Consider the following 45,512-nt stretch of genomic DNA (forward strand, 5'->3'; position numbering starts at 1 on the left):
TGCACCGCCACCAGTTGCCCCTGCAGGTGCGTCGACAATTCGGTGATCTCGACGCCGGCGTCAGCGCAGATGCCTTTCACCTCGTCGCAATAGGCCTTCGACGACGCCGCTTTCTCGAGGTCGAACAGGCGCGCGTCCCAAGTCGGGATCTGCACGCCCTTGTAGCCGAGACCGGCCGCCCATTTGGTGATCGAGGCCAGCGAATTGAACGGCGCTGCATCGCCCGCGAACTGCGCCAGGAACAGTCCAGGGCCCTTCATTGTCGTCGGCATCGGCATCCTCCCTCATTTGTCGCGACCAAGCATAGCGCCGATTGGAAGCAGGGCCAGTCACTTTGGTCTTTTCGCATCGAGCGCATTGCAGCCCTGCCATTCTGGTATTACCAAATAAGCGAATTTGGTCAAGCCTCACAATGCATCGGCAAAGCGGCTCGACCATGCGAAATAGCGACATATATCGCAATATAATCAATGAAATAATCCGCATAGGAAGTTGCACTGCCGCGCTTCTTGCCGTTCTGGGGAATTTGCTGTAGACCTCGGTACAGGCCCAATTGGTCGAACCAGTTGCAGGAAAAAGGCTGGGGATGCCTTGGGGAGGAACCTTTGCGTCGTCTTTCGGCGATGCATGTCGCGGGCAAACCGTACGGACGAATTTGGGAAGGACAGACCATGCATCTTTCGACGCACAACTGGATGCGCGCGGAACCGCTGGAGACGACGCTCAAGCGCATCAAGAAGTTCGGCTACGAGTCGATCGAGATTTCCGGAGAGCCCGCGCAGTACAAGACCAAGGAGACGCGGGCACTGCTGAAGGAGCATGGCATCCGCTGCTGGGGCGCGGTGACCTTGATGCTGGGCGAACGCAACCTTGCCGCCAGGAACCAGGGTCAGCGCGAGCGCTCGGTGCAGTACGTCAAGGACGTGCTGACCATGGTCAGCGAACTCGATGGCGAGATCATCACGCTTGTCCCCGCGACGGTCGGCAAGGTGGTGCCTGACGGCACCGAGGAAGAGGAATGGAAGTGGGTTGTCGACGCGACCCGCGAGTGCTTCACCCACGCCAAGAAGGTCGGCGTCAAGATCGCGGTCGAGCCGCTCAACCGTTTCGAGACCTATCTGTTCAATCGCGGCGCCCAGGCGCTGGCGCTGGCCGATGCGGTCAGCCCCGAATGCGGCGTCTGTCTCGACGCCTACCACATCCACATGGAGGAGTTTAACGTCTACGATGCCATCCGAAAGGTCGGGAAGCGCCTGTTCGATTTCCATGTCGCCGATAACAACCGCTTCGCCGCCGGCCTTGGCCAGATCGACTGGCCAAGGATCGTCGCCACGTTGAAGGAAGTCGGCTATGACGGCGCGCTGACCAATGAGTTCGTCGCCCCGGTCGACCGCACGCCGGCAGCACCCTATCCCGACATGGTCGAGCGCCACCCGGTCGATATCTCGCCTGAACAGCTGAAGTTCATCCAGGACCACGGCTCCAGCGTGCTGACCGAAAAATTCTACACCGACCAGATGCGCATCACCGCCGAAACGCTGCTGCCGCTGATCAAGTAGTCGAGGTCTGTTGGGAAATTTGCCCTTTCGCCCGACCGGCGGCAGGGCTGGGGAAAAATATGCGCATCAAGACCGTCCAAGCCTGGTGGGTCCGCATTCCGATCGAAGCCGCGCGCCAACACCGCAGCGACTTCGGCCAGGTGGCGACCTTCGACGCCGCCATTCTGCGCGTTGAAACCGATGACGGGCTGGTCGGCTGGGGCGAAGGCAAGAACGCCGCCGGCAGCGCCGGCAGCTACGGCGCGCTCGTCCATATGCTCAACCATGAGGTCGGCCCGCAGCTGATCGGCCGTGATCCGGCCGACATCGGAATCATCTGGGAGATGCTCTACAATGGCGTGCGCCACGACAGTGCGGCGCGCGCCGGCCACGCCATGCCGCAACTGGCGCGGCGCGGCATGAGCATCGCGGCCATCAGCGCCGTCGACATCGCGCTCTGGGATGTCCTGGGCAAGTCCCTCGACCTGCCGGTCTGGCGGCTGCTCGGCGGCCGCAAGGTCGATCGCATGCCGGCCTATGCCTCCGGCGGCTGGGCCTCCGCCGATGCCATCGGCGAGCAGTTGAAATCCTACATCGCCCGGGGTGGTTTCAAGGCGCTGAAGATGCGTGTTGGCGCCATGGATGGTGCGGCGCATGTTTCCGCCGCCCGCGTCCGCTCCGCGCGCCAGGCGCTCGGCCCCGATGTCGAGTTGATGGTCGACGCCCACGGCACCTATACGGTGGCGGAAGCCAAACGCTTCATCCATCTCGTCGACGACCTCGATCTCGCCTGGTTCGAAGAGCCTGTGATCGCCGACGACAAGCCGGGCATGGCCGAAGTGCGTGCCTCTAGCGCCGTTCCGATCGCCACCGGCGAAAGCGAGGCGACGCGCTATGCCTTCCGCGACCTCGCCGTGCTCAAGGCCGCGGACATCTTCCAGCCGGATCCCGCCTTCTGCGGCGGCATCAGCGAGGCGATGAAGATCGGCACCATCGCCAGCGCCTTCAATTTGCGCTTTGCGCCGCATCTGTGGGCCGGCGCGCCCTGCTTCTTCGCCGGGCTACATGTCTGCGCCGCCTCGCCGTCGAGTTTCACCGTCGAATATTCGCTCGGCGCCAACCCGATGATCCATGACCTGATCGAAGAGACTGTCGAAGCAAGGGACGGTATGATAGCGATCCCGGAAAAGCCCGGATTGGGATTCACCATTTCGGAGCGGTTCCTGGAGGCGCACGCGCAACGCTGTTGACAATGAAAGAAAAGAACCTCCTCGCGGAACTCGCGGCCTATCTGTTCTCCCACTCGGACAAGGAGAGCGGCCGCACGCCGTCGGAACGTGAACTGGCGGAGCATTTCGCCGTCAGCCGCGGCCAGATCCGCGAGGCGCTTGCCATTCTCGAAGCCATGCGCATCGTCGAGCGCCGGGCCAAATCAGGCATCTACATCGACACCAAGCAGGCGAGTGTCGAGGCGCTGGCGCTGTTCGCGCGTGCCGGCCTGCCGCTCGATCCCTTGCAGATCTATGAAACGGTCGAACTGCGCAAGATCCACGAGATCAAGGCCGCCGAGCTTGCCTGCTCGCGCGCCACCGAGGAGAATTTCGAACGGCTGCGCGAAATCCTGAAGGCCTCCGAAGAGCGCATCGCCGCCGGCGAAGGCCTCGCCAAGGAGGACCGCGAATTCCACCTCGAGATCGTGCGCGCCACCAAGAACAGCGTCTTCCACAACATCTGCAGCGTCTATTACCTGATGGGCGAACAGCGCCTGCCGATCTACTTCAACGACCCCGAACGCAGCGTGCGCTCGCATGCCGAGCACGTGCAGATTTACGAGGCGCTGCTGCGCCGCGACGGCAATCTCGCCCAGGCGCTGATGAGCGCCCATCTGCAAGGGGCGGAGAGCTACTGGAAGGGTCTGATCGAGAGCGGCAAGGCGGTCGCACCGCCGAGCCTGGAATTCGAAAAGGCCTGATCGTGGCCCAGCCAAAGATCCTGTCGACTCATCCGCTGCACCCGCGCGCCTCGGCCAAGCTCGCCGGCGCCGGCCAGCTTGCCATTGCCTCGGCGCTCGATGCCGGCACGCTGGCCAGGGAGGCGAAGGACGCTGACATCGTCATCGTGCGTGCGCCGCTGCCGCCGGCGCTGTTCGAGGGCGCCTGGAAGCTGAGGGCGGCGATCCGACATGGTGCGGGGCTCGACATGATCCCGATGGAGGCGGCAACCGCGGCCGGTGTGCTGGTGGCCAACGTTCCGGCGGTCAATGCGCGCTCGGTTGCCGAACATGTCATGTTCACCGCACTTGCGCTGCTCCGGCAATTCCGCAGGGTCGACCGCGACCTGCGCGCCAAAGGCTGGCTTGCCGGCCGCGAGCATGCCAACGCCAACATCGAACTTGCCGGCAAGACCATCGGCATTGTCGGTCTTGGCGCCGTCGGCCAGGCGGTCGGCCATATCGCGGCGCACGGCTTCGACCTGAAGGTGGTGGCCACGACGCGCAGCATGCAGCCGGCGCCGGAGAAGGTCGGCTTCCTGTCGATCGACGCGCTGGTCGAGCAGAGCGACATCATCGTTTTGTGCTGTCCGCTGACGCCCGAGACGCGCGGCCTGATCAGCCGTGAGCGGATCGCCCGCATGAAACCCAATGCGCTGCTGATCAACGTTTCGCGCGGGCCGGTCGTCGATGACGACGCGCTGATCGAGGCCTTGCAGGAACGCCGCATCGGCGGAGCCGCGCTCGACGTGTTTTCAACGCAGCCACTGCCGTCGAATCATCCTTATTTCGGCTTCGACAACGTCATCATCACCCCGCATATGGCGGGCATCACCGAGGAATCGATGATGCGCATGGGTGTCGGCGCGGCTGGCGAGGCCCTGCTGGTGCTGACGGGCAAGCTGCCCATCAATCTGCGCAATCCGGAAGTGGTCGATCACTACCGGCGTCGGTTTCCGATCGAGACATAGTGCATCGCCGTTTCGCCCCAATTCTCCGCAACGTTGAGGGCCATGTCCGGTCTTCGCCTCGCATTTCTGATTCTTGCCGCTTCTTCGATCTGCGCCTTGCCGACACTCGCCGCGGCCGAGAGCAGCTATGTCTATTGCGACAACGGGCTGCGCTGCTTCAAGGCGCCCTGCCCGTCGAACAGCGCGCTTGATCTTGCCACCGGCGCGGTCATCAAGGGTGTGTCGATCGACACCGATGGCTTGCCGCAGGCCGACAAGGCGATAACGGATCAGTCCGACGTGCTTTACAGCGGACAGATCGTTGTCAGGGGTTCGATCGAGCACCGCACCCAGACCATCGCCGGCAAGGACTACAGTCTGCCCTGGCTGGCCGCGACCCGCATCGTGCGCACCGCCAAGGACAGCGAGCGCAAGCACTGTTCATCGCGCTGATCCGCCGTCCGCGGATCGGTGCAATCAGCCGCCCAGCAGCCGCTCCACTTCAGCAGCAATCCGCAGCAGATGCTGGTCGTGACCGTGGCGCGCGACCAGCATCAAGCCCGCCGGCAGCGCCATGCCAGGCATCGGCAGCGAGATCGCACAGAGGTCGAACTGGTTGGCGACCTGTGTGTTGCGCAGCAGCAGGCCTTCGATGCGGTCACGCAACTCGGCATCCTCGGCGAGGGAAGCGATGGTCGGCGCCGTCACCGGCGTGGTTGGCAGTGCCAGCACATCGACCGATGTCAGCCGCTCATCCATAGCGGCAGCGAGTGCGGTGCGGCGGCGCAGAGCCCTGATGTAGACCGGCGCCGGCAGCATCGCCGCCCGCGACAAAGGCTCGCTGACATGCGGATCAACCGGTGCCGATGCCCCTGTCGCCAGCCAATCGGCATGGACTTCGGCTCCTTCCATGGCAGCGATCGAGCCACGTTTGGTGGCCGCGCGCAGGTCAGCGATCATGTCGTCGATCGACAGGTCCGCCATAAGCGCGCCCGCTTGTTCGATCCTGCCGAGACAATGCTCGAAACCCGCTGCAACCCCGCCTTCCATCTCGCCGAAAAGAACGCCGCGCGGGATGCCGATGCGAAGTCCGGCGAGTGGAATGGCCGCCAGCTCTGTCGGCACCTCGCCGGCCATCACCGCGTCGGCAGCGGCACATTGGGCGACGGTTCGGGCAAGCGGCCCGATCGAGTCCAGCGTGCCAGACAGCGGAAAGGCGCCAGTGAGCGGCACGCGCCGCGCCGTCGGCTTAAAGCCGACGACACCGTTCAACGATGCCGGAATGCGGATCGACCCGCCAGTATCGGAGCCGATGGAAATTTCGCTCGTCCCCTCGCCAACGGAGACGCCGGCACCCGAGGACGACCCGCCGGGAATACGGCTGGCATCCGCCGCGTTGCCTGGTGTGCCATAGTGCATGTTGTCGCCGATCGCGGTGAAGGCGAATTCGGTCATGTTGGTCTTGCCGATGATGACCGCGCCGGCCTGGCGCAACCGGCTGACGATAGCGGCATCGCGCATGGCGGGTGCGGCGGTCTTGAGCATCAGCGAACCGGCCGTGGTCGCCTCGCCGGCGACATCGAACAGATCCTTGATCGAGACGACGGTGCCGTCGAGCGGTCCGAGCGTCACGCCGGCTCGCTTGCGGGCGTCGCCGGCGTCAGCCGCGGCCCGCGCGGGCTCCGCGTAAATCTTCGTGAACACACGTTCGTCACCGGCACGGGCCGCGAGACGCGCAAGGATGATTTCAAGATGATCGCGGACGGATTGCATTGTCGGTGTCGGACTCCGGACGTGTCGAACGTCTTAAGGGGTAGAAGCCAGTTGCATGGCTTGCCGAGACTTAACCCGGCGCAGGCGGTTTTGCACCCCTGCCGGACGCAAGGAAGAAAACGATGCTCTACAAAGGCAGCTGTCATTGCGGCAAGGTCGCCTTCGAGTTCAGGGCGGAACTGACCGGCGCCGTGCGGTGCAATTGTTCGATCTGTACGCGCAAGGGCGCGCTCTTGGGTGCCATCCCGCACGAGAGCCTGACGGTCCTGGCCTGGGGCGACGATTTGGGCACCTACACGTTCGGCAATCACGGCATGGCGCACCGCTTCTGCCGCACCTGCGGCATCCACCCTTTTGGCGAGGATGTCCGCGAAGGCGATGAGCGCAGCGCCTACATCAACCTCAACTGCGTCGATGGTCTCGACCTATCCACCTTGTCGATCTTCGATTTCGACGGACGTTCGGCCTGATGCTGTTGCATAAGCCATCACAAAGACAGCGGCCCGAAAACCGTGATGGTCCTCGGGCCGCTGCACAATTCAGGGACAGCTGTTGGCAGCGGCTACTCGGCCGGTTTCGGGCCGCGCAGGAACACCACGATCGCCGCCAGCAGCGTTGCGATGCCGCAATAGGCGAAGGCGCTGGCGACACCGGCATGGTCGACCAGCAGGCCGCCAAAGACGGCGCCCAGCGCAATCGCCACCTGGAAGGTCGAGACCATCAGCCCGCCGGCGCTTTCGGCCTGGTCGGGCGCAGCACGCACCAGCCAGCTCTGCAGCCCGACCGGCACGGCGCCGAAGGCAAAGCCCCAGGCCGCGACGGCAGCCGCGGCGATCGTCGGCGACGCGCCGAAGATCAGCATCGAGGCGGCCGCCAGGGCAATCAGCAGCGGCGCCAGCGCGACCGCGGCCTTGAGATTGCGCTCGGCCAGGATGCCGCCGGCGATATTGCCGAAGAAACCGCCCACGCCATAGGCCAGCAGCACCAGCGAGATCGTCTCGATGTCGAGCACCGGCACCTTTTCGAGGAAGGGACGGACATAGGTGAAGCCCGCAAAGTGCCCCGACGCGACCAGCAGCACCACCAGCAGCGCCACCCGGATCGACGGCCGCTCCAGCACATCGATCAAGGTGCGGAAACTCGCGACACCCACCGGCGGCAGCTTCGGGATGGTGGCCAGTTGCACCAGCAGCGCCAACGCGCCGACGATGGTGGCGATCATGAACGCGGTGCGCCATCCCCAGATGTCGCCGACATAGGCACCTACAGGGGCGGCGGTGACGGTGGCCAGCGAAACGCCGGTCAGGATGATCGACATGGCGCGCGGCATCAGCCGCATCGGCACCAGCCGCAGCGCCATGGCCGCCGACATCGCCCAGAAGCCGCCGAGCGCAACCCCGAGCACGACGCGGGCAAGCAGCAGCATGGGCAGCGATGAAGCAAAGGTGGCCAGCAGGTTGGACAGGATGAGGAATGTCGTCAGCATCCACATCACCAGCCTGCGGTCCATGCGCCTGGTGATGATCGCCATGGTGGGAGCAGCGATGGCGCCGACGATCGCGGTTGCCGTCACGGCCTGTCCGGCGACACCTTCGGTCACGCCGAGATCGCGCGCCATCGGCGTCAGCAGGCTGGCGGGCAGGAATTCGGCGGTGACCAGGCCAAAGACGCCAAGTGCGAGCGAGACCACGGCGCCCCATGCCGGCTCTGTGCGTTCATCGGATTCTGCGGGGTTCAGAAGTGCGGCGTCAATGACACCTGTCGCGGGTTCGGCCATGGTCAGTCTCCGATCTGTTTGCCGCGCCACGCAGGGAACGACCGGCTGGGGGCTCCACCCGTTACACGCCTTGCGGCTTGGCTATGGGGCCGGTCTTCGATTTGCTTGCGGCGCAATATTTGGTTGCAATGCAACATAGGGAGTGACCGACTGGAGTTTCCATGCTAGAAACCCCATTATGTTTGACCGTTCGTCCAAAATTCCGGTCACTGGCGACGCGCTGACCGACATCTTGCGCGGCTTGCGTCTCGATGGCGTCGAGTATGGCCGCTGCGAAATGAAGGAACCCTGGGGTATCCAGTTCCCGGCCCAGCCCGCGGCCCGGTTTCACTTCATCGGCCGCAGAGGCTGCTGGCTGAAGCAGCCATCCGGCGAGTGGGTGCAGCTCAATGCCGGCGATGCGGTGCTGCTGCCGCGAGGTGCTGCTCATGTGTTGGCCAGCGAACCCGGCGCCCAGGCCTGGCCAATTCACAGCTATGGTCGCGAAGAGGTCTGCAAGGACGTCTATTGCACGTCGAATGCGGAGATGTGCGACAAGAATTGCCAGCCCGGAACGCTGCTGTTCTGCGCCAGCATGTATTTCAACCTCGATGGCCTGCATCCCCTGCTCGGCATGATGCCGGATGTGATGCGCACGCATGAGCTGGAAGCCTACGAACCCGGCATTCCGCACCTGCTGGACTCGATGGCGCGCGAAGTGACGATGGAGCGTGTCGGCTCCGGCGGCATCCTGGCGAGGCTGGCCGATGTGCTTGCCGCCACCGTCATCCGCTCATGGGTCGAACGTGGCTGCGGCGACTCCTCCGGCTGGATCGCGGCGGTCAGGGACCGCGACATCGGCCGTGTGCTGGCCGCCATCCATCTTGAACCTGACCACGATTGGACGGTCGAGTCGCTGGCCCGGATGATGGGCGCCTCGCGCTCAGGCTTCGCCGAGCGTTTCGCCACCATCGTTGGTGAAACGCCGGCAAGATATGTCACCCAGGTCAGGATGCATCAGGCGAGGCAGTGGCTGGTCCGCGACCGCATGAAAATCTCAGTCGTCGCCGCGCGCCTAGGGTATGAATCGGACGCCGCCTTCAGCCGTGCCTTCAAGCGCGTCATCGGCTCGGCCCCCAGCCATCTTCGCGCCGAGGAGCAGGCCGACATCCGCCAGGCCAACTCAGTTGGGCCCCATTGAGTTCACTGAAACCAGGCGAAGCGTTCAACCGGCATGGCGCAAGCTGACACCGCTGCCCTTGTCGAACAGCACAACCTTGTCCGGGTTCCAGGCAAAGCGCACCGGCTGCTCGATGGCGACATCGGTCCGGGCCGGCACGGTCGCGCGCAGTGTTGTATCGCCGACGCGCAGCGTCAGAATCTTTTCGACGCCATGGTTCTCGACATCGTGGACGCGCGCCTCGACGGGCGCGCCGCTCTCCAGATAGACGTCTTCGGGGCGGATGCCGAAGACGAGCGGGCGACCCTCGGTTGCCGCACTCGCCTTGGCTCCCCCTGAAAAGGGCAGTTCGAAATTCAGCGGCGCCATCACCGCGCGGCCGTTCACAAGCTTGCCATCGATCAGGTTCATCGGCGGCGAGCCGACGAAGCTCGCCACATAGGTGTCGCGCGGATTGTTGTAGATCTCGTGCGGCGTGCCTGTCTGGATAATGCGGCCATGGTTGAGCACGCCGACCTTGTCGCCCATCGACATCGCCTCGATCTGATCGTGGGTGACGAAGAGGAAGGTGGCGCCAAGCTGCATCTGCAGGTTTTTCAGTTCGGTGCGCAGCGCCTCGCGCAGCTTGGCGTCGAGCGCCGACAGCGGCTCGTCCATCAGGAACACGCGCGGCTTGCGCACGATGGCGCGGCCGATGGAAACGCGCTGCATTTCGCCGCCGGACAGGCGGTCGGTCTTGCGGTCGAGCAGGTGCTCGATCCTAAGCGTGCGCGCGGCGCGGTCGACGCGATCCTTGATCTCGGCGTCGGGCAAACGGCGGATCTTCGGCTTCAGCGGGAACTCGAGGTTCTCCCGCACCGTGTAGCGCGGATAGAGCGAATATTGCTGCAGCACCAGTGCCACGTCGCGTTCGGCCGCACCCCAGTCGGCGACATCGACACCGTCGATGAAGACCTGGCCTTCGCTGGGTTTTTCGAGCCCGGCGATCAGCCGCAGCGTCGTCGTCTTGCCCGCCCCAGTCTCGCCCAGCAGGACGAAGAACTCGCCATCGGCGATGTCGAGATCGAGCCCGGTCAAGGCCGTGTGGTTGCCGAAGCTCTTTGATATGTTCTTGAGCTGGATATGGGCCATCAGAGCCTCACTTCAAGCGACTTGCCGCTTGCCTTGTCGAAGAAATGCGCCTGGGTCGGGTCGATCCTGGCGAACACCTTCTCGCCGGGGCCCGAGATGAAGCCGCTCTTGGTGCGGGCGCGCAGCATCTCGGAACCCACTTTGAGGTCGACAATGTCGAAGGAGCCGAGCGGCTCGACGATCTGCGTCTCGACGGCCATGAAGCCCTCCGCCGCATCACGGCGAATGAGCACGCCTTCCGGCCGGATGCCGAGTGCCAGTTGCCCCCCTGCATGTCCGTTGAGCTTCGACAGGAGCGCGCTGGGGAACTCGAAACCGGCGGCCGCGTCGCCGACGGTCACCGAGGCGGACGAGGCTTTCTCCGCCACAGCCGCGTCGGCGACATTCATCACCGGACTGCCGACGAATTGCGCCACGAACAGATTGGCCGGATGCGAATAGACCTCGTCGGGCGTGCCCACTTGCTGCAGCACGCCTTCATGCATGATGACGATGCGGTCGGCGAGGCTCATCGCCTCGATCTGGTCGTGCGTGACATAGATGGTGGTCGAGCCCTGCTTGATGTGCAGCCGCTTGATCTCGGCCCGCATCTCCTCGCGCAGCTTGGCATCGAGCGCGCCGATCGGCTCGTCCATCAGCATCGCCTTCGGCCGCCGCACCAGCGCCCGGCCGATGGCGACACGCTGCATGTCGCCACCTGAAAGCGCCGACGGCTTCTTGGCCAGCAGGTCCGATATCTGCAGCGTCTTGGCGACCGAGCGCACTTCCTGGTCGATCTCGGCCTTGCTCTTGCGCGTGGCGCGCAAGGGGAAGGCGATGTTCTCGTAGACGCTCATATGCGGGTAGAGCGAGAACGACTGGAACACCATGGCGATGTCGCGGTCGGCAGCCTTCAGATGCTGGACGGGCTTGCCGTCGATAAGGATGTCGCCCTCGTCGATCGTCTCCAGTCCGGCGACCGCGCGCAACGTCGTCGTCTTGCCGCAGCCCGACTGGCCGAGCAGCACGATGAACTCGTTGTCTGATATTTTGAGGTTGAGGTCCTTGATGACCTGGACGGCGCCGAAGAATTTCTGGACACCGCGAAGCTCGATCTGGGTCAATGCTGTGCTCCCGGATTTCGCGCATCGGCGGCATGACCGGTGCCGGCCTCCTCTTCAGGCGCGATCTTCGAGGTGATGTTGAAGCCGATCAGTCCGATCAGGATGATCGTCAGGCCATAGCTGTGCAGCAGCATGTTCCAGGGCTGGCAGAGCACGACGATGCCGAGCACCATCAGGATCTGCGATCCAGGTTCCAGGTATTTCTGATTGATGGCGCGAAAGCTCATTTGCGGATTGCTCCGAAGGACATGCCGCGCAGGAGATGGTTGCGGAGCAGGAAGGTGAAGATGGCGACCGGCAGCAGGAACAGGAAGGTTCCGGCGGCGATCACCGACCAGTCCGGCAGGCCGGAGCCGACCTGGCTGGGAATGAAGGGCGGTGCGGTCTGCGCACGGCGGCTGGTCATGATCAGCGCGAACGCATATTCGTTCCACGCCGTGATGAAGCAGAACACCGCGGTGGCAGCGATGCCGGTCGCGGCCTCGGGTAGCACGATCCTGAAGAAGGCCTCCATGCGCGTGTAACCGTCGACGAGCGCCGCCTCCTCATACTCCTTCGGTATCTCGTCCATGAAGCCTTTCATCAGCCAGACCGAGAAGGACAGGTTGAAGGCGGTGTAGAGGATGATCAGGCCGACATGGGTATCGTTGAGGCCGACGGCCCGGTACATCAGGAACATCGGGATGGCGACGACGACCGGCGGCAGCATGCGCGTCGACAGGATGAAGAAGAGCAGATCCGCCTCTCCCTTCACTTTGAAGCGCGAGAAGCCGTAGGCGGTGAAGGTGCCCATGCCGACCGCCAGTACCGTCGAGGTTATGGCCACGATCAACGAGTTCAGGAAGCGGCTTGGATATCCCGACCATTGCACCTGGCCCTTGCCGTCACGCACGATCTTTTCGCCGCCGTCGAAGACGACGCGCTCCCACCAGGGGGCGGCTGCATACTCCTCGGGCGACGCTGGGTTGCGCATCTGCGAACGTTTGGCGAACAGCTTGACGAAGGGCGATATTTCCGGCTGGAAGACGACCGTCGGCGGTATGGTGGTGGCGAGATTGCGCGGCTTGAAGGCCGTCGAGGCAATCCAGTAGATCGGCGCCAGAAAAATGATCGTCACCACCAGAACGGCGACGATTGCAATGCGATTGAAGCCGATTTCGGAAGAAGTGCGCACGGCGGCCATCTCAGCGCTCCTTCACCTTGTTGAGGTATTTGACGTAGATGTTGGTGATCGCCAGCACCATGATCAGCACGATATAGGCGAGCGCGCAGGAGCGTCCCGTCTGCCACTCCTGGAACGCCATCTTGTAAAGCCGGATCGAGATCAGCTCGGCCGTCGGCTGGGTGGTCAGGATGTAGGCGAGGTCGAAGGTCTTGAACGCTTCCATGGTGCGGAAGATGACGGCGATCATCAGGATCGGCGCGACCAGCGGCAGCGTGATGCGAAAGAAAGTATAGAATGGCCCGGCGCGGTCGATCGCGGCGGCTTCGTAGAGATGCTTCGGCACCGCAGACAGGCCGGCCAGCGACAGCAGCATGACGAAGGGCGACCACATCCAGATATCGGTCAGCGCGACGGCATAGAGCGCCATCTTCGGATCCGACAGCCATTCGAAGGTGCCGAGGCCGAGCGCGTAGTTGATGATGCCGAAGGATGGGTCGTAGAGCAGCTTCCAGAACAGGCCGACGACCGCCATCGACAGCATCATCGGCAGCAGCAGAAGCGTCGTCAGCAACCCCTTCAGCGGGATGTCACGATTGAGCAGCATCGCCACGCCGAAACCGACCAGCAACTGGCCGGCGACCGAGATGATGACGTACTTCGCGGTGATGGCGAAGTTGGACCACACATAGGGATCATTGAGCAGGTCGCGATAGTTCTGCAGCCCGACGAAATTCGCCGATGCGTTGGTCGACGCGCGAAAATCGGTGAAGGAATAGCCGAGCGAATAGATCAGCGGAAAGATGTTGAAGACGATCAGGAACAGGACCGTCGGGATGATGAAGAGGTTGCGGATCGAAATGTCGCTGAGGCCGCGCGCGGCCGCTCTTGAAGACCTGTCCAGTGTGGTGATCATCGTGGTCGCCAAGACCCTGCTCCCGTTTGCAGAAAAAGAAACGGAGGAGGCACCAACGCCTCCTCCGTGCATGATTGTTTACTGACCGCGGCCGTACTTCTTGAAGGTCGCGTTCCAGTCGGCGGCCAAGGCGTCCAGCGTTTCCTTGGCGGTGCCTTGACCGCCGATCATGTAGGGATAGACGCGCTGGTTGAGCTGCTGCAGCAGTTCGGCGTATTCCGGCACCGCCCAGAAGTCCTTCACCTTGAACATGGTCTCGTAGAAGGCCTTGTTGTAAGGTGTGGCGTTCTGGAATTCCGGCGACTTGAGCACCGCCGCGCTGCAGGTGTAGCCGCCAAGCGCTGCCCACTTCTTCTGGGTCTCGTCCTTGATGAACCATTCAAGGAACTTTATCGACTCGTCCTGCTTCTGTGAGTAGGACACGATCGAGATGCCTTGCCCGCCGAGCGCGGCGAACTGGTCGCCGTTCGGGCCGGGAGGATTGGCGAAGAAGCCGGTGTTCTTGGCGTTCGGGTTCGACGCTTCGTTGATCAGCGACGGAAAGAACGCAAAGTAGTTCATGCTCATCGCGGCAAGGTTTTCGGTGATCGCCTGGTTGTCTTCGACGAAGAACGCCTTGGCCCAACCTGGAGGCGTGAACTTGTAAAGCTCCTTGTAGGCGTCGAGCGCTGCGACCGCCTTGTCGGAGTTGATGAAGCCATCGACCTTGTAGGTCGAATAGTCACCCAGTTCGCCACCGTAGGAGAACAGCGCGTTCTCGAAGCCCATCGCCATCGCGTCGTAGGAATTGTCGGTATAGATGGCGATGCCGTATTTTTTCTGGTCTGGTCGATAGAAGAACTCGGCGATGTCGCGCAGCGCCTTGAAATCCTTCGGCACGTCGAGATCGTAACCGTATTTGGCCTTGAAGGCTTCCTTTTCCTTCGGATCCTCGAACCAGTCCTTGCGATAGGACCAGCCGACGGCGTCGCCTTCAAGCGGAATGGCCCAGTACTTGCTGCTGCCGCCCGGATATTCGGCGTAGTACTTCACCGTCGCCGGTGCCATTACGTCGCCGACCTTGTGTTTGTTGAAGAAGTCGGTCAGGTCGACATAGTGGCCACCGGTCGAGCCGGCACCGAGCCACTGCGAGTCGCCGACGACCATATCATAGGCGTCACCATGGGCGTTGAACTCGGTAAAGGCCTTGGTCTGGAAGTCGGGCCACGGTGTGGTTTCCACGGTGATCTTGACGCCGGTTTCCTTCTCGTACTCGTTACCGAGTTCCTGCAGATAATTGGCAGGATCCCATTCCGCCCAGAAGATGGTGAGCGACTTTTCCTGCGCGTAGACGGACGTTCCGCAGGCAAGCGTTAAGCCGATACCAGCAAGCACGCTGGTCACTAACTTGCGCATAATGATTTCCTCCCTTGTGCGCATTCTACCCTGTCATGCGAGCCGGCGACGCAGCCGACTCTGGTAGTTCCTCCGTAATCGCACCTTTCCGGTTCTGGGCCTCCTCACCCTGCCGGAAAATGGATCGCAGCCCTCACGTTCGATCCACTTTTCTTATCCAATCTGGTATTACCAATCTTGCGTCGACGTCAAGCCCTTTCTTGAGCGCCGGACTTCCTCAGGGCTCCCGGTTTTAGACATTATCTGCCTGTTTTCGCATCATTTTCCTACTCAGTGATACACGGAGGTGTTGCGTGGGTTCTCAAGCAGGAGATAATATTGATAGTCGGCATGCAAATCTGGTCGAACCAGATGGCTTCTATTCCGCGACTGCCGTTGCACCGATGCCGCCTCCTTCATCGACCGATTCAGCGATCGCCGCACGCACCAGCGCAGCAGCCGCCCATTGCGCGACCGACATCGTCCGGCGGCTGTCCAGCCCCCAGATATCCTTGAGCACGATCAGCACCTCGACGCCGAAGATCAGCGACAGCGCCTGTGCCAGCCGCTTGAAGTCGCGCGGCGGCATGCGACCCTTGAGTGGGGCGATCGCCTCCTTCAGCAAGTCGACGCGATGACCGCGCGTGAAGGCCGGCTCGCCACCCAAAGTGCCAGCCTGACGCCTCGCCCACTGATCGAGCGACAGCTTCAGCGCCGCCTTGAACGTCGCCTCGAAGGCCTCGATGCGCGGGATGGCCGTGTCGAACAGTTCGGCGACCCGGCGCCCGGCATCCGCCGAGGTCGATCGCCAGGTCAGGATCGGCCCCAGCCCCTCATCGACGACGGCCTGCACCAGTGCCGCCTGGCTGGGGAAATAGCGATAGGCGGTGGCGCGGGAAACTTCCGCCGCTTCCGCCACCTCGCTGACCGACGGCGTGACGCCCGCCTGCATCAACCGCGTCGCCGTCTCCAGCATCAGCCGTTTTGTGCGTGCGCGCGGACCGCGCTCGGCTCTCTCACCGAGGTCATCGCTCGCGGCGGCGGCTTGTTGACGTGAGACATCCATGTCAGTACGATACGCGCGTCTCAAAAATTTGCAATGGCCTGGGAACGCCCCATGAAGCGCATCTATGTCGTGGGCACCGCCGACACCAAGGGCGAGGAACTCGCCTTCCTGGCCGACGCGATCGCCGCCACCGGCGCCGCAGTTTCCCGTATCGACGTCGGAACGCGCGACGCGACAGTCCTCGCCGACGTCACCGCGAAGGAAATTGCCAGCCATCATCCTGCCGGCGGCACAGCCGTGCTCGGCGGCAATGACCGTGGCGCCGCGGTCGCGGCGATGGGCCTCGCCTTCACCCGCTTCGTCCAGACGCGCGGCGACATTGCCGCAATCATTGGCATTGGTGGTGGTGGCGGCACCTCGATCATCACCTCAGGCATGCGCGCGCTGCCGCTCGGCCTGCCCAAGATCATGGTCTCGACGCTCGCCTCCGGCGACACGTCCGCCTATGTCGACGTTTCCGACATCATCATGATGCCATCGGTGACAGACATGGCCGGGCTGAACCGGCTCTCCCGCGTCGTGCTGCACAATGCCGCCCAGGCGATATCGGGCATGGCGGCGAGGCCAGCGCCAGCTCCCGACGGCAAGCCATCGATCGGGCTCACAATGTTCGGCGTCACCACGCCTTGCGTGACCGCCATCGCCGACCAGCTTCGCTCCGCATATGACTGCATGGTCTTCCACGCCACCGGCACCGGCGGCCGCACCATGGAGAAACTGGCCGACAGTGGCCTGCTATCCGGGATCATCGACATAACCACGACCGAAGTCTGCGACCTCCTGTTCGGCGGCGTGCTGCCGGCAACGCAGGACCGTTTCGGCACGATCGCCCGCACCGGCCTGCCATATGTCGGCTCGGTCGGCGCGCTCGACATGGTCAATTTCTGGGCACCGGCGACCATTCCGGAACACCATCGCGGAAGGCTGTTCTACGAACACAACCCGAACGTCACGCTGATGCGCACCACAGCGGACGAATGCCGTGCGATCGGCGAATGGATCGGCACCAGGCTCGCCACCTGCGACGGGCCGCTGCATTTTCTGATCCCGGAAAAGGGCGTCTCCGCGCTCGACATTGAAGGCGGCGCCTTCTTCGATCCGGAGGCCGACGCCGTCCTGTTCGAAGCCATCGAGCGCGCCATCAAGCCGAGCGCGACGCGCCGCGTTACCCGCCTGCCTCTGCACATCAACGACCCCGAATTCGCCAAGGCCGCGGTCGCTGCCTTTCTTGATATCGCCAGACAGTGAGATCCAGGACATGCCAGCAATACCGCGCAAGGACATATTGAAGAAATTCCGGGGAATGATCGACAAAGGCGTGCCGATCGTCGGCGGCGGCGCCGGCACCGGGCTCTCTGCCAAGGCCGAGGAGGCCGGCGGCATCGATCTCATCATCATCTACAATTCCGGCCGCTATCGCATGGCCGGACGCGGCTCGGCCGCCGGCCTGCTCGCCTATGGCAACGCCAACGAGATCGTCAAGGAAATGGCCTACGAGGTGTTACCGGTGGTCAGACACACGCCCGTGCTGGCCGGCGTCAACGGCACTGATCCCTTCGTCATCATGCCGCTGCTCCTCGCCGAACTGAAGACGATGGGCTTTTCCGGCGTGCAGAACTTTCCAAGCATCGGCCTGTTCGACGGCACCATGCGGCAGAGCTTCGAGGAAACGGGCATGGGTTTTGGACTCGAGGTCGACATGATCGCCGAGGCGCACAAGCTCGACCTGCTGACCACGCCCTATGTCTTCAACCCGGACGAGGCCCGCGCCATGACCAAGGCCGGCGCCGACATCGTCGTCGCCCATATGGGCGTGACGACGGGGGGCTCGATCGGTGCCACCTCGGCCAAGTCACTCGACGATTGCGTGGTCGAGATCGACGCCATCGCCGAAGCGGCGCGCTCGGTGCGCAAGGACGTCATCCTGCTTTGCCACGGCGGCCCGATCTCGATGCCGGATGACGCGCGCTACATTCTGGACCGATGCAAGGGCCTGCATGGTTTCTATGGCGCAAGCTCGATGGAGCGGCTGCCGGCGGAAGCTGCGATCGCCAGGCAGACAGCCGATTTCAAGGCCGTCACGCTTGGCCGCGAAAAAACAGCTGCGAAGAAAAAGAAGGGGTGAGAGAGATGACCGACAAGAGCAAGGTGTTTGTCTATCCGAAGGACGTCAGCGCCTTCTGTTTCGACTGGGGAAAATTGTCGCTGACGGTCGCTCCGGAAGTGAACGGCGCCACCCGCTTTTCCGGCGGCGTCGTCGACCTGCCCTCCGGCAAGGGTCACACGCGCCACAATCATCCCGGCGCCGAGGAAATCATCTTCGTCATCTCGGGCCACGGCGAGCAGATGGTCGAGGACGAGAAGGGCAATCCGGTGGTCGAGAAGGTCGGCCCCGGCTGCACCATCTACGTGCCGGAGAGCCGCTTCCATTCGACGCTGAACACGGGCGACGGACCGATGCAGCTTTTCGTCGTTTACTCGCCCGCAGGGCCCGAACTGGTGTTGCGGGAGCTGCCGGATTTCAGGCTGCTGCCGGCGGGTGGGAAATAGCTTTCTTGGGCAGTGCCGCCCCTCATTGTCCTGCCGGACATTTCTCCCCGTAAAACGGGGAGAAAGACGCTGTCATCGACGCTTTCGCCGATCGCCGGAACTGCTCCCTTCTCACCGTTCTACGGGGAGAAGGTGCCGGCAGGCGGATGAGGGGCAGCGCCAACCTTGGGGTTCTATGAAATCCCACCCCTATTCCACCCGCGTCCCCTATCGCCAAACATCACATACCCCACGTCGGTAACAGCAAGCGTATCCTCCAGCTTGATGAAGCCGCGCGTCGGATGGAGCATGGTCGTCTCGACCGACAGCACCATGTTCTTTTCCAGCGGCTTGGCCGCATAGGTGCCTTCATAGGTGACCGGATGGTTCGTCATCAGGAACGGCGCCTCATGCGTGATCAGGCCCATGCCATGGGCGAAGAAATCCGTGTAGGACGCGACCTTGGATGTCTTCAGAACGCCCTCGGCATGAGAAATCATGTCGCCGCCCAGCGTGCCCGCCTTGACCTTTGAGAACGCCGCCTGCTGCACCGTCTCGACCTCGGCGAGCAGATCCTCGAGTTCGGCATCCGGTTCTCCCAGAATGCCCATGCGGCAGAGGTCGCCGATATAGCCGCGATAATTGCCTCCGGAATCGATCGACAGCACCTCGCCCTTCCTCCACGCCTGCGGTGAAGCGGCGCGATTGTGGCTGGAGCCCAGCGTGAGCAGGCAATATTCGAAATGCGCGCCGCGATTGGTCTCCTCGCGCCGCAGCTGTTCGATCATCTCGCTCTTGGTCGTGCCCTCGTGCGCCCATTGGATCGTTGCCAGCATGGAATCGGTGATCAGTTCGGAAGCGATACGCAGCTTCTCCAGCTCCGCATCGGTCTTGATGGCGCGCATGCGCTCCAGCATGTCGGTCGCATCGATCAGCTTGGCGTCCGGCAGCGCCTTGCGGATCAGCGTATAGGCATCTGATGGCAGGAAACCAGGTTCGATGCCGATGCGCGCGCCCGCCTTGCCGATCTTCTGCAGATGCTCGACGGCGAGGTTGGCGGCATCCAGCGTGCCCCAGCAGGCGGCGTGCAGGGTCGGCGTCCAGAACGGATGGTTCTGGTGCTCGCCGCCTTCCATGCGGTTGCCGATATAGGCCGCGTGGTCCGGTCCGCCTTTTTCGTAGACGACAACAGGCAGATAGCGGCTGTGACCGATCGCATCCATGGCGGCGAAGAAGATGAATTTGTAGCCGCCCAGCAGATATTGCGTGTTGTGCTTGGATGTTGCGAGCAGCACATCGATGCCGGCCTCCTCCATCAGCCGGTCGACCCTTGCCTGGTCGAACGGGATGTTGCCGACGGCACTCTTGCCTGGCGCAATGTTCATCTCTCTCTCCCTGAATTGCCTGGGATCAGCGGCTGTTCAGCTCCCGATCCCCTAGCCGTGGATCAAATCTGCACCATTTTGCCCAGCCTGGTCTAGCCAGAAATCCGCAAATGACAGCGCTGGATGGTCACCGACTTGTCATCCAATGCTTATCCGCCAAATCTGGTCCGACCAGACCGACGAATTGGACCCTTTCTTCCGAACTGGTCCAGCGGACGAAAATTTCAAAGCCAAGCAAGGATGCGCCAATTCCGTCTCTGGCGAAACCCTCGGCAAGGCTCATAATCGCCGCTGCATGGATGCAGGCGGGTTCGCCAGCGTTCGAGGGGTGTTGGCGCGCCCGGCCGGGCCGCGGAGAGGACGGAGTTCGATCATGTCAGGTTTCACGATTTCCAGACGCAAGATGCTTGCCGGCTCGGCGATGCTGCTGGCCTCCACCGCCATGCCGATATCAGGCTGGGCGCAGACACCGAAGAAGGGGGGACGGCTGGTGCTCGCCGCCGATTCCGAACCGCGCAACCTCAACCCGGCGATCGTCGCCTCCAACGGCGTCTTCTTCATCTCCAGCAAGATCGTCGAGACGCTCGCCGAAGCGTCCTTCGATGGCAAGGACGGGCTTGCGCCGCGGCTGGCGGTGAGCTGGGAAGGCGCCCCCGACGGCCTCTCCGCGACATTCAAGCTGCGCGACGGCGTCAAATGGCATGACGGCAAGCCGTTCACTTCGGCCGACGTCGCCTTCTCGGCCTTGCATATCTGGAAGCCGCTGCAAAATCTCGGCCGCACCGTCTTCAAGGACCTCGCCGCCGTCGACACCCCCGACGATCTCACCGCAGTCTTCAAATTCGCCAAGCCGACGCCGTTCCAGCTGATCCGCAACGCGCTGCCGGCGCTGAGCAGCGTCGTGCCGAAGCACATCTACGAGGTCGGCAAGATCGAGGACAATCCGGCCAACAACGCGCCAATCGGCACCGGGCCGTTCAAATTCGACGAATACAAGCCCGGCCAGTATTACCGGCTGACTAAGAACACCGATTACTGGGGCAAGGACGAGCCCTATCTCGACGAGATCATCTACCAGGTGCTGCCCGACCGCACGTCCGCGGCGAGCGCACTCGAAGCCGGGGAAATCCAGCTCGCCGCCTTCTCAGCTGTGCCGTTGGCCGATCTCGACCGCATCTCCAAAGTGCCTGGCCTGAAGGTGATCACCAAGGGCTACGAAGGGCTGACCTACCAGCTCGTCGTCGAGATCAACCATCGCCGCAAGGAGCTTGCCGATCTCAAGGTGCGCCAGGCCATTGCCCATGCCATCGATAAGGATTTCGTCGTCAAGACGGTATTCCTCGGCTACGCCGCCACCGCCACCGGCCCGGTGCCGAAGAACGACCCGCAGTTCTACACAGCCAACGTGCCGACCTATCCGTTCGACGTCGCCAAGGCCAACGCGCTGCTCGACGAGGCGGGTTACAAGAAGGGTGCCGACGGCAAGCGCTTTTCGCTCAAGCTCCTGCCGGCGCCATATTTCAACGAGACCAAGCAATTCGGCGACTATCTGCGCCAGGCGCTGGCCGCCATCGGCATCGACGCCCAGCTGGTCAACAACGACTCGGCCGCGCATATCAAGGCGGTCTACACCGACCACGCCTTCGACCTCGCGGTTGGCCCACCGGTATTCCGCGGCGACCCGGCGATCTCGACCACTATTCTGATGCAAAGCGGCATTCCCGACGGCGTGCCCTTCTCCAACCAGGGCGGCTACAAGAACGACGCGCTCGATGCGCTGATCACCAAGGCCTCCGAAACGCTCGACACATCGGCCCGCACCGATCTCTACAAGGAATTCCAGAAGGAGGTCGCCGCCGACCTGCCGCTGATCAACGTCGCCGAATGGAGCTTCATCAGCGTCGCCCGTGACACGGTCGGCAACATCGCCAACAATCCGCGCTGGGCGGTCTCGAACTGGGCGGACACCTATCTGGAATCGTGACACATTTGCGCGGATGAGAATTCGCGGAATTGTCATGAGCATAGCGTTCTACGAGGCCCCCCTCTGTCCTGCCGGACATCTCCCCCTCAAGGAGGGAGATTGGCTGGCAGCACCGTCGGCTGATTTTCTTGCGGCGTCGAAGGTTGGCGAAACCATAGATGACTTCCGATCTCCCCCCTTGAGGGGGAGATGTCCGGCAGGACAGAGGGGGGCACACGCGCGCGACGTTTCTGTTCGTCGTCGCGCGCTGCCGACGCCCCCATGACCCGCGCCCTCGCCCTTCTCCGCCGTCGCCTCGTCGGCAGCGTCTTCGTGCTGCTGATCGTCGTCATCGGCACCTTCCTGCTGCTCGAGGCGGCGCCGGGCGACGCGGTCGACGCCTATATTGTCTCGACCGGCGGCGATGCCGGCATGATCGAGCTGCTGCGTCATCGCTGGGGCCTCGACCAGTCGGAACTGGCGCGGCTCGCCAACTATCTCTGGGCGCTGCTGCATCTCGATCTCGGCCAGTCGGTGACCTTCTCCAGGCCGATCCGCGACGTCATCCTCGAGCGCCTGCCCAACACGCTGCTCCTGATGGTCAGCGCCACAGCACTATCCTTCGGGCTCGGCTCGGCACTTGGCATCTATGCCGGCGCGCGCCCCGGCAGCTTGCGCGACCGCTTCCTGTCGATCGGCTCGCTGGCGCTCTACGCCGTGCCGGGCTTCTGGCTCGGCCTGGCGCTGATCATCGTCTTTGCCGTCGGCCTGCGTTGGCTGCCGATCGGCGGTATCGAAACCCTGGCCTCCGACAAGACCGGCCTCGACCGCGCCGCCGACATCGGCATCCATCTCGTCCTGCCGGTTTCCGCCCTCGGCTTCATCTATCTGGCGCTCTATCTGCGTATGATGCGCGCCGGCATGGCCGAGGTCTGGCGGCAGGATTTCGTGCTCGCCGTCCGCGCCAGAGGGCTTTCGCGCCGCCGCATCGTGCTCGCCCATGTCGCCCGCAACGCGCTGCTGCCGCTGGTCACCATGCTCGGCCTGCAATCGGCGCAGATGCTGGGGGGCAGCGTCGTCATCGAGAGCGTCTTTTCCGTGCCCGGCCTCGGCCGGCTGGCGCAGGAAGCGGTGGCTTCGCGCGACACACCCCTGCTGCTCGGCATCATCTTGGTCAGCGCCGTGCTGGTCATCGCCATCAACCTGCTCGTCGACATCGCCTATGCGTTCCTCGATCCGCGCGTCGGCGCCAGCGAGGCCGGTGCATGATCCCGCTGCGTCGTTTTCTGCACACGCCGGAGGCGATTGCTGGCGCCATCCTCCTGACGGCACTGTTCGCCATGGCGCTGTCGGCGTCGCTGCTGTTCCCAGGCGACCCACAAGCCATTGCCGGGCCGGCGCTGTTGCCACCCTTCCAGGATTGGTCGCTGCCGCTCGGCACCGACCGGCTCGGCCGCGACGTGCTGGCCGAACTGTTCCACGGCGCCCGCACCTCGCTGGCCGTCGGCCTCGCGGCGGCAGCGGCTGCACTTGCTGTCGGTGCAGTGGTCGGCACGCTGGCAGGCTTTGCCGGCGGTCTTGTCGACGAGATGCTGATGCGCACAACCGACGCCTTCCAGACGGTGCCGAGCTTCCTGCTGGCGCTGGCCTTCGTAAGCGTCGTTGGCCCGTCACTCGGCGTCGTCGTGATCGCCATCGCGCTCGGCACCTGGACCGGCCCGGCTCGAGTTGCCCGCGCGGAAGTCCTCTCCATTCGCGAGCGCGATTATGTCGCCAGCGCCCGCGCCGTCGGCATGCATCCGCTCGAAATCGCATTTCGCGAGGTGCTGCCCAATGCGTTGCCTCCGGTATTGGCGATGTCTTCGGTGATCGTCGCGGCCGCGATCCTCACCGAAGCTGCTCTGTCATTCCTCGGCCTCGGCGACCCCAACCGGGTCACCTGGGGCGGCATGATATCGGAAGGCCGCGCCGTCCTGCGCACTGCGCCCTTCCTGTCGATCGTCCCGGGTATCGCGCTGGTACTGACCGTGCTCGGCATCTATCTCGCCGGCGAAGGCATCGTCGAGACCACAGCCGTCAGGAGAGGCCTGTCGTGACCGCGCTGGCATCGATCCGCGAGCTGACGGTGACCTACCGCCGCGACGGCCGCGAGGTGGCAGCGCTGGAGAAGATCCGCCTCGACATCATGGCTGGCGAGCGCCTGGCCATCATCGGCGAAAGCGGTTCGGGCAAGAGCACGCTCGCGCTGGCCATTGCCGGGCTGTTGCCGGGTTCGGCCACGGTTGGAGGTGGCGTGGATTGGTTCTTGCCATCGTTCGATGCCAAGGCGCCCCCCTCTGTCCTGCCGGACATCTCCCCCTCAAGGGGGGAGATTGGCAGTTCCACCGGCGTTTCCTCTCCTGCAGCCATGGTGATTGGCGAAATCAGAGATGACGGCGCAATCTCCCCCCTTGAGGGGGAGATGTCCGGCAGGACAGAGGGGGGCCTCATAGAGCGCAGAGCGCAAAAGTCCGCCTCCGGGCGGAGCCGCACACCCCTCCTCGGCCGCGACATCGGCTTCGTCTTCCAGGACCCATCCGCCAGCCTCGACCCTGTCATGACCATCGGCAAACAGATCGCCGAAGTCGCCCGCACCCATCTCGGCCTCACCTGGCCTCAGGCCTACACCAAGGCAAAAACCCTGCTCGAACGGGTTCGCCTGCCGGACCCGGACTCGGCCCTGCGCGCCTTTCCGCATCAGCTCTCGGGTGGCCAGAAGCAGCGCGTGGCGATTGCAGCCGCCATTGCGGCCGGTCCGAAATTGCTGATCGCCGACGAGGCGACCAGCGCGCTCGACACCATCGTGCAGGCCGAGATCGTCGCCTTGATCCGGCGGCTGGTGGCCGAGGATGGCATGACGCTGCTGTTCATCAGCCACGACATTGCGCTCGCCGCCGAACTCGCCGATCGCATCGCCGTGTTCCGCCACGGCAAACTGGTCGAGCTTGGCACAACGGCGCGGATTATCGGCGCCCCAAGTCAAGCCTATACACGTGTGCTGCTCGACGCCCATATCGGCCTCGATGCCGCACCGCTGTTGAACCGAAGCAGGCTCGACGCATGAGCCTGCTGGCAGTGTCCAATCTCACCAAACGCTACCGCCGGGGCGGCAAGACCGTTACAGCCGTCGACGATGTCTCTTTCCATATCGAGCCAGGCGAGACACTGGCGCTCGCCGGCCCTTCCGGCAGCGGCAAGTCGACCATCGCGCGGCTGGCGCTGCGCCTGATCGAGCCGGATGCCGGCGGCATTGAATTCGAAGGCGATGATTTCCTGGCCTTGAGTGGTTCCCCACTACGTGCCCGTCGCGCACGTTTGCAAATGGTTTTCCAGGATCCGCTTGCCGCCTTCAATCCCCGCGCCACGGTGGCGCGTGTGCTCGACGATCCCTTGCGCATTCATGGTATCGCTTCCCGTTCCGAGCGCCCGCGCCGCATCGCCGCCTTGCTGGAGCGCGTCGGGCTGTCGGCCGGTCTAGCGCCGCGCGCCATCCATGAAATCTCCGGCGGCCAGCGCCAGCGCGTCGCCATCGCCCGGGCCATCGCCACAAAACCGTCGCTGATCGTGCTCGACGAGGCGTTGTCGGCGCTCGATGTCTCGGTGCGCGGACAGATCCTCGACCTTTTGCTCGACCTGCAAAGGCAGGAACGGATCGCCTATCTCTTCATTTCACATGATCTCGGCGTCGTCCGGACCATCGCCCACCGCGTCGTCCTTCTCGACGGCGGGCGGATTGCCGAGAGCGGCGATGCCCGCGCCATCATCGATGCCCCGCAATCGGCCGTCGGCAAGGCGCTGGTAGCGGCCACACCGAGACTCAATCGAAGCATCGGACCATGATCCCAAAAAGTGGAATCCGGTTTTCGGACAAGATCATGGTCAAACAAGAAGCCAGGAAGCAACATGACCGACCCCCAAGCCAGAGCCGAGAAACTGTCGCGCGAACTCGATTCCGCCTTCCGCAACCGCGCCGATCTCTACCGCCTGTTGCTCGATGAGCTGACCGGAGAGCTGGGTGCCGAAAAGGCCGAGGCGATCATGATCCGCGCCATCGAGCAGCGCGGCAAGGAAGTGGCGGCAGCCGCTTTCGCCAGCTTCGGCGCCAACGACGCACGCGCCATCGGCGAGGCCTTCCTGGCCGTCAGCCCGGATGGCGGCCTGATGTATCCGACCGATGTCGAACGCGGCGACAACCGCATCGCCTTCAAGGTGAAGCGCTGTCCGTTGAAGGATGCCTGGGTCGAGGCCGGCGTTGGCGACCAAAAACTCGCCACGCTCTGCCGCATCGCCGGCGCGTTCGATCGCGGCCTGTTCGAGGCGACCGGAGTGCGTTTCGACAACGTCACCTGGACGCCGGGTCACGGTCCGGGATGCTGCCACATTGCGCTGACCAACCGGGACGCACGCTAGGCATCGACGGCCCAAGGTGTGTTGAGATTCAGGTCAGGCCGAGTCGAAAACGATGGCTTCCGAGAACCGGAGCGGAGCGTACTAAAGTACGTGAGCACCGGAAGCGCAGGAAGCCATCGTTTGTAGGCCGGCATCACCTGAATATCGATGCACCTTAACCGCCGACCATCAACTTGACGACCTCGTCATGGTTGGTCTCGGAAATCTTGCGCTCGCCGGCCTGGATGCCGCGCCGCAGCACGACGATGCGGTCCGAAACCGCAAAGATGTCCTGCAGATTGTGCGAGATGAAGATCACGCCGCGCCCCTGCGCCTTGAGCTGGTGGATGAGCGAAATCACCTTGCGCTGTTCCGGCACGCCAAGGGCGGCGGTCGGCTCGTCCATGATCAGGATCTGCGCGTCCCAGTAGACGGCGCGGCCGATGGCGACGGCCTGGCGCTGGCCGCCGGAGAAATTGCTGACCGGGGCCTCGAGCCGGCTGACATGGAAATCCAGCCGCCTCATCGTTTCCTTGGCCGCCGTCGCCATCGCCTTGCGATCGAGCACTGGCAGGAAGCCGAACGCCTTGCGCATCGGCTCGCGGCCAAGGAAGATGTTGGCGCCGATCGACAGATTGTCGGCGAGCGCGAGATCCTGGTAGATCGTCTCGATGCCCTTTTCGCGCGCTTCCTGCGGCGTCGCGAAAGTCACCGGCTGGCCTCTGAGCAGGATTTCGCCGCCCGTCGGCTGGAACACCCCCGATATCGCCTTGATCAGCGTCGTCTTGCCGGCGCCGTTGTCGCCGGCAAGCGCCACCACTTCGCCCGGCCGCACGGCCATGGAGAAGTCGTTCAGCGCACGCACGGCGCCGAAGTGCTTGGACAGGTTGCGGACTTCCAGCAGGGGGCCGTTCTGGTTGGTGCTATTCATCCTGACGGGCTCCACTGAACCGGCGCTGCGCCTGGTCGATAAGGACGGAAATGATGATGACGACACCGACCGCTATGAACTGCCAGAACGGCTCGACATTGACGAAGACCAGCCCGTACTGGATGACCGCGATCACCAGCGCGCCGGCGACCGTGCCGAAGATGGTGCCGGAGCCGCCGAACAGGCTGGCGCCGCCGATCACCACCGCCGCGACGCTGTCGAGCAGCAAGGGCTCGCCGGCTTGCGCCGCACCCGCGGTGAAGCGCGCGGCATAGAGTGCGCCGCCAAGGCCCGCGCACATCGCCGACAGCACATAGAGCCGCAATATGTGGCCCCTGATGTCGATGCCGGCGCGGCGCGCCGCCTGCACATTGGCGCCGATGGCGTAATTGTGCTGGCCGAACCGGGTCTGGCTAAGCAGGTAGTGCATCACGACGACGAAGATTGCGGCGATCAACACCAGATAGGGTACGCCGTAGATCTTGCCGTTGCCGAGCAGCGCGAACCACGAATTCTGCACCGGCACCGTCGTGCCGCCGGCAAGCAGGAAGGCGGCGCCGCGCGCGACGCCGAACATGCCGAGCGTGCCGATGAAAGGCGGGACCTTGAGGCGCGAAATCAGCAGCCCGTTGATGACGCCCGGCACGCCGGCAACGATCACCGAGGCAAGGATGCCCGCCAGCATGGCCAGCGGCAAGGGGATGGCCGCGCCCGCCATATTGGTGGCATGCGCGGCGATGACAGCGGCAAGACCCATAATGAAGCCGAGCGACAGGTCGATGCCGCCGGAAATGATGACGAAGGTCTGGCCCGTCGCTAGCAGCAGCGGCGCCACGGCGAATATCGCGATGGACTGCAGGTTGAACGGGTTGAGCACGAAGGTCGCGCCGAAGGCGAACCTCGACCAGACCTCGAAACAGATGAGCAGGCCGGCGAGGAACAGCCAGGCACGCCCTTCCGCGATGCGCGCGATCAGGCTCCTGGCGGGGTCGCCGTGATCGGCCTGGGGGGCGACATGTTTCTCGGCCGGCTGGGCTGGTGATGTCGAGGTCATGGATACTCCGCGGCGCGGCTGCCATCAAAAGGTCCCGCCTCCGGCAAGGACCGGCACAGGCGCCTCCCGGCGGACCGGGAGGCGCCAAGCTCGTCTGGACCTACTCGGAGTAAAGATACTTCGAGATGTTCGGGTCCGCGATGTTGGACTTGTTCATGATCGTGAAGCCGGTGCCGATCGTGACCGGGATCGAGTGTCCGGTCAGGTGGGCGTAGGCCGAGACGACGCCGAAATAGCCGATCTCTGCGGGATGTTGGGCGATCGCGACATCCACCAGGCCGGTGTTGATGTTGTCGACGATGCTGGTCGGGGCATCGAAGGCGACAACCTTGACGGTGCCCGTCTGTCCGGCCTGCTTGACGCCATTGGCCGCACCCAGCGCTGAGAACAGATTGGCGCCGAAGACGCCGACCAGGTCGGGATTGCGCGCGAACACCGCCTGCAGTTGCGAGGCCGCCTTGTTGGCGTCGTCTTCATTGAACTGGGTCTCCAGCACGGTGATGCCCGTATGCTTGGCCATCTCCTTCTTGAAGCCCTCCTCGCGCTGGTCGGTGGTCGAAATGCCGGGCTTGACGTTCGAGACGTAGACCTTGCCCTTGTCGCCGATGGCGGTGGCCAGCGCCCGTGCCGCGATCTCGCCGCCGAGCACATTGTCCGAGGCGATATAAGCCAGCGGGAAATCGGCGTCACCCGCACCGGCCTGATAGACGCCGCTGCCGATGAAGGTATCGACGGTGATGACCGGGATGCCGGCGTCATTGGCCTTGCGCAGCGGTTCGACCAACTGAACCTTGTCGGTCGGCGCGATCAGGATCGCGTCCGGCTTCTTGGCGATGACCGCGTCGAGCACCGGCACCTGGGTGACCGGATTGAAATCCGGCGCGCCCTGGAAAACCAGGTTCACGCCAAGCGCGTCGGCGGCCGCTTGGGCGCCCTTGCGCATGGTGATGTAGAAGCCGTCGGTGGTCAGGCCCGGAATGAGCGCAATGGTGTATTTCTTGTCCTGCGCCTGCGCGGGTGCGATCAGCACCGTCGCGCTGACGGCAAGCGCCGCGAGCGCGGCAACAATCTTCTTCATGACATCCTCCTCATTGTGTCGGCAGATCTGCCGTTTGCAAGTGACATTGGAATGGCCGTCATCCGTTCAGGGACGGATGCCAACGGCCGGGAACGCCTGTTTGCCTTTCGCGGGCAGCTCCTCCCAAGCGCCCTCCAATCGATATGTCAGCCGGTCAGCCGACCGCACGGTGATCATGGGTCCGCTTTCTCGCCTCCGCGAGGGTCCGGCAGACCGCACCGCCGGCAGGTTTTCCTGCCCGGCCAACTTGTAACACTTTGCTGAAATAAATTGCAACTCGGTTTTTCAGAGCTTGCAGTGCCGGGGAATTCACAAAGTCCAACATCTGACTGCTCCGCGGAGTCCAGCCGACTATTGCTCCGCCTTTTCGGCGACACAACCGATTTCGCGGCAGGGCCTTGGGAGCACCATCCGCAAGGCTACCCAGACATGGCTACCTCAACTATCTCTGCGGGAGAGCCGCCAGAATGGCTTGCGCCGTCTTTGTGTCGGTGACCAGCGTGTTGATGAGCCCGGCGCGAACGGCGCCGATGATTGCCGTCGCTTTCTCCGGCGACGCGGCAAGGCCGATCACCAGCGGCACGGCGCGCAGCTGCGCCGGCGACATGGCGATCATACGGCTCTCCCCCTCCCAGGCGATCAGCGTGCCTTCCGCATCGAAATAATGGCGAAGCACATCGCCGGCCGCATGAACCAGCGCCTGCTCGCTCGGCGTGGCGGCACTTGCCTCCGGCGCATTGATGGCATGCGGCAGGCCGACGCCGACGATCGCGACGTCGGTCCTCTCCCACAGAGCGACGGCATCGTGGACGGCGGTGTCGCGCAGGAAGACTTCACGCAATTCGGTGGAGGGCAGATAGGGCGCATGGATGAAATGCGGCGTGCCGCCGAACTCTTCGGCGGCGAGCCGCACGAACTCGTTGACCTGAAAATGCGCCGCATGCTGCTGCATGCCGCCGGTGGCAGCCACAGTCAGCACACCGGGCATGCGCGGCAGACCGGCCCTGATCACCTCGCGAACGGCACGCCCCCAGCCGATGGCGACCACGGAGCCCGCCACCAGTTGCGCCTGCCTGAGCAGCCCGCCAAGCGGTGCCGCGAGCGCCGCCAGCGTGCCCGCCGCCGGCGTCTCGACCACCGCGGCATCTCGCAGCTTCAGCCCATCGATCAGCTGCCTGGTGATATCCTCCGGCGTCGCCAGGTCGAGAACCTCGATCCTCACGATCCCTTCCGCCCGTGCTCGCTGCAGCAGGCGCGAAATCGTCGCGGTGGAGACACCGAGCTGTCGCGCGATATCGACCTGCGACATCTCCTCCAAATAATGCAGCTTGGCGACCGTGTGCAGCATCGTGCGCGATGCGGTCGCATCCTGGATGGGGGGAACAGACAGCTTGCAATTCCTTTCAGCAACGTGTTACACACACATACGCCGACCGGAGTTATCGCGCAAATCCAGCCAACCCGCAACTTGCGGCCGATCCCTGGCCGCCAGGCCGGCGAGGCACCACGCGGCAAAAAATCTCCTCGCCGGCAAAGGCGGGGCAGAACTGAGTATTTTTGTTTCCACGGGATCCGCGCCCTCGGCAGAGCGCGCCAACATCGGACTGAAGACCATGACCAAGATGACCACCGCGGAGCTGCGCGGCTATCAGCAGATATGCGGCAAGGACGGGGCCATGGTGGCCATCGCCTGCGACCAGCGCGGCGGCATGCGGACCTTGCTGGCGTCGGATCCGGCCGAACAGGCCAGGATCACCAACGATATGCTCGGCGACACTAAAGCCGACATCACGCGCTACCTCGCAAGTGCGGCGTCCTGCGTGCTGCTCGACCCGCTCTGCGCCGTGCCGCGCATTGTCGACGAGGGCGTCTTGAACCGCGATACGGCGTTGCTTATCGGCCTCGACGCCTCGGGTTTCGACATCTCGCCCGAAGGCTACCGCCTGTCGCGCCTGGTCCCCGGTATCGACGCGCGCCGCGTCCGCGCGCTGGGCGGCACCGGCGGCAAGATCATGGTGTATCTCAGGGCCGACAAACCGCAAGCCAACGAGCACAACATCGCCATCCTGCGCCAATGCATCGCCGATTTCGGGCAGGAGGACCTTTTGCTGGTCGTCGAGTTCCTGACCTACCGCCTCGACGGAGAAAGCCCTGAGGATTATGCGGCCAAGACGCCATGGCTTGTTGAAGAAGGCACCAGAATCTCGCTGGAGTGCGGCGCGAAGGTGCTGAAGCTCCCCTACCCCGGAACGCCGCAAGCCTGCGCCAACATCACCAGAATGGCCGGCGACGTACCATGGGCGGTGCTTTCGGCCGGCGTCAACCACGCCACCTTCCTTGGCCAGGTCGAGATCGCCATGCAGAACGGCGCCTCGGGCGTCATCGCCGGCCGCTCGCTGTGGAAAGACTGCATCTCGCTTGACCGTGACATCCAGCGCGAAAGGCTTAAGACCATTGCGGTGCCGCGATTGCGTGAGATCCAGGCCGTGATCGGGCACTACCGGCAGAAAGCCGCTGCCTGAGAATTGCGCTGGACTAGAGCTATTCCAGCAAAAGTGTGAAGCGGTTTTGCGTCCGGAATTGCGTAAAACAAATGCAGGACGTCATGCCTCTCAGCATTGGAATCGATATCGGCGGCACCAATCTGCGTGCCGCCCGCGTCTCCGAGACCGGTGAAATCCTCCAGCGCGTTTCCGAAAAAAGCGCGCCCGACCCGGAGCTGGTGCTCGGCCGCATCGCCGACATGGTGCGCTTTCTCGACACATCGGACGTGAAGGCCATCGGCGTCGGCGTCCCCGGCCGTGTCGATGCACGGCGTGGTGCGGTGCTGTCGGGCGGCTATGTCAACCTCGCCTCGGTTGCGCTAGCGCAGCGCCTGGAGGACATGACGGGCAAACCCGTTGTCATCGACAATGACTGCAACATGGCGCTGGCGGCCGAGATGGCGCTCGGCGCCGGGCGCGGCCATGGCAACATCGTCATGTTCACCATCGGCACAGGCATTGGCGGCGCCGTCGCTCAAGATCGGCAGATCACGCGCGGCTCGGCAACGGCGGGTCAGCTCGGCCACATCACCGTCGACGTCAACGGCGACGTCTGCGCCTGCGGCCGGCGCGGCTGCGTCGAAACCACCAGTTCGGGCACGGCGTTCGGCCGTCACATTGCGGAGGCCGGTCTCGGCGCGGACATTTCGGTCGATCAGCTCTTTGCCCGCGATGCGGCAGGCGACATCCAGGCGCGCGCCATACTCGACGCCTGGGCTATGCCGCTGCGTGCCGCCATCGACACCGCCGTTGCAGTGCTTGATCCCGATCTGGTGTTGCTTGGCGGCGGCCTTGGCCTGGCGGCACACACGGCACTTGGCCGCGCGCCGGCGCTGGCGCCCTGGTACCAATGCCAGGTCGAACCCGCGCAGCTCGGCGACGACGCCGGCGTGATCGGCGCTGGCCTCCAGGCGCTGGCGGCGGTGCCGCACGCGGTTCCGGCTTCGCCCTTGGCCCGGCTAGGCCACGCCAGGCGCGCCGTGCTTGTCAACGGCATTCCCGCCAGCGGCAAGAGCACCGTCTCGCGCGGCATCGCCGACCGCATGGGATGGCCGTTGCTTACGCTCGACACGATCAAGAATCCCTTCCTCGAAGCGCTCGGCGGCGGCGACCGCGCATTCAACCGCACACTCGGCCGCGCCAGCTATCAGGCGATCTGGTCGGTCGTTGGCGAAGCGCCGGCGGGCAGCACCTTTGTCGTCGATGCCTGGTTCGGCTTCCAGCCGCGCCAAGTTCTCGAGGACCATCTGCAAAAAGCTGGCGTCGGACAGACCGTCGAAATCTGGTGCCACGCGCCCGGCGAAATCCTTGCCGAGCGCTATGGCGCCCGGCTCGACCAGCGCCCCGCCGGCCATCCAGGCGCCGCCTATATCCCCGAACTCATCGAGCTCGCCAAGCGCGCCGAACCGCTGCGGCGCGGTCCGCTCTTCGACGTCGACACGACGAAGCCAATCGATTTCGATGCCGTCACGACTTGGCTGAAAGCGATGATGGGCGGCGGCGAATAGGCGGCTTCACGCCGGTGGCCGCAGTGCCGTGCGTGCTATCTGCCACGCCGATTCGACATGGCGCCGCGCCGCGGCTTCCGCCTCTTCCGGCTTGCGCGCGCGGATCGCATCCATGATCTCCGTCATTTCGGCGATCGCCGGCTCGCGCCGGTTGGCCGAAGCGATGGTCATCGAGCGAAGCTGGTTGATGCGGACATTCAGTCCGCTGACGATTTCCCAGGCAACCCGCTTGTCGGCAGCCTCGAACAAGGCTTCGTAGAATTTCGTCGTTGCCCGCATCACGGCCGGCGGCATCCCCGATGCCCACGCCTCGAACAGATCGGCGAGCGCGCGCTCCAGCTCCGCCAACTGTTCACCGGTCGCCGAGAGGGCGCAGGCGCGTGCCGCGATGCCTTCGAGCAGCGCCCTCAACTCATAGATTTCATCGGTGCGGCCGAGGTCCGGCCTGGCCACCGCCGGCCCATGCCCGGGTATCATCTGCACGAGGCCCTCGGCCTCCAATTGCCGCAGAACCTCGCGCACGACGGAACGGCTGACGCCGAGCTGGTCGCAAAGCGGCCGTTCGACCAGCCTTTCGCCGGGCTGGAAATGGAAATCCATGATTGCTTCGCGCATGCGCTCCAGCGCCAGCGTCCTCAAGGTCTTGGCGCTGCGGTCGATGCGAAGCGTGTCGTCTGGCATGTGTGGTCTCCTGCGCCGTCACGAAAACAGATTCGATGTCCGGTTGACAAGGTACTTGGCGGTCCATAGCATGGTATACCATAAGATGATACAGAGATCGCACGATCTCCATTGTCTCGGCGACTCGAGGATTCCATGCAGCCTGCCATTCGCAAGATCGTGACCTATACGGAGAACACGCTGATCGAAGGCGGCAAGGCTGCTCCCCGGCCGCTGCGCCTGATCGGCGTCGCCGCGGTGCTGACAAACCCTTGGGCAGGACGCGGCTTCACCGAGGATCTGTCGCCTGAAATCCGCGCTTGCGCGCCAGTGCTCGGGGAAATCCTGACCCGCGAGATCATTGCCGTCGCCGGATCCGGCGAAGCAATCGAGGGCTATGGCAAGGCCGCCATTTGCGGCACGTCGGGCGAGATCGAGCACGCCTCAGCGCTGATCCACACGCTGCATTTCGGCAACCATTACCGCCGCGCCGTCGGCGCCAAGACCTACCTTGCCTTCACCAATCTGCGCGGCGGACCGAACACGCCGATCATGGTCCCGCTGATGGACAAGAACGACGAGGGGCGGCGCTCGCATTACCTGACCGTGCATTTCCAGATCGGCGATGCGCCGGCGCCGGACGAGCTGGTCGTGGCGCTTGGCGCTTCGATCGGCGGACGCCCGCATCACCGCATCGGCGACCGCTATCAGGATCTCAAGGAGGTCGGCGACCTGCATGGCTGACGCTCTCACATCGGCATGGGCTCAACAGGGCACGGCGCCCGACGGCACCAGCTTCATTCGCGCCGGTGCGGGCGCACCGGTGCTGTTCATCCACGGCGTCGGCATGAACGCCGCGATCTGGCAACCGCAGATCGAGCGCATGGCTCGTCGCTTTGAGGTGATTGCCATCGACATGCTCGGTCATGGCCGGTCGCCGCTGCCTCCGCCGCATCCGGAACTCGCCGATTATGCCGACCAGTCCATTCGCCTGCTCGATCATCTGGGCCTCGACAAGGCATTTGTCGTCGGTCACTCGATGGGCGCGCTCATTGCCCAGGAATTGGCCCTGCGCGCGCCAGGGCGCGTGCGCCGCATTGTCTCGCTCAACGCCGTATTCCGCCGCCCGCCGCAACTGGCTGCAGCGGTTCGCGAACGCGCGGCCGCTCTCACCGGCCGTGGCGACGCTGCCGGGGCAACGCAGACCATCGCGCGCTGGTTCGGAGATCCGGTGCCGGCCGAACTCAAGGCGGCGGCCGAAACGACGGCATCCGCATTGGCAAGGGTCGATCCCGAAGGTTACGCTCGCACGTACCGGCTGTTTGCCCGTGCCGACGCCGAGCATGCCGAGCGCCTGCAGACGCTTGCCGTCCCGGCCCTGTTCATGACCGGCTCCGAAGACAGGAATTCTTCGCCGGCAATGTCTGCGGCGATGGCGCGCCTGGCTCCGTATGGCCGCTGCACGGTATTGCCCGGTGAAAGGCACATGATGGCCGTGGCGGCGCCTGATCTGACAACGCGCCATATCGTCGACTTCCTCGGAGAGGACGAAGCGGTCGAGCAAAGCAGCGCTGCGGAAACGGACACCGGTTTCGATAGTGGTGAGTTTCGCCGCGCGCTGGGTTCGTTCCTCACCGGTGTCACCATCGTCACCACGATCGGCCCGGAAGGCGAGCCGCGCGGCTTCACCGCCAACTCCTTCACCTCCGTCTCGCTCGATCCGCCGCTGGTGCTGGTCTGCATCGCCCACAAGGCATCAGGCCATCCGGTGTTCGCGACGGCCAAGAGCTTTGCCATCAACGTGCTCAACGAGGACCAGAAGGCGGCCTCCGGCGTCTTCGCCTCCAAGGCGATTGATAAGTTCGCCTCGGCCGCCTGGCACCCGGGCCGGACCGGCAGTCCTGTGCTAGACGGCTCGGTCGCGGCATTTGACTGCGACATGGAGCGGCTGGTGGAGGCCGGCGACCATTCGATCCTCATCGGCCGCGTCCGCGATTTCGGCCATAATTCCTCGCAGCCCCTCGGCTATTGCCGCGGCGCCTATATCACGCCCGGCCTCAGTCAGGAGGCGCTCGCCGCCACGCAGCCCGGCACCGATGTCGGCGCCATCCTGGAAAATAGTGGCAGGGTCCTGTTCCTGGAAACGGCGGACGGCTTTTATGAGCTGCCGCGCGGCCGGGGACTGGGTTCGGCAAGCGACGGCAAGAGCCTCAAAGGGCTTCTCGCCGCCAAATCCATCGAAGCCCAGCTCGGTTTCCTCTTCGCCGTATGGGACGATGCCGCCAATGCCTCGCCCACGCATGTCTATTATCGCGGCAGCTTCGATGTGCCCGCTTCCAGCGATCGCGGCATCCGCCTCATCGACATCGACGCCATCGAAGAGCTGAAGATCGCCGATCCGGCGGTTCGTACCATGCTTACCCGCTATGTCAGGGAATGCAGGGAAGACGCATTCGGCGTCTATGTCGGCAACGATGTCGAAGGCGAGGTCCGGCCGCTCGCCAGGACCGGCGTGGCCGCCCTCAATACAGGTGACCAGGGATGAAATTCTCGCTTTTCGTGCATATGGAACGGTCGGACCTGGCCAAGCCGCATTCCGAGCTTGTGAGCGAGCTTGAAGAATTGGTCCTGATGGCCGAACGGGCAGGTTTCGAGACCGCCTGGATCGGCGAGCATCACGGCATGGAATTCACCATCTCGCCCAATCCCTTCATCAACATCGCCTATCTGGCGGCCAAGACCAGCCGCATTCGCCTCGGCACCGGGACCGTGATTGCGCCCTTCTGGCACCCGATCAAGCTTGCCGGCGAAGCGGCGATGGCCGACGTCATCAGCGGCGGCCGGGTCGACATCGGCATTGCGCGGGGCGCCTACAGCTACGAATACCAGCGCGTCTTTCCAGGCCTCGACGCCTGGGGCGCCGGCCAGCGCATGCGCGAGATCATCCCGGCGATCCGCGGCCTGTGGGATGGTGATTTCGAACTGTCCGGTGAGTTCTGGTCGTTCCCGCCGACCACCTCCTCGCCGAAGCCTGTGCAAAAACCCTACCCTCCGATCTGGGTGGCCGCGCGCGATCCGAACTCGCACGACTTTGCCGTCGCCAATGGCTGCAAAGTCCAAGTGACGCCGCTGGCTTCCGGCGACGAGGAGGTGACGAACCTGATGCAGCGCTTCAACACCGCATGCGATGCCCATCCCGACATCGCACGGCCGGAAATCATGCTCTTGATGCACACCTTCGTCGCGGAGGACGCGGCCGATGCCGATCGTCTCGCCCGGGATCTGTCGACCTTCTACTGCCAGTTCGGAGCCTGGTTCCAGAACAAAAAGCCGGTGCATCAAGGCATATTGGAGCCGCTGACGGCGGACGAGATCGCGGCCATGCCGCAATACGCGCCCGACAAGATCAGGCAGAACCTCGTGATCGGGGAGGCCGACGAGGTCATCGCCCGGCTGAAAGCCTATGAGGCGCTCGGCTACGACCAGTATTCGATCTGGATCGACAGCGGGCTTCCGCATGAGCGCAAGACAAGATCGCTGCAACTGTTCATCGACCGGGTGATGCCGGCCTTCCTCTGATTGCGCGCCCATGACCAACGCCCCCTTCAGGAACTTCATCGACGGTCGCTTCGACGAGCCGTCCGCCACCTTCGACAGTGTCGACCCCTCGACCGGGGCAGCCTGGGCGAAGATGCCGGCGGCGAGCGAAGCCGATGTCGACCGCGCCGTCGAGGCGGCGCACAGCGCGCTGCGCTCGGGCCCGTGGCGAACGATGACGGCGACCGCGCGTGGCAAACTGCTGGTCAAACTGGGCGACCTCGTTGCGGCCAATGCCGGGCGGCTTGCCGAACTCGAGACACGTGACACCGGCAAGATCATTCGCGAGACCCGCGCCCAGATCGCCTATGTCGGCGACTACTACCGCTACTATGGCGGGCTCGCCGACAAGCACGAAGGCGCGCATGTACCGATCGACAAGCCGGATCTCGACGTCACCATCCGCCGCGAGCCGATCGGCGTCGTTGCCGCGGTTGTGCCGTGGAACTCGCAGCTCTTCCTCTCGGCGGTCAAGCTCGGCCCGGCGCTCGCCGCCGGCTGCACCGTCGTGCTCAAGGCTTCCGAGGACGGCCCGGCGCCGTTGCTCGCCTTTGCCGAACTCATCCAGGAAGCCGGCTTTCCTCAGGGCGTCGTCAACATCCTCGCCGGCTTCGGCAAAGAATGTGGGCAACCCCTGACCAGCCATAAGCTGGTCTCGCGCGTTGCCTTCACCGGCGGGCCGTCGACGGCGCGCGCCATCGTCAAAAACACGGCTGAGAACCTCGCCTACACGACGCTGGAACTCGGCGGCAAAAGCCCGGTCGTCGTCTTCGCCGACGCCGACCTCGACAGCGCCGCCAACGCGGTCGTGGCCGGCATTTTCGCGGCGACCGGCCAGAGCTGCGTCGCCGGATCGCGGCTGCTGATCGAACATTCCGTAAAAGGCGAATTCCTCGCCCGGCTGAAGCGCAAGGCCGAGGCGATCCGCATCGGCGATCCGCAGGATCCGGCCACCGAAATGGGTCCGCTCGCCACGCTGCGCCAGCGCGACTGGATCGAGAAGGTCGTCGCCGAGAGCCTTGCAGCGGGCGGCATGCTGGTTACCGGCGGCGCACGCCCGGACGGCCCCGGCTTCTACTATACGCCGACCATCATCGATGCCGGCAGGGCCGACCTGCCCTGCGTGCGAGAGGAATTGTTCGGTCCGGTGCTCAGCGTGCTTGCCTTCGACAGCGAGGCACAGGCGCTGGCGCTCGCCAACGACACGCCCTTCGGCCTCGCTTGCGGCGTCTTCACCAGCAATCTCGGCAAGGCGCACCGCATGGCACGCGACATCCATGCCGGCGTCGTCTGGGTCAACACCTATCGCGCCGTGTCGCCGCTCGTTCCGTTCGGCGGCTACGGCCTGTCGGGACTCGGCCGCGAAGGCGGACTCGACGCCATCAGAGATTACACGCGCTCGAAATCGGTCTGGATCAAGACCTCGGACGAGCCGATCCCCGATCCCTTCGTCATGCGCTGAGGAGCGTGGGGCGCGGGTGCACTGAGAAAAACAAGAACAGACCAACAGAGGAGAATGACATGAAACTGATCCTGACCGGCCTGCTGGCCGGGCTGCTCACGGCAACCGCCGCCAAGGCCGATGAAATGGTCTTCACCAGCTGGGGCGGCACCACGCAGGAAGCGCAGACCAAATCCTGGGCGGCTCCCTTCGAGGCAAGCTCCGGCATCAAGGTCCTGCAGGACGGGCCGACCGACTATGGCAAGCTCAAGGCCATGGTCGACGCCGGTAACGTCACCTGGGATGTCGTCGACGTGGAAATGGACTTCGCCATCAAGGCAGCCAAGGACGGGTTGCTGCAACCGATCGACTATGCGGTCGTGCCCAAGGCAGATCTCGACCCGCGCTTCAGCAATGAGCATGCCGTCGGCAGCTTCTATTATTCCTTCGTGCTCGCCTGGAACAAGGGCGCCGTCTCGGGCGAACCGACGAGCTGGGCCGACATGTTCGATGTCAAGAAATTCCCGGGCAAGCGGACGTTCTACAAATGGTCGGCGCCGGGCGTCATCGAGATCGCCCTGCTGGCCGACGGCGTGCCGGCGGACAAGCTCTATCCGCTCGATCTCGACCGTGCCTTCAAGAAACTCGATACCATCAAGTCCGATATCGTCTGGTGGAGCGGCGGTGCTGAATCGCAGCAGCTGATTGCCTCCGGCGAGGCCGCCTTCGGCCAGCTGTGGAACGGGCGCGTCTTCGCGCTCCAGCAGGATGGCACCGATGTCGGCGTCTCCTGGAACCAGAACCTCACCGCCGCCGACGTGCTTATCGTGCCTAAGGGCGCCAAGAACAAGGACAGCGCGATGAAGTTCCTCGCTGCCGCCAGCAGCCCGGCCGGTCAGGCGAAGTTCGCCGAAGCAAGCGGCTATGCGCCTGTCAACACCAAGGCCAAGGCCGAGATGCCCGCCGATGCCGTCAAGGCCCTGCCCGATGCCCATGTCGAGGGCCAGATCAACCTCGACATGAACTACTGGGCCGAGCATCGCGATGAGATCGCCACGCGCTGGTATGCCTGGCAGACCAAATAGCGCAGCCATCACAAACCGGCGAGGCGTGAAAGCCGCGTCTCGTCCGGGCAACAGGAACCGCTCCATGCCGGGAAATTCCCTCAGCCGCTCTTCCGTTGCCGGCCTGCCCGCCGGCACCGGCGGCGCGTTGCCCGCCCTGATGCTTGTCGGCCTGTTCTTCATCGTGCCGGTGGTGGCCTTGTTGTTGCGCAGCGTCACCGATCCAGAGCCGGGCCTGCAGAATTACGCCGCCTTGTTCGGCAGCGGCACCTACGTGCGGGTGTTCCTCAACACCTTCCTGGTCGCATCGGTCGTCACCGCGGTCACCATCGTGGGGGCTTTTCCCGTCGCCTGGATGCTGGCGATCATGCCGCCAGCCATGGGCTCGATCGTCTTCGGCATCATCATCCTGTCGATGTGGACGAACCTTCTCACCCGCACTTATGCGTGGATGGTGCTGCTGCAGCGCACCGGAGTGATCAACCGGGCTCTGATAGGGCTTGGCATTATCCAGGAACCGCTGCCGCTCATCAACAATCTGGCCGGCGTGACCATCGGCATGGTCTACATCATGCTGCCCTTCATGATCCTGCCGCTGGTCGGCACGCTGCGGGCGATCGACCCGATGACGCTGCGTGCGGCGGCCCTTTGCGGCGCCAGCCAATTCGAGGCCTTCCGCCGCATCCTGCTGCCGCTGTCGCTTCCCGGCATCGCAGCTGGCGGACTGATGGTCTTCGTCATGTCGCTTGGCTATTTCGTGACGCCTGCACTGCTCGGCGGCACATCCAACATGATGCTGGCCGAAATGATCGCCCAGACGGTGCAGTCGCTGCTCAACTGGGGGCTCGGCAGCGCCGCCGCTTTCGTGCTGCTTGCCGTCACCATGGCGCTCTACGCGATCCAGCTGCGGCTGGTCGGCGCCAGGCGCGCCGGCGGAGGGCTTTGAGGATGCTGCTCGACTATGACAGGCTCGGATGGCTGCGTGTGGCCCTTGCGGGCTTCACGGCGCTGGTTGCCGCTTTCCTTTTGCTGCCGGTGGTTTTCATCGTGCTCTTGTCATTTGGTTCGTCTCGCTGGCTGGCGTTCCCGCCGCCCGGCTGGACGCTGAAATGGTATCAGCAATTGCTGGCCGACCCGGCCTGGATCGATGCCGCGCTGACCAGCGCGAAAATTGCCGCCATGGCCGCCATCCTTGCAGTCGCAATCGGCCTGTTCGCGTCCTTCAGCCTGGTCAGGGGCGAATTTCGCGGACGCCAGGTCCTGCGCGGGCTGCTGCTGACGCCGATGGTGCTGCCCGTCGTGGTTTTCGCCATCGCCATCTATGCCTTCTTCCTGCGCATTGGGCTCGCCGGCACCACGATCGGCTTCGTCATCGCGCATACCATCCTGGCGCTGCCTTTCGCCATCATCCCGATCACCGCCGCGCTCGAGGGCTTCGACAAATCCATCGAGGACGCGGCCATCGTCTGCGGCGCCAGCCCGCTGCAGGCGCGGCTCAGGATCACCTTGCCCTCGATCAGGATCGGCATCTTCTCGGCCGCGATCTTTGCTTTCCTCGCCTCATGGGACGAGGTCGTGGTGGCGATCTTCATGGCGAGCCCGACCTTGCAGACCTTGCCGGTCAAGATCTGGGGCAGCCTGCGCGCCGACCTCAGCCCGGTTGTCGCCGCTGCCTCCAGCCTGCTCGTCGGCCTGACCCTGTGCCTGATGATCGCGACCGCACTCCTTCGCAGGAAACTGTCCAGATGAGCCGGCCATTCCTGTCGATACGCGCGGTGAGAAAGACGTTCGGCGCCTTCGTCGCCGTCCATGACGTCACCATCGATGTGCCCAAGGGCGAGTTCCTGACCTTCCTCGGACCGTCGGGCTCCGGCAAGTCGACGACGCTTTACGCGATCGCCGGCTTTCAGGACCCAAGCTCTGGCGACGTGCTTTTGGAAGACAAGTCGCTGCTTTCGGTGCCGTCGCACAAGCGCAACATCGGCATGGTCTTCCAGCGCTATACCCTGTTTCCGCATCTGAGCGTCGCCGAGAATGTCGCCTTCCCGCTGCGGGTGCGCCGCCGGCCGGATACCGAGGTGAAGCGCAAGGTCGGCGACATGCTGGGGCTGGTGCGTCTGGAAAAATTCGCCGACCGCTACCCAGGTGCGCTGTCAGGCGGCCAGCAGCAGCGCGTGGCGCTTGCGCGCGCGCTCGCCTACGATCCACCGATCCTGTTGATGGACGAGCCGCTGTCGGCGCTCGACAAGAAGCTGCGCCAGGAAATCCAGGCCGAGATCCGCCGCATCCATCGCGAGACCGGCGTCACCATCCTCTATGTCACGCACGATCAGGAAGAAGCGCTCCATCTTTCGGACCGCATCGCTCTGTTCAAGGAAGGACGTATCGAACAGATCGGCACAGGCGAGGATCTCTACCTCCGGCCAGTGAGCGAGTTCGTGGCCGGCTTCATCGGCAACTCGAACTTCCTGTCGGCAGAGCATTTGCAAACCACGGCCGGCGCGGCGACAGTCCGTCTCGCCGACGGCTCGATCGTGACCGGCGTGAAGGCAACAACACCCTTCGGCCAGGGCCAGAAGGTCCGGCTGATGGTTCGCCCGGAGGCCTTCCGACTCACGCCCGGGCCGGCGAGCGCGGCATTGGCCGTCGAGATCGTCGACACGTCGTTCTTCGGCGACCGCCGGCGCGTCGTGGCGCGCACGGCCGGCGGCGACGAAATCGATGTCAGGCCAACTTCTGACGCACAGGCAACCGATAGCGCCACCACATCAGGTCAGCGCATCTTTTTCGATCCCGCTTCGGCATTCCTGTTTCCCGCCTGACGCCTGGCATTGTCGGCGTCCGCGAAGCGCTGATGCGGCTGGCGTCGGCCGGGCTCGGTTGAGGCCCGGCCATCCGCACTTTCAATTAGTAGCCGACAGTGAAACGCTGCCTGACATGGGCGGGCTTCTCGATCTCGTCGACCATGACGATGGCGTAGTCCTCGAAGGAAATGCTGCTGCCCTTGTCCGAGGCCAGCAGCGTGTCCTTGCCGAGGCGGAACTTGCCGGTGCGCTCACCCGGGATGAACATGGCGGAAGGTGACAGGAACGTCCAGTCGAGGTCGCCGACCGTCTTCAACTTGTCGAGGAAGTCGGCGCCCTTCTGCGCTTCGGCCTTGTAGATATCAGGGAATTCAGGGGTGTCGACCAGCCTTTTGCCGGGTGCGACTTCAAGGCTGCCGGCGCCGCCGACGACGAGATAGCGCTTCACGCCGGATGCGCGCACTGCGGCGATCAGCGTATCGGCGTCGCTGTCCAGAAAATGCACCGCGCTTATCACCACATCATGGCCGCGGATCAGCTTGGCGAGGCCTTCCCCGTCGAAGACATCGCCCTTCCTGACCGTCACGCCGGGCAGTGCGGCAATCTTTTCAGGGTTGCGGGCAATACCGGTGACCGTGTGGCCACGGTCGGAGAGTTCCTTGAGCAGGCGCGAACCGACAGCGCCCGATGCACCGATGAGAGCGACTTTTGCCATGTCTTTTTCCAGTCCTTGTTGGAGGTCAGTGGGGGAGATCACGCCGCCCCAATATGGGCGACGAGATTGTCGAAGCTACCGAACAGCGCGTTCGAACCGATGAGCCGGGGCGCATTGTTGCGGATAACGGCGATCGAAGGCACGCCATTGGCGTGCAGGCGCCGGAACAGTGCGCGGCCTCGACCGACCAGCTCGCGGTGAGCCGTCAGCAAGGTGTCGGTCGGCTTCTTCAGCCTTTCGGCGGCCTCCGCCATGCCAGCGTCGGCGAGCACCGCAGCCACACCTTCGACAGTCACGACATCGCGGCCGTCGACATAGCGCGCACGCTGGATCGCCTTCAGCGCGATCATCGGGCGGCTGGGGTCTTCCAGACCGGCGGCGCTGATGCCGAGCGTGGCGGCACGCGAATCCAGCAAGGTGCCACGGACATTGAGGACATTGTGCCGATAGGTCTGCGTGAACGATTGCCCGGTCAGGCGCTCGATACGCTGGTCGTTGGCCCAGGCATGGGCGGCAAAACCTTCATCCATCGGACGCGCGCCTGCACCGGAAAACAGGCCGGTCGGCAGCAGCTCGATGCGCACGCCGCAGGCCGACAGCCTGTCCAGCATCGGCGTGGCGCCGTAGCACCAGCCGCAGAGCGGATCGAAAAGATATGTCACGTCCGAATTGCTCATGATCGCCGCCATCCTTGGTGCGGGTCAGTCCAATGTCCCGGCGCATATGTGGCAGGCGTTGGTCTTGCGATAAACGGCGCACAACAATACAAACTGTCTGATCAAATCAGACAAAAGCAGCCGCCTTGGCCGACCTTCTGAACCTCAACCGCCTCGTCTACTTCACCACGGTGATGGAAACCGGCTCGTTCACGGCGGCCGCGGACCGGCTTGGCGTCGCCAAGGCCGTGGTCAGCCATCAGATCGGCAGGCTCGAAGAGGAACTGGGCGCGACGCTGCTGCAGCGCACGACCCGGCGCGTCACGGCGAATGAGGAGGGCCGCCTCTTCTATGACCGGGCGGTGATCATCCTGCGCGAGGCGGAGGCGGCCTATGGCGAAATATCGCAAGGCGCCGTCGAACCCAGCGGAATGCTGAGGCTGACCGCGCCACTCGACTATGGCACCAAGGTGGTGGCGCCGGTCATGGCGGCGTACCTGAAGGCTTATCCGCAGATGCGCGTCGAGGCGATCTTCGATGACGCGGTGAGCAATTTGGTGGACGAGCAGATCGATCTCGGCATCCGCGTCGGCTGGCTTGCGGACTCCTCCAACCAGGCGCGGCGCCTCGGCACGATACGGCAGATCGTGGTGGCGAGCCCTGTCTTCGCGGCGAGCCTTCCGCCGGATGTGAGCCCGCGCCAGGCGAGGTCGCTGGCCTGGGTCGGCAACGCCCAGCTGCGCGGCATCGGCCAATGGCTGTTTTCCAGGGACGGGGAAACGGTGCTGACCGACCTCAATCCCGTTGTCACATGCGACAAAAGCCCGGCTGCCCTCGCCTGTGTGCTCGCCGGCATCGGACTTGGCATCTTCCCGGATTACAGCGTCGGCGACGAGATTCGCGAGGGACGGCTCGTCCCGATATTTGCCGGCTGGACCTTGCCCACCGGCGGCATCCATGCCGTCTTCCCACCAGCTCGGTTCCGGCCCGCCAAGGTTCGTGCCTTCGTCGAGTTGCTCGCGGCTGCTGAGAGAAAGCGGGCGCGCGGTGTCATCAACGGGTGAAGCCTCGCCGAGGGCGGTGGCCCAACGCGTCCGTCAGTGACAACTTACATTGACGCGTAACGATACCCAACTGATCAACCCGCTGATTTCACGATCGAATCTGCTCGGGTATTCCTGCAGTCTTCTTCAACCCTGGGCGCCAGTGGCCCGAAC

At 64.1% G+C, this 45,512-nt stretch carries 45 protein-coding genes (1 of these 45 only partly in view); 27 read left to right on the forward strand and 18 right to left on the reverse strand.

Annotation, left to right across the window (positions count from 1 at the left end; genetic code table 11):
* Positions 1–272, reverse strand: the beginning of a protein-coding gene (locus JT360_RS20840) for a sugar phosphate isomerase/epimerase family protein (RefSeq protein WP_214473628.1). It extends 784 nt beyond the left edge of the window; 272 of the gene's 1,056 nt are visible here — the first part of the coding sequence; the start codon lies at positions 270–272; its stop codon lies beyond the left edge, outside the window.
* A 399-nt stretch (positions 273–671) separates the two neighbouring features.
* Between JT360_RS20840 and JT360_RS20845 the strand changes: the two genes are divergently transcribed.
* The 5 genes from JT360_RS20845 to JT360_RS20865 are packed head-to-tail and all read left to right on the forward strand — an operon-like array spanning position 672 to position 4,931.
* Entirely contained in the window at positions 672–1,559 is an 888-nt protein-coding gene (locus JT360_RS20845; protein ID WP_214473629.1) for a sugar phosphate isomerase/epimerase family protein, read from the forward strand.
* Between the two features lie 59 nt (positions 1,560–1,618).
* Entirely contained in the window at positions 1,619–2,788 is a 1,170-nt protein-coding gene (locus tag JT360_RS20850) for a mandelate racemase/muconate lactonizing enzyme family protein (protein WP_214473630.1), read from the forward strand.
* A gap of 2 nt (positions 2,789–2,790) precedes the next feature.
* Positions 2,791–3,510: a FadR/GntR family transcriptional regulator gene (locus tag JT360_RS20855; protein WP_214473631.1), complete on the forward strand. Its 720-nt coding sequence runs from the start codon at positions 2,791–2,793 to the stop codon at positions 3,508–3,510.
* Positions 3,511–3,512: 2 nt separating this feature from the next.
* On the forward strand, positions 3,513–4,499 hold the full coding sequence (locus tag JT360_RS20860) for a hydroxyacid dehydrogenase (protein WP_214473632.1): 987 nt from the start codon (positions 3,513–3,515) through the stop codon (positions 4,497–4,499).
* A 42-nt stretch (positions 4,500–4,541) separates the two neighbouring features.
* Entirely contained in the window at positions 4,542–4,931 is a 390-nt protein-coding gene (locus JT360_RS20865) for a hypothetical protein (protein WP_214473633.1), read from the forward strand.
* A 24-nt stretch (positions 4,932–4,955) separates the two neighbouring features.
* Here the strand turns inward: JT360_RS20865 and JT360_RS20870 are convergent, their stop codons facing one another.
* Positions 4,956–6,251 (reverse strand): amidase, encoded by a 1,296-nt coding sequence (locus tag JT360_RS20870; protein ID WP_214473634.1) that lies wholly within the window; start codon positions 6,249–6,251, stop codon positions 4,956–4,958.
* A 122-nt stretch (positions 6,252–6,373) separates the two neighbouring features.
* On the opposite strand from JT360_RS20870, the gene JT360_RS20875 reads away from it, so the two are divergent.
* Positions 6,374–6,721, forward strand: coding sequence for a GFA family protein (locus JT360_RS20875; RefSeq protein ID WP_214473635.1), 348 nt, complete (start codon positions 6,374–6,376; stop codon positions 6,719–6,721).
* A 92-nt stretch (positions 6,722–6,813) separates the two neighbouring features.
* On the opposite strand, the gene JT360_RS20880 is transcribed toward JT360_RS20875, so the two are convergent.
* Complete coding sequence (locus tag JT360_RS20880; protein ID WP_214473636.1) at positions 6,814–8,028, reverse strand: MFS transporter; 1,215 nt, start codon at positions 8,026–8,028, stop codon at positions 6,814–6,816.
* Positions 8,029–8,206: 178 nt separating this feature from the next.
* Between JT360_RS20880 and JT360_RS20885 the strand changes: the two genes are divergently transcribed.
* Entirely contained in the window at positions 8,207–9,208 is a 1,002-nt protein-coding gene (locus tag JT360_RS20885) for an AraC family transcriptional regulator (RefSeq protein WP_214473637.1), read from the forward strand.
* A gap of 24 nt (positions 9,209–9,232) precedes the next feature.
* On the opposite strand, the gene JT360_RS20890 is transcribed toward JT360_RS20885, so the two are convergent.
* The 7 genes from JT360_RS20890 to JT360_RS20920 all read right to left on the reverse strand — a co-directional run bounded on the left by JT360_RS20890 (position 9,233) and on the right by JT360_RS20920 (position 15,939).
* The gene (locus tag JT360_RS20890) at positions 9,233–10,318 is read right to left on the reverse strand and encodes an ABC transporter ATP-binding protein (RefSeq protein ID WP_214473638.1); all 1,086 of its coding nucleotides are present in this window, start codon (positions 10,316–10,318) and stop codon (positions 9,233–9,235) included.
* On the reverse strand, positions 10,318–11,421 hold the full coding sequence (locus tag JT360_RS20895) for an ABC transporter ATP-binding protein (RefSeq protein ID WP_214473639.1): 1,104 nt from the start codon (positions 11,419–11,421) through the stop codon (positions 10,318–10,320). Before JT360_RS20895 ends, JT360_RS20890 begins: the two co-directional genes overlap by 1 nt.
* A complete protein-coding gene (locus JT360_RS20900; RefSeq protein ID WP_214473640.1) occupies positions 11,418–11,648 on the reverse strand; it encodes a hypothetical protein in 231 nt (76 codons plus the stop codon). Before JT360_RS20900 ends, JT360_RS20895 begins: the two co-directional genes overlap by 4 nt.
* Positions 11,645–12,604, reverse strand: coding sequence for a carbohydrate ABC transporter permease (locus JT360_RS20905; protein WP_214473641.1), 960 nt, complete (start codon positions 12,602–12,604; stop codon positions 11,645–11,647). The genes JT360_RS20900 and JT360_RS20905 overlap by 4 nt, the downstream gene beginning before the upstream one ends.
* Before the next feature lies 1 nt (position 12,605).
* Positions 12,606–13,511 (reverse strand): carbohydrate ABC transporter permease, encoded by a 906-nt coding sequence (locus JT360_RS20910; RefSeq protein ID WP_214473642.1) that lies wholly within the window; start codon positions 13,509–13,511, stop codon positions 12,606–12,608.
* Between the two features lie 66 nt (positions 13,512–13,577).
* Positions 13,578–14,894: an ABC transporter substrate-binding protein gene (locus JT360_RS20915; RefSeq protein WP_214473643.1), complete on the reverse strand. Its 1,317-nt coding sequence runs from the start codon at positions 14,892–14,894 to the stop codon at positions 13,578–13,580.
* 358 nt (positions 14,895–15,252) lie between these two features.
* Entirely contained in the window at positions 15,253–15,939 is a 687-nt protein-coding gene (locus JT360_RS20920) for a TetR/AcrR family transcriptional regulator (RefSeq protein WP_214473644.1), read from the reverse strand.
* Positions 15,940–15,990: 51 nt separating this feature from the next.
* On the opposite strand from JT360_RS20920, the gene JT360_RS20925 reads away from it, so the two are divergent.
* Genes JT360_RS20925 through JT360_RS20935 form a run of 3 tightly spaced genes read left to right on the forward strand, consistent with a single transcriptional unit; the run spans position 15,991 to position 18,489 of the window.
* A complete protein-coding gene (locus JT360_RS20925) occupies positions 15,991–17,187 on the forward strand; it encodes a Tm-1-like ATP-binding domain-containing protein (protein ID WP_214473645.1) in 1,197 nt (398 codons plus the stop codon).
* 10 nt (positions 17,188–17,197) lie between these two features.
* The gene (locus tag JT360_RS20930; RefSeq protein ID WP_214473646.1) at positions 17,198–18,064 is read left to right on the forward strand and encodes a phosphoenolpyruvate hydrolase family protein; all 867 of its coding nucleotides are present in this window, start codon (positions 17,198–17,200) and stop codon (positions 18,062–18,064) included.
* A 5-nt stretch (positions 18,065–18,069) separates the two neighbouring features.
* The gene (locus tag JT360_RS20935; protein ID WP_214473647.1) at positions 18,070–18,489 is read left to right on the forward strand and encodes a cupin domain-containing protein; all 420 of its coding nucleotides are present in this window, start codon (positions 18,070–18,072) and stop codon (positions 18,487–18,489) included.
* A gap of 173 nt (positions 18,490–18,662) precedes the next feature.
* On the opposite strand, the gene JT360_RS20940 is transcribed toward JT360_RS20935, so the two are convergent.
* Positions 18,663–19,853 (reverse strand): M24 family metallopeptidase, encoded by a 1,191-nt coding sequence (locus tag JT360_RS20940; RefSeq protein WP_214473648.1) that lies wholly within the window; start codon positions 19,851–19,853, stop codon positions 18,663–18,665.
* A 373-nt stretch (positions 19,854–20,226) separates the two neighbouring features.
* Between JT360_RS20940 and JT360_RS20945 the strand changes: the two genes are divergently transcribed.
* From JT360_RS20945 to JT360_RS20970, 6 genes are all read left to right on the forward strand, one after another.
* Positions 20,227–21,837 (forward strand): ABC transporter substrate-binding protein, encoded by a 1,611-nt coding sequence (locus JT360_RS20945; RefSeq protein WP_214473649.1) that lies wholly within the window; start codon positions 20,227–20,229, stop codon positions 21,835–21,837.
* Between the two features lie 261 nt (positions 21,838–22,098).
* A complete protein-coding gene (locus JT360_RS20950; protein WP_214473650.1) occupies positions 22,099–23,085 on the forward strand; it encodes an ABC transporter permease in 987 nt (328 codons plus the stop codon).
* Positions 23,082–23,912: an ABC transporter permease gene (locus JT360_RS20955; RefSeq protein ID WP_214473651.1), complete on the forward strand. Its 831-nt coding sequence runs from the start codon at positions 23,082–23,084 to the stop codon at positions 23,910–23,912. The genes JT360_RS20950 and JT360_RS20955 overlap by 4 nt, the downstream gene beginning before the upstream one ends.
* Entirely contained in the window at positions 23,909–24,919 is a 1,011-nt protein-coding gene (locus JT360_RS20960; protein WP_214473652.1) for an ABC transporter ATP-binding protein, read from the forward strand. The genes JT360_RS20955 and JT360_RS20960 overlap by 4 nt, the downstream gene beginning before the upstream one ends.
* Positions 24,916–25,695, forward strand: coding sequence for an ATP-binding cassette domain-containing protein (locus JT360_RS20965; protein WP_214473653.1), 780 nt, complete (start codon positions 24,916–24,918; stop codon positions 25,693–25,695). The genes JT360_RS20960 and JT360_RS20965 overlap by 4 nt, the downstream gene beginning before the upstream one ends.
* Before the next feature lie 63 nt (positions 25,696–25,758).
* Complete coding sequence (locus tag JT360_RS20970; RefSeq protein WP_214473654.1) at positions 25,759–26,265, forward strand: L-2-amino-thiazoline-4-carboxylic acid hydrolase; 507 nt, start codon at positions 25,759–25,761, stop codon at positions 26,263–26,265.
* A gap of 154 nt (positions 26,266–26,419) precedes the next feature.
* Here JT360_RS20970 and JT360_RS20975 read toward each other — a convergent pair whose 3' ends face one another.
* From JT360_RS20975 to JT360_RS20990, 4 genes are all read right to left on the reverse strand, one after another.
* Positions 26,420–27,175 carry an ATP-binding cassette domain-containing protein gene (locus JT360_RS20975; protein ID WP_214473655.1) on the reverse strand — a complete coding sequence of 252 codons (756 nt, stop codon included), beginning with the start codon at positions 27,173–27,175 and terminating at the stop codon, positions 26,420–26,422.
* Complete coding sequence (locus tag JT360_RS20980; RefSeq protein WP_214473656.1) at positions 27,168–28,229, reverse strand: ABC transporter permease subunit; 1,062 nt, start codon at positions 28,227–28,229, stop codon at positions 27,168–27,170. The genes JT360_RS20975 and JT360_RS20980 overlap by 8 nt, the downstream gene beginning before the upstream one ends.
* A 100-nt stretch (positions 28,230–28,329) precedes the next feature.
* Entirely contained in the window at positions 28,330–29,307 is a 978-nt protein-coding gene (locus JT360_RS20985) for an ABC transporter substrate-binding protein (RefSeq protein WP_214473657.1), read from the reverse strand.
* A 442-nt stretch (positions 29,308–29,749) separates the two neighbouring features.
* The gene (locus JT360_RS20990; protein WP_214473658.1) at positions 29,750–30,655 is read right to left on the reverse strand and encodes a sugar-binding transcriptional regulator; all 906 of its coding nucleotides are present in this window, start codon (positions 30,653–30,655) and stop codon (positions 29,750–29,752) included.
* Positions 30,656–30,920: 265 nt separating this feature from the next.
* Here JT360_RS20990 and JT360_RS20995 point away from each other — a divergent pair, with 265 nt between their 5' ends.
* Both JT360_RS20995 and JT360_RS21000 read left to right on the forward strand, forming a co-directional pair.
* Positions 30,921–31,829, forward strand: coding sequence for a tagatose-bisphosphate aldolase (locus tag JT360_RS20995; RefSeq protein WP_214473659.1), 909 nt, complete (start codon positions 30,921–30,923; stop codon positions 31,827–31,829).
* A gap of 83 nt (positions 31,830–31,912) precedes the next feature.
* A complete protein-coding gene (locus JT360_RS21000; protein WP_250888953.1) occupies positions 31,913–33,358 on the forward strand; it encodes an ROK family protein in 1,446 nt (481 codons plus the stop codon).
* A gap of 6 nt (positions 33,359–33,364) precedes the next feature.
* Here JT360_RS21000 and JT360_RS21005 read toward each other — a convergent pair whose 3' ends face one another.
* Positions 33,365–34,039, reverse strand: coding sequence for a GntR family transcriptional regulator (locus JT360_RS21005; protein WP_214473661.1), 675 nt, complete (start codon positions 34,037–34,039; stop codon positions 33,365–33,367).
* A gap of 135 nt (positions 34,040–34,174) precedes the next feature.
* On the opposite strand from JT360_RS21005, the gene JT360_RS21010 reads away from it, so the two are divergent.
* From JT360_RS21010 to JT360_RS21045, 8 genes are all read left to right on the forward strand, one after another.
* Positions 34,175–34,762, forward strand: coding sequence for an amino acid synthesis family protein (locus tag JT360_RS21010; RefSeq protein ID WP_214473662.1), 588 nt, complete (start codon positions 34,175–34,177; stop codon positions 34,760–34,762).
* Complete coding sequence (locus JT360_RS34000; RefSeq protein WP_214473663.1) at positions 34,755–36,563, forward strand: alpha/beta fold hydrolase; 1,809 nt, start codon at positions 34,755–34,757, stop codon at positions 36,561–36,563. The genes JT360_RS21010 and JT360_RS34000 overlap by 8 nt, the downstream gene beginning before the upstream one ends.
* On the forward strand, positions 36,560–37,597 hold the full coding sequence (locus JT360_RS21020) for an LLM class flavin-dependent oxidoreductase (RefSeq protein ID WP_214473664.1): 1,038 nt from the start codon (positions 36,560–36,562) through the stop codon (positions 37,595–37,597). The genes JT360_RS34000 and JT360_RS21020 overlap by 4 nt, the downstream gene beginning before the upstream one ends.
* 10 nt (positions 37,598–37,607) lie before the next feature.
* Positions 37,608–39,077, forward strand: coding sequence for an aldehyde dehydrogenase (locus JT360_RS21025; RefSeq protein WP_214473665.1), 1,470 nt, complete (start codon positions 37,608–37,610; stop codon positions 39,075–39,077).
* 59 nt (positions 39,078–39,136) lie between these two features.
* Positions 39,137–40,141: an ABC transporter substrate-binding protein gene (locus JT360_RS21030; protein ID WP_214473666.1), complete on the forward strand. Its 1,005-nt coding sequence runs from the start codon at positions 39,137–39,139 to the stop codon at positions 40,139–40,141.
* 64 nt (positions 40,142–40,205) lie between these two features.
* Positions 40,206–41,066 carry an ABC transporter permease gene (locus JT360_RS21035; RefSeq protein WP_214473667.1) on the forward strand — a complete coding sequence of 287 codons (861 nt, stop codon included), beginning with the start codon at positions 40,206–40,208 and terminating at the stop codon, positions 41,064–41,066.
* A gap of 2 nt (positions 41,067–41,068) precedes the next feature.
* Positions 41,069–41,869 carry an ABC transporter permease gene (locus JT360_RS21040; RefSeq protein WP_214473668.1) on the forward strand — a complete coding sequence of 267 codons (801 nt, stop codon included), beginning with the start codon at positions 41,069–41,071 and terminating at the stop codon, positions 41,867–41,869.
* The gene (locus JT360_RS21045) at positions 41,866–42,942 is read left to right on the forward strand and encodes an ABC transporter ATP-binding protein (protein WP_214473669.1); all 1,077 of its coding nucleotides are present in this window, start codon (positions 41,866–41,868) and stop codon (positions 42,940–42,942) included. The genes JT360_RS21040 and JT360_RS21045 overlap by 4 nt, the downstream gene beginning before the upstream one ends.
* Positions 42,943–43,027: 85 nt before the next feature.
* Here JT360_RS21045 and JT360_RS21050 read toward each other — a convergent pair whose 3' ends face one another.
* Together JT360_RS21050 and JT360_RS21055 are read right to left on the reverse strand one after the other, a co-directional pair.
* Positions 43,028–43,639, reverse strand: a complete 612-nt coding sequence (locus tag JT360_RS21050) for an NAD(P)-dependent oxidoreductase (protein ID WP_214473670.1) — start codon at positions 43,637–43,639, stop codon at positions 43,028–43,030.
* 38 nt (positions 43,640–43,677) lie between these two features.
* The gene (locus JT360_RS21055) at positions 43,678–44,316 is read right to left on the reverse strand and encodes a DsbA family protein (RefSeq protein WP_214473671.1); all 639 of its coding nucleotides are present in this window, start codon (positions 44,314–44,316) and stop codon (positions 43,678–43,680) included.
* A gap of 125 nt (positions 44,317–44,441) precedes the next feature.
* On the opposite strand from JT360_RS21055, the gene JT360_RS21060 reads away from it, so the two are divergent.
* Entirely contained in the window at positions 44,442–45,359 is a 918-nt protein-coding gene (locus tag JT360_RS21060; RefSeq protein ID WP_214473672.1) for a LysR family transcriptional regulator, read from the forward strand.
* Positions 45,360–45,512 lie beyond the last annotated feature (153 nt).

The sequence above is a fragment of the Mesorhizobium sp. dw_380 genome, from assembly GCF_018588885.1.
GTDB lineage: Bacteria > Pseudomonadota > Alphaproteobacteria > Rhizobiales > Rhizobiaceae > Mesorhizobium.

What these genes read in the sequence shown, in the direction of transcription:
- JT360_RS21050 (WP_214473670.1), bottom strand. Translation starts at nt 43,639, where the DNA reads ATGGCAAAAGTCGCTCTCATCGGTGCATCGGGCGCTGTCGGTTCGCGC.
- JT360_RS20985 (WP_214473657.1), bottom strand. Translation starts at nt 29,307, where the DNA reads ATGAAGAAGATTGTTGCCGCGCTCGCGGCGCTTGCCGTCAGCGCGACG.
- JT360_RS21000 (WP_250888953.1), top strand. Translation starts at nt 31,913, where the DNA reads ATGCCTCTCAGCATTGGAATCGATATCGGCGGCACCAATCTGCGTGCC.
- JT360_RS21005 (WP_214473661.1), bottom strand. Translation starts at nt 34,039, where the DNA reads ATGCCAGACGACACGCTTCGCATCGACCGCAGCGCCAAGACCTTGAGG.
- JT360_RS20990 (WP_214473658.1), bottom strand. Translation starts at nt 30,655, where the DNA reads ATGCTGCACACGGTCGCCAAGCTGCATTATTTGGAGGAGATGTCGCAG.
- JT360_RS21035 (WP_214473667.1), top strand. Translation starts at nt 40,206, where the DNA reads ATGCCGGGAAATTCCCTCAGCCGCTCTTCCGTTGCCGGCCTGCCCGCC.
- JT360_RS20855 (WP_214473631.1), top strand. Translation starts at nt 2,791, where the DNA reads ATGAAAGAAAAGAACCTCCTCGCGGAACTCGCGGCCTATCTGTTCTCC.
- JT360_RS20935 (WP_214473647.1), top strand. Translation starts at nt 18,070, where the DNA reads ATGACCGACAAGAGCAAGGTGTTTGTCTATCCGAAGGACGTCAGCGCC.
- JT360_RS21025 (WP_214473665.1), top strand. Translation starts at nt 37,608, where the DNA reads ATGACCAACGCCCCCTTCAGGAACTTCATCGACGGTCGCTTCGACGAG.
- JT360_RS20900 (WP_214473640.1), bottom strand. Translation starts at nt 11,648, where the DNA reads ATGAGCTTTCGCGCCATCAATCAGAAATACCTGGAACCTGGATCGCAG.
- JT360_RS21020 (WP_214473664.1), top strand. Translation starts at nt 36,560, where the DNA reads ATGAAATTCTCGCTTTTCGTGCATATGGAACGGTCGGACCTGGCCAAG.
- JT360_RS34000 (WP_214473663.1), top strand. Translation starts at nt 34,755, where the DNA reads ATGGCTGACGCTCTCACATCGGCATGGGCTCAACAGGGCACGGCGCCC.
- JT360_RS20850 (WP_214473630.1), top strand. Translation starts at nt 1,619, where the DNA reads ATGCGCATCAAGACCGTCCAAGCCTGGTGGGTCCGCATTCCGATCGAA.
- JT360_RS20930 (WP_214473646.1), top strand. Translation starts at nt 17,198, where the DNA reads ATGCCAGCAATACCGCGCAAGGACATATTGAAGAAATTCCGGGGAATG.
- JT360_RS20915 (WP_214473643.1), bottom strand. Translation starts at nt 14,894, where the DNA reads ATGCGCAAGTTAGTGACCAGCGTGCTTGCTGGTATCGGCTTAACGCTT.
- JT360_RS21030 (WP_214473666.1), top strand. Translation starts at nt 39,137, where the DNA reads ATGAAACTGATCCTGACCGGCCTGCTGGCCGGGCTGCTCACGGCAACC.
- JT360_RS20880 (WP_214473636.1), bottom strand. Translation starts at nt 8,028, where the DNA reads ATGGCCGAACCCGCGACAGGTGTCATTGACGCCGCACTTCTGAACCCC.
- JT360_RS20975 (WP_214473655.1), bottom strand. Translation starts at nt 27,175, where the DNA reads ATGAATAGCACCAACCAGAACGGCCCCCTGCTGGAAGTCCGCAACCTG.
- JT360_RS21045 (WP_214473669.1), top strand. Translation starts at nt 41,866, where the DNA reads ATGAGCCGGCCATTCCTGTCGATACGCGCGGTGAGAAAGACGTTCGGC.
- JT360_RS20980 (WP_214473656.1), bottom strand. Translation starts at nt 28,229, where the DNA reads ATGACCTCGACATCACCAGCCCAGCCGGCCGAGAAACATGTCGCCCCC.
- JT360_RS20890 (WP_214473638.1), bottom strand. Translation starts at nt 10,318, where the DNA reads ATGGCCCATATCCAGCTCAAGAACATATCAAAGAGCTTCGGCAACCAC.
- JT360_RS20905 (WP_214473641.1), bottom strand. Translation starts at nt 12,604, where the DNA reads ATGGCCGCCGTGCGCACTTCTTCCGAAATCGGCTTCAATCGCATTGCA.
- JT360_RS20865 (WP_214473633.1), top strand. Translation starts at nt 4,542, where the DNA reads ATGTCCGGTCTTCGCCTCGCATTTCTGATTCTTGCCGCTTCTTCGATC.
- JT360_RS20970 (WP_214473654.1), top strand. Translation starts at nt 25,759, where the DNA reads ATGACCGACCCCCAAGCCAGAGCCGAGAAACTGTCGCGCGAACTCGAT.
- JT360_RS20925 (WP_214473645.1), top strand. Translation starts at nt 15,991, where the DNA reads ATGAAGCGCATCTATGTCGTGGGCACCGCCGACACCAAGGGCGAGGAA.
- JT360_RS21055 (WP_214473671.1), bottom strand. Translation starts at nt 44,316, where the DNA reads ATGAGCAATTCGGACGTGACATATCTTTTCGATCCGCTCTGCGGCTGG.
- JT360_RS20950 (WP_214473650.1), top strand. Translation starts at nt 22,099, where the DNA reads ATGACCCGCGCCCTCGCCCTTCTCCGCCGTCGCCTCGTCGGCAGCGTC.
- JT360_RS21010 (WP_214473662.1), top strand. Translation starts at nt 34,175, where the DNA reads ATGCAGCCTGCCATTCGCAAGATCGTGACCTATACGGAGAACACGCTG.
- JT360_RS20940 (WP_214473648.1), bottom strand. Translation starts at nt 19,853, where the DNA reads ATGAACATTGCGCCAGGCAAGAGTGCCGTCGGCAACATCCCGTTCGAC.
- JT360_RS20965 (WP_214473653.1), top strand. Translation starts at nt 24,916, where the DNA reads ATGAGCCTGCTGGCAGTGTCCAATCTCACCAAACGCTACCGCCGGGGC.
- JT360_RS20945 (WP_214473649.1), top strand. Translation starts at nt 20,227, where the DNA reads ATGTCAGGTTTCACGATTTCCAGACGCAAGATGCTTGCCGGCTCGGCG.
- JT360_RS21040 (WP_214473668.1), top strand. Translation starts at nt 41,069, where the DNA reads ATGCTGCTCGACTATGACAGGCTCGGATGGCTGCGTGTGGCCCTTGCG.
- JT360_RS20875 (WP_214473635.1), top strand. Translation starts at nt 6,374, where the DNA reads ATGCTCTACAAAGGCAGCTGTCATTGCGGCAAGGTCGCCTTCGAGTTC.
- JT360_RS20870 (WP_214473634.1), bottom strand. Translation starts at nt 6,251, where the DNA reads ATGCAATCCGTCCGCGATCATCTTGAAATCATCCTTGCGCGTCTCGCG.
- JT360_RS20920 (WP_214473644.1), bottom strand. Translation starts at nt 15,939, where the DNA reads ATGGATGTCTCACGTCAACAAGCCGCCGCCGCGAGCGATGACCTCGGT.
- JT360_RS20845 (WP_214473629.1), top strand. Translation starts at nt 672, where the DNA reads ATGCATCTTTCGACGCACAACTGGATGCGCGCGGAACCGCTGGAGACG.
- JT360_RS20995 (WP_214473659.1), top strand. Translation starts at nt 30,921, where the DNA reads ATGACCAAGATGACCACCGCGGAGCTGCGCGGCTATCAGCAGATATGC.
- JT360_RS20955 (WP_214473651.1), top strand. Translation starts at nt 23,082, where the DNA reads ATGATCCCGCTGCGTCGTTTTCTGCACACGCCGGAGGCGATTGCTGGC.
- JT360_RS20885 (WP_214473637.1), top strand. Translation starts at nt 8,207, where the DNA reads ATGTTTGACCGTTCGTCCAAAATTCCGGTCACTGGCGACGCGCTGACC.